This is a genomic window from Streptomyces sp. CNP082 (assembly GCF_059570535.1).
The window spans coordinates 57,672-112,962 of record NZ_JCANSZ010000022.1 but is presented as its reverse complement, the minus strand read 5'-3'; the positions used below and the strand labels follow the sequence as shown (position 1 = coordinate 112,962).

The 55,291-nt window shown below is 74.6% G+C and carries 44 protein-coding genes and 1 pseudogene; 29 read left to right on the top strand and 16 right to left on the bottom strand.

What is annotated here, in order from left to right; all coding sequences use genetic code 11:
* From B124_RS19085 to B124_RS19040, 10 genes are all read left to right on the top strand, one after another.
* Window positions 1–4,607 (top strand): alpha/beta fold hydrolase (locus B124_RS19085; protein WP_496504089.1); only part of this gene is annotated, 4,607 nt, incomplete at its 5' end.
* Window positions 4,608–4,741: 134 nt separating this feature from the next.
* Complete coding sequence (locus B124_RS19080) at window positions 4,742–5,905, top strand: cytochrome P450 (RefSeq protein ID WP_496504088.1); 1,164 nt, start codon at window positions 4,742–4,744, stop codon at window positions 5,903–5,905.
* Between the two features lie 8 nt (window positions 5,906–5,913).
* Window positions 5,914–7,128, top strand: a complete 1,215-nt coding sequence (locus tag B124_RS19075) for a cytochrome P450 (RefSeq protein WP_496504087.1) — start codon at window positions 5,914–5,916, stop codon at window positions 7,126–7,128.
* A 26-nt stretch (window positions 7,129–7,154) separates the two neighbouring features.
* A complete protein-coding gene (locus tag B124_RS19070; RefSeq protein WP_496504086.1) occupies window positions 7,155–7,358 on the top strand; it encodes a ferredoxin in 204 nt (67 codons plus the stop codon).
* Between the two features lie 153 nt (window positions 7,359–7,511).
* Window positions 7,512–8,057 (top strand): hypothetical protein, encoded by a 546-nt coding sequence (locus B124_RS19065; protein ID WP_496504085.1) that lies wholly within the window; start codon window positions 7,512–7,514, stop codon window positions 8,055–8,057.
* The gene (locus tag B124_RS19060; RefSeq protein ID WP_496504084.1) at window positions 8,054–9,421 is read left to right on the top strand and encodes a peptidoglycan-binding protein; all 1,368 of its coding nucleotides are present in this window, start codon (window positions 8,054–8,056) and stop codon (window positions 9,419–9,421) included. Before B124_RS19065 ends, B124_RS19060 begins: the two co-directional genes overlap by 4 nt.
* Entirely contained in the window at window positions 9,418–10,146 is a 729-nt protein-coding gene (locus B124_RS19055; RefSeq protein WP_496504083.1) for an ABC transporter ATP-binding protein, read from the top strand. Before B124_RS19060 ends, B124_RS19055 begins: the two co-directional genes overlap by 4 nt.
* Window positions 10,143–11,399 (top strand): ABC transporter permease, encoded by a 1,257-nt coding sequence (locus B124_RS19050; RefSeq protein ID WP_496504082.1) that lies wholly within the window; start codon window positions 10,143–10,145, stop codon window positions 11,397–11,399. The genes B124_RS19055 and B124_RS19050 overlap by 4 nt, the downstream gene beginning before the upstream one ends.
* A 146-nt stretch (window positions 11,400–11,545) precedes the next feature.
* Window positions 11,546–12,199: a response regulator transcription factor gene (locus tag B124_RS19045; protein ID WP_496504081.1), complete on the top strand. Its 654-nt coding sequence runs from the start codon at window positions 11,546–11,548 to the stop codon at window positions 12,197–12,199.
* Window positions 12,180–13,349 (top strand): sensor histidine kinase, encoded by a 1,170-nt coding sequence (locus B124_RS19040; protein ID WP_496504080.1) that lies wholly within the window; start codon window positions 12,180–12,182, stop codon window positions 13,347–13,349. The genes B124_RS19045 and B124_RS19040 overlap by 20 nt, the downstream gene beginning before the upstream one ends.
* A 21-nt stretch (window positions 13,350–13,370) precedes the next feature.
* Here B124_RS19040 and B124_RS19035 read toward each other — a convergent pair whose 3' ends face one another.
* Window positions 13,371–14,405, bottom strand: coding sequence for a DUF8094 domain-containing protein (locus B124_RS19035; protein WP_496504079.1), 1,035 nt, complete (start codon window positions 14,403–14,405; stop codon window positions 13,371–13,373).
* A gap of 265 nt (window positions 14,406–14,670) precedes the next feature.
* Here B124_RS19035 and B124_RS19030 point away from each other — a divergent pair, with 265 nt between their 5' ends.
* Entirely contained in the window at window positions 14,671–15,507 is an 837-nt protein-coding gene (locus B124_RS19030) for a phytanoyl-CoA dioxygenase family protein (protein ID WP_496504078.1), read from the top strand.
* A 108-nt stretch (window positions 15,508–15,615) separates the two neighbouring features.
* On the opposite strand, the gene B124_RS19025 is transcribed toward B124_RS19030, so the two are convergent.
* Together B124_RS19025 and ligD are read right to left on the bottom strand one after the other, a co-directional pair.
* Complete coding sequence (locus B124_RS19025) at window positions 15,616–16,521, bottom strand: Gfo/Idh/MocA family protein (protein WP_496504077.1); 906 nt, start codon at window positions 16,519–16,521, stop codon at window positions 15,616–15,618.
* A 95-nt stretch (window positions 16,522–16,616) separates the two neighbouring features.
* The gene (gene ligD, locus B124_RS19020; protein ID WP_496504076.1) at window positions 16,617–17,627 is read right to left on the bottom strand and encodes a non-homologous end-joining DNA ligase; all 1,011 of its coding nucleotides are present in this window, start codon (window positions 17,625–17,627) and stop codon (window positions 16,617–16,619) included.
* A 49-nt stretch (window positions 17,628–17,676) separates the two neighbouring features.
* On the opposite strand from ligD, the gene B124_RS19015 reads away from it, so the two are divergent.
* Together B124_RS19015 and B124_RS19010 are read left to right on the top strand one after the other, a co-directional pair.
* The gene (locus B124_RS19015; protein WP_496504075.1) at window positions 17,677–18,762 is read left to right on the top strand and encodes an ATP-dependent DNA ligase; all 1,086 of its coding nucleotides are present in this window, start codon (window positions 17,677–17,679) and stop codon (window positions 18,760–18,762) included.
* A gap of 145 nt (window positions 18,763–18,907) precedes the next feature.
* Window positions 18,908–19,897: a zinc-binding alcohol dehydrogenase family protein gene (locus B124_RS19010; RefSeq protein ID WP_496504095.1), complete on the top strand. Its 990-nt coding sequence runs from the start codon at window positions 18,908–18,910 to the stop codon at window positions 19,895–19,897.
* Between the two features lie 36 nt (window positions 19,898–19,933).
* Here the strand turns inward: B124_RS19010 and B124_RS19005 are convergent, their stop codons facing one another.
* From B124_RS19005 to B124_RS18995, 3 genes are all read right to left on the bottom strand, one after another.
* The gene (locus B124_RS19005; protein WP_496504074.1) at window positions 19,934–20,941 is read right to left on the bottom strand and encodes a DUF3048 domain-containing protein; all 1,008 of its coding nucleotides are present in this window, start codon (window positions 20,939–20,941) and stop codon (window positions 19,934–19,936) included.
* A 67-nt stretch (window positions 20,942–21,008) separates the two neighbouring features.
* Complete coding sequence (locus B124_RS19000; RefSeq protein WP_496504073.1) at window positions 21,009–21,485, bottom strand: hypothetical protein; 477 nt, start codon at window positions 21,483–21,485, stop codon at window positions 21,009–21,011.
* Window positions 21,486–21,590: 105 nt separating this feature from the next.
* Window positions 21,591–22,073, bottom strand: a complete 483-nt coding sequence (locus tag B124_RS18995) for a phosphatase domain-containing protein (RefSeq protein ID WP_496504072.1) — start codon at window positions 22,071–22,073, stop codon at window positions 21,591–21,593.
* An 81-nt stretch (window positions 22,074–22,154) separates the two neighbouring features.
* On the opposite strand from B124_RS18995, the gene B124_RS18990 reads away from it, so the two are divergent.
* The gene (locus B124_RS18990; protein ID WP_496504071.1) at window positions 22,155–23,450 is read left to right on the top strand and encodes a DUF5005 domain-containing protein; all 1,296 of its coding nucleotides are present in this window, start codon (window positions 22,155–22,157) and stop codon (window positions 23,448–23,450) included.
* Window positions 23,451–23,590: 140 nt separating this feature from the next.
* On the top strand, window positions 23,591–26,977 hold the full coding sequence (locus B124_RS18985; protein ID WP_496504070.1) for a hypothetical protein: 3,387 nt from the start codon (window positions 23,591–23,593) through the stop codon (window positions 26,975–26,977).
* A 51-nt stretch (window positions 26,978–27,028) separates the two neighbouring features.
* Here the strand turns inward: B124_RS18985 and B124_RS18980 are convergent, their stop codons facing one another.
* Complete coding sequence (locus B124_RS18980; RefSeq protein WP_496504069.1) at window positions 27,029–28,213, bottom strand: saccharopine dehydrogenase family protein; 1,185 nt, start codon at window positions 28,211–28,213, stop codon at window positions 27,029–27,031.
* Between the two features lie 184 nt (window positions 28,214–28,397).
* On the opposite strand from B124_RS18980, the gene B124_RS18975 reads away from it, so the two are divergent.
* The 4 genes from B124_RS18975 to B124_RS18960 are packed head-to-tail and all read left to right on the top strand — an operon-like array spanning window position 28,398 to window position 34,198.
* Window positions 28,398–29,585: a CaiB/BaiF CoA transferase family protein gene (locus B124_RS18975; protein WP_496504068.1), complete on the top strand. Its 1,188-nt coding sequence runs from the start codon at window positions 28,398–28,400 to the stop codon at window positions 29,583–29,585.
* Window positions 29,582–30,724 carry an acyl-CoA dehydrogenase family protein gene (locus B124_RS18970; protein ID WP_496504067.1) on the top strand — a complete coding sequence of 381 codons (1,143 nt, stop codon included), beginning with the start codon at window positions 29,582–29,584 and terminating at the stop codon, window positions 30,722–30,724. Before B124_RS18975 ends, B124_RS18970 begins: the two co-directional genes overlap by 4 nt.
* Before the next feature lie 13 nt (window positions 30,725–30,737).
* Window positions 30,738–31,973, top strand: coding sequence for an acetyl-CoA C-acetyltransferase (locus B124_RS18965; protein ID WP_496504066.1), 1,236 nt, complete (start codon window positions 30,738–30,740; stop codon window positions 31,971–31,973).
* 47 nt (window positions 31,974–32,020) lie between these two features.
* The gene (locus B124_RS18960; protein ID WP_496504065.1) at window positions 32,021–34,198 is read left to right on the top strand and encodes a 3-hydroxyacyl-CoA dehydrogenase NAD-binding domain-containing protein; all 2,178 of its coding nucleotides are present in this window, start codon (window positions 32,021–32,023) and stop codon (window positions 34,196–34,198) included.
* Window positions 34,199–34,339: 141 nt separating this feature from the next.
* Here B124_RS18960 and B124_RS18955 read toward each other — a convergent pair whose 3' ends face one another.
* On the bottom strand, window positions 34,340–35,134 hold the full coding sequence (locus B124_RS18955) for a MerR family transcriptional regulator (RefSeq protein WP_496504064.1): 795 nt from the start codon (window positions 35,132–35,134) through the stop codon (window positions 34,340–34,342).
* Between the two features lie 158 nt (window positions 35,135–35,292).
* Here B124_RS18955 and B124_RS18950 point away from each other — a divergent pair, with 158 nt between their 5' ends.
* Window positions 35,293–36,621: a M14 family metallopeptidase gene (locus B124_RS18950; protein WP_496504063.1), complete on the top strand. Its 1,329-nt coding sequence runs from the start codon at window positions 35,293–35,295 to the stop codon at window positions 36,619–36,621.
* A 170-nt stretch (window positions 36,622–36,791) separates the two neighbouring features.
* Here the strand turns inward: B124_RS18950 and B124_RS18945 are convergent, their stop codons facing one another.
* Window positions 36,792–37,745: an FAD-dependent oxidoreductase gene (locus tag B124_RS18945; protein ID WP_496504062.1), complete on the bottom strand. Its 954-nt coding sequence runs from the start codon at window positions 37,743–37,745 to the stop codon at window positions 36,792–36,794.
* A gap of 128 nt (window positions 37,746–37,873) precedes the next feature.
* On the opposite strand from B124_RS18945, the gene B124_RS18940 reads away from it, so the two are divergent.
* Together B124_RS18940 and B124_RS18935 are read left to right on the top strand one after the other, a co-directional pair.
* A complete protein-coding gene (locus B124_RS18940; protein ID WP_496504061.1) occupies window positions 37,874–38,428 on the top strand; it encodes a TrmH family RNA methyltransferase in 555 nt (184 codons plus the stop codon).
* A gap of 17 nt (window positions 38,429–38,445) precedes the next feature.
* Entirely contained in the window at window positions 38,446–39,147 is a 702-nt protein-coding gene (locus B124_RS18935; RefSeq protein WP_496504094.1) for a TSUP family transporter, read from the top strand.
* 181 nt (window positions 39,148–39,328) lie between these two features.
* Here B124_RS18935 and B124_RS18930 read toward each other — a convergent pair whose 3' ends face one another.
* Both B124_RS18930 and B124_RS18925 read right to left on the bottom strand, forming a co-directional pair.
* The gene (locus B124_RS18930; RefSeq protein WP_496504060.1) at window positions 39,329–41,800 is read right to left on the bottom strand and encodes a Tex family protein; all 2,472 of its coding nucleotides are present in this window, start codon (window positions 41,798–41,800) and stop codon (window positions 39,329–39,331) included.
* A gap of 155 nt (window positions 41,801–41,955) precedes the next feature.
* Window positions 41,956–42,819, bottom strand: coding sequence for an SCO6745 family protein (locus tag B124_RS18925; RefSeq protein WP_496504059.1), 864 nt, complete (start codon window positions 42,817–42,819; stop codon window positions 41,956–41,958).
* A 199-nt stretch (window positions 42,820–43,018) separates the two neighbouring features.
* Here B124_RS18925 and B124_RS18920 point away from each other — a divergent pair.
* Window positions 43,019–43,665 (top strand): annotated as a pseudogene (locus B124_RS18920) (DJ-1/PfpI family protein).
* Between the two features lie 27 nt (window positions 43,666–43,692).
* Here B124_RS18920 and B124_RS18915 read toward each other — a convergent pair.
* Window positions 43,693–44,493 (bottom strand): enoyl-CoA hydratase/isomerase family protein, encoded by an 801-nt coding sequence (locus B124_RS18915; protein WP_496504058.1) that lies wholly within the window; start codon window positions 44,491–44,493, stop codon window positions 43,693–43,695.
* 69 nt (window positions 44,494–44,562) lie between these two features.
* Complete coding sequence (locus B124_RS18910; RefSeq protein ID WP_496504057.1) at window positions 44,563–46,188, bottom strand: ABC-F family ATP-binding cassette domain-containing protein; 1,626 nt, start codon at window positions 46,186–46,188, stop codon at window positions 44,563–44,565.
* A gap of 403 nt (window positions 46,189–46,591) precedes the next feature.
* Between B124_RS18910 and B124_RS18905 the strand changes: the two genes are divergently transcribed.
* Window positions 46,592–47,122 carry an ATP-binding protein gene (locus B124_RS18905; protein ID WP_496504056.1) on the top strand — a complete coding sequence of 177 codons (531 nt, stop codon included), beginning with the start codon at window positions 46,592–46,594 and terminating at the stop codon, window positions 47,120–47,122.
* On the opposite strand, the gene idi is transcribed toward B124_RS18905, so the two are convergent.
* From idi to galE, 3 genes are all read right to left on the bottom strand, one after another.
* Window positions 47,055–47,618, bottom strand: coding sequence for an isopentenyl-diphosphate Delta-isomerase (gene idi / locus B124_RS18900; protein WP_496504055.1), 564 nt, complete (start codon window positions 47,616–47,618; stop codon window positions 47,055–47,057). The genes B124_RS18905 and idi overlap by 68 nt on opposite strands.
* A gap of 110 nt (window positions 47,619–47,728) precedes the next feature.
* The gene (locus B124_RS18895) at window positions 47,729–48,658 is read right to left on the bottom strand and encodes a cation diffusion facilitator family transporter (RefSeq protein ID WP_496504054.1); all 930 of its coding nucleotides are present in this window, start codon (window positions 48,656–48,658) and stop codon (window positions 47,729–47,731) included.
* A 158-nt stretch (window positions 48,659–48,816) separates the two neighbouring features.
* A complete protein-coding gene (gene galE, locus B124_RS18890) occupies window positions 48,817–49,803 on the bottom strand; it encodes a UDP-glucose 4-epimerase GalE (protein ID WP_496504053.1) in 987 nt (328 codons plus the stop codon).
* Window positions 49,804–49,990: 187 nt separating this feature from the next.
* On the opposite strand from galE, the gene B124_RS18885 reads away from it, so the two are divergent.
* Genes B124_RS18885 through B124_RS18865 form a run of 5 tightly spaced genes read left to right on the top strand, consistent with a single transcriptional unit; the run spans window position 49,991 to window position 55,268 of the window.
* Entirely contained in the window at window positions 49,991–51,796 is a 1,806-nt protein-coding gene (locus B124_RS18885) for a DUF5941 domain-containing protein (protein ID WP_496504093.1), read from the top strand.
* Entirely contained in the window at window positions 51,793–52,530 is a 738-nt protein-coding gene (locus tag B124_RS18880; protein ID WP_496504052.1) for a phosphocholine cytidylyltransferase family protein, read from the top strand. The genes B124_RS18885 and B124_RS18880 overlap by 4 nt, the downstream gene beginning before the upstream one ends.
* Window positions 52,518–53,582 carry an iron-containing alcohol dehydrogenase family protein gene (locus B124_RS18875; RefSeq protein ID WP_496504051.1) on the top strand — a complete coding sequence of 355 codons (1,065 nt, stop codon included), beginning with the start codon at window positions 52,518–52,520 and terminating at the stop codon, window positions 53,580–53,582. Before B124_RS18880 ends, B124_RS18875 begins: the two co-directional genes overlap by 13 nt.
* Window positions 53,560–54,339, top strand: coding sequence for a CDP-alcohol phosphatidyltransferase family protein (locus B124_RS18870; protein ID WP_496504050.1), 780 nt, complete (start codon window positions 53,560–53,562; stop codon window positions 54,337–54,339). Before B124_RS18875 ends, B124_RS18870 begins: the two co-directional genes overlap by 23 nt.
* A 5-nt stretch (window positions 54,340–54,344) precedes the next feature.
* On the top strand, window positions 54,345–55,268 hold the full coding sequence (locus tag B124_RS18865) for a glycosyltransferase family 2 protein (protein WP_496504049.1): 924 nt from the start codon (window positions 54,345–54,347) through the stop codon (window positions 55,266–55,268).
* Window positions 55,269–55,291: the final 23 nt, after the last annotated feature.

Below are 55,291 nucleotides of genomic sequence, written 5' to 3'. Positions count from 1 at the left end.
TGGATGTTGTCGTCACGCTGGCTGCCGGTGGCACGTTGGCGATTGCCTCCGATGAGGAGCGGGTGGTGCCTGCGGCGTTGGCGGAGATGGTGCGTAGCGCGGGTGTGTCCGTGGCCAGTGTCGTGCCGTCGTTGCTGAGTGTCCTCGATCCGGCTGCGGTGNCNGGNGTAGGGAACTGGGTGCTGGGCGCCGAGTTGCTGACCGCCGGTCTGGCCTCGCGGTGGGTCGGGCAGGCGCAGGTGTGGAACACCTACGGCCCGACCGAGGCCACNGTGATCACCACNGCCGTACCTCTCCAAGCGAATATCACCCCTGCCGATCCGCCTCCGGCCATTGGCCGCCCGATCGGCAACACCCACACCNACGTGCTGGACGANTTCCTGCGGCCCGTACCCCCGGGTGTCGTCGGCGAGGTCTATATCGCCGGCCCGGGACTGGCCCGTGGCTACATCGGCCGCCGGGGGCTGACCGCGGAGCGCTTCGTGGCNTGTCCCTTCGAGCCCGGATTACGCATGTACCGCTCCGGCGACCTGGCCCGCTGGTCCGACGACGGGCTGCTGCACTTCGCCGGNCGTGCCGATGAGCAGGTCAAGATACGGGGCTTCCGTATCGAGCCCGGCGAGGTCGAAGCCGTCCTCGCCGCCCACCCCGACGTCTCCCGCGCCGCCGTCATCGCACGCGAAGACCACCCCGGCGACAAGCGACTCATCGCCTACGTCGTGACCGGCAGCCCGCAGGCGGACATCGACGCCGTGCGTGCCCACGCCGCCGCCCACCTGCCCGCACACATGGTTCCCGCCGCCGTGCTCGCGCTGGAGAGCCTGCCGCTGACACCCAGCGGCAAGCTCAACCGTGCTGCTCTCCCCGCCCCGGACTTCGCCGAGCGCGCCACCGGCCGCGCGCCCGAGGGCGAGACCGAGGAGGCGCTGTGCCTGCTCTTCGCCGACGTCCTCGGCGCCGAACGGGTCGGAGCTGACGACAACTTCTTCGACCTCGGCGGCGACTCCGGGCTCGCGATGCGCCTCGCCGGGCGGATCCGGGAGGACTTCGGCGCCGAGCTGGTCATGCGGCAGTTCTTCGGCGCTCCCACCCCCGCGGGCGTGGCGCGGATGCTGGCGTCCAAGACGCGCCCCGTGCTCCGCGCCGTCGAGCACCCGCACGAGGTGCCGGCGTCCGCCGGCCAGTTGCGTACGTGGCTGATGTCCCGGCTCGCCGAGGACGCCGCCGCCTACCGCACCTCCGTGGCGCTGCGCCTCACCGGCACGCTGGACCGTGCCGCGCTGCGCGCCGCGCTCGGCGACGTCGCGGCCCGCCACGACGCGCTGCGCACCACCTTCGCCGCCGAGGGCGGCGCCGGGCCGCGGCAGCGCGTCCTCAGCGCCACCGCCGCCCGTCCCGAGCCCGACGTGGTCCCGGCGACCGAGGCGGAGCTGCCGGAGCTGCTGGAGGACCGCTCCGCCCACGCCTTCGACCTCACCTGCGAGGTCCCGTGGACGCAGACCCTGTTCGCGCTGTCGGAGACGGAGCACGTGCTGCTCCTCGTCGTGCACCGCATCGCCGCCGACGACGAGTCGCTGGACGTGCTGCTGCGGGACCTGTCGGCGGCGTACGGGGCACGGCGCGAGGGGCGGACGCCCGAACGCGCGCCGCTGCCACTGCAGTTCGCCGACTACGCCCTCTGGGAACGCGAACTGCTTCTCTGCGAGGACGATCCGGAGAGCCTGATCAGCGACCAGGTGGCGTACTGGAAGGACGCACTCGCCGGCCTCGCCCCGGAGCTGCCCCTGCCCGCGGACAGGCAGCGGCCCCAGCTTGCGACGCACCGCACCGGGCGGGTGCCGCTGCGCGTCGGCGCCGACGTGCACGAGCGGCTGAGTGCGCTGGACGAGGCCGGCGAAGGCGCGTTCACCGTCGTGCAGGCGGCGCTGGCGCTGCTGCTGACCCGGCTCGGCGCGGGCACCGACGTCACACTGGGCGCGCTGCTGCCGCGGCGGGACGAGGAGGGCGCGCTGGAGGGCGTGGTGGGCCCCTTCGCCGGACCCGTCGCGCTGCGTACCGACACCTCCGGCGACCCGGCGTTCCGCGAACTGCTCCGCCGCGTACGGGAGGTGAACCTCGAAGCGCGCCGCCACCAGGACCTGCCGTTCGAGCGCCTGGTCGACGTGCTGGAGGTGCCGCCGTCCGCCGCGCGGCACCCCGTCGTGCAGGTCATGCTCGACGTGCGCGACGGCACCACCGACGAGGAGGACACCTCCGAGCTGCCGGGACTGAGCACCAGCCGCCTCGACCTCGGCCCCGCCGCGTCCGAGCTGGATCTGTCGGTCAGCCTCAGCGAGTGGTATCGGGGCGACGGCTCACCGGGCGGCCTCGACGGCCATCTGTGCTACGCCGCCGAGCTGTTCGACGCCGCCGGCGCCGCCGCGCTCGCCCACCGTCTGGTGCGTGTGCTGCAGCAGGTCGCGGACGACCCGGACGTACGCCTGGGCGACGTGGACGTGATCCTGGACCCGGCCGAGCACCACCGCCTCGTACGGGAGTGGAACGACACCGCGGCGCCGCTGCCGGACACCACCGTCGTCGGCCTCCTCGCCGACCGGGCGGCGCGCACCCCGGGCGCCGTCGCCGTCACCGACCAGGACGGTGCGCTGACGTACGGGGCGCTGGACACCGCCTCCGGGATGCTCGCCCGCCGGCTGGCCGCCCGCGGCGTCGGCGCGGAGGACGTCGTCGCCGTGGCGCTGCCGCTGGGCGCCCGGCTCGCCGTCGCGCTGCTCGGCGTGCTCAAGGCCGGCGCCGCCTGCCTGTTCACCGGTCCTGACCGGCCGATGCAGGCGCTCGCGCCGCTGCGCGGCAACCGGCCCGGCGCGCTGATCTGCACCGCGACCACCGCCGGGCTGCTGCCCGCCGACCACGCGATGACGGTCGTCCCGCTCGGGAACCCCGTCCTGGCCGCCGCCCGCGGCACGTACGCGGGGCCCGGCCTCGCCGACGGCACGGGCACCGGTCTGCCGCGGCCCGGTCACGCCGCGCTGCTGCTGGACTCCACGACGCCGCACGGCGTGCCCGCGGGCGTCGTCCTCGAGCACCGCTCGCTGGTCAGCCACCTCGCGTACGCAGCCCACGGAGCCCACGGATCCGACGAGGCCGGGGACCCCGCGCCCGACGGGATGCCGCGGCACCTGACGCTGGACGAACGCGCCCCCGTCGAGGCCGTGGTGACCCCGCTGCTCGGCGCGCTGTGCGCCGGCGAGAGCGTCCTGCTCGGCAAGCCCGACCCGAACGCCGCCCGCCGCGCGCTCACCACCCGCGACCTGCTGTGGACGCTGGCCGAACTGCCCCCGGACGACCCGTCGTTCGCGGAGGTCACCGTCGTCGAGGACGGCACCCCCGCCGCCGACGTCGACGCCCGCGAGTGGCGCGCCCGCCACCCGGACGCCGCCCTGGTCACCGGCTACGGACCGCCCGGCACCGCCGGCCCCTGGCTGCGCCACCGCACCGCCCCCGGCGCGCCGCTGGCCGCCGAGGTGCCCACCGGCAGGCTGCGACCCCACACCCGCGCCTACGTCCTCGACGACCGGCTGCGCCCGGTCCCGCCCGGCGCCGTCGGCGACCTCTACGTCGCCGGCGCCACCCTCGCCCGCGGCTACCACGGCAGCACCAGGCTCACCGGCGAGCACTTCGTCGCCTGCCCGTACGGGCCCGCGGGGGAGCGGATGCTGCGTACGGGCGAGCGCGCCCGGTGGAGTTCCGCGGGGCTGCTGACGGTGCGCGGCCGGCAGGCCGGCGAACCCGACGCGGCGCTCACACAGGCCCGCCGCCGGGAGGGCGGCGGCGACCTCGGGGTGCTGCTGCCGCTGCGCACCGAGGGCAGCGGCCCGCCGCTGTTCTGCGTGCACTCCGCCACCGGCCTCGCCTGGAGCTACGCGGTCCTCGTGCCGCACCTCCCGCAGGACCGGCCGGTGTACGGGATCCAGGCGCGCGGCCTCGCCGGACCCGAGCCGATGCCCAAGAGCGTCGCCGAGATGGCCGCCGACTACGCGGACGAGATCCGGACCGTACAGCCCGAGGGCCCGTACCACCTGCTCGGCTGGTCCTTCGGCGGCATGCTCGCGCAGGCCGTCGCCGCCCGGCTGGAGGAGCAGGGCGAGCGCGTGGAACTGCTCGCGCTGCTCGACGCGTACCCCGACGGCGGTGCCGGCACGTCGCTGTTCTCGAACGAGGACGCCGCCGGCCGCGCCGCGGCCGCGTCCGCGCCGCAGGGCCGGCTCCTCGGCCCCGGCGGCGACGAAGCCGCGGTGCCCGGGGTCAGCGGGCGGCTGCGCTCGCGGATGGAGCAGGTCATGCGCAACGCGGCGGGGTTCGCGCCCGAGCACACCCCGCGCCGTACGGCGGGCGACCTGCTGCTCTTCGTCGCCACCGAGGACCGGCCGGCGCGGCTTCCCGTCGCCGACGCCGTCGAGAGCTGGAAGCCGTACGCCGCCGGGAACGTCGAACCGCACGAGATCGCGGCCGACCACTTCGGAATGCTGAAATCCGCCCCCGCGGCGCGAATCGGCCGCATTCTCGCCGAGCGGCTGGGAAATCCGGACGGGGCCCGGGAGAAATGAGCCGGCGCACCACGGGATACGGAACCCGGAAAACAGGATTCCGTCATGCCGCCCGGCGCAGCGCGCCCGCACGTGCGGCGCGCGGCGGAAGACGCACGCATTCAGGCAGCACGAATTCAGGAGGGAGCGGGCGAGTGGCCAAAGCACCGGAGATTCCCGTACACAACCGCAGGGACGGCCTCGAACCCCTGCCCGAGCTGCGCCGGATGAGCCAGGAGACGCCGCTGCTGGAAACCCCGCGCGACTGGGTCGCCACCGGGCAGGCCGAAGTGCGCCGGATCCTCGGCGACGCGGACCACTTCAGCACCATGCCGCCCGCCGACACCGAGGAGGACCGGCGGCGCCAGATCCAGGAAGGCAACCTTCTGCAGTACGACCCGCCGGACCACACCCGGCTGCGCCAGATGCTCACCCCGGAGTTCACCAACCGGCGGATGCGCAGGCTGGAGCCCTTCATCGAGGAGATCGTCACCGAACGCCTCGACGCGCTCGAACGCGCCGGCCGGCCCGCCGACCTCATGCGTCACTTCGCCTGGCCCATCCCCGGGCTCGTCAGTTGCGCGCTGCTCGGCGTCCCCCGCGACGACCAGGCGGAACTGGCCCGCAACCTCGACATCAGCCGGGCCGGCAACCGCAGCCGCACCCAGCAGATGACAGCGGGCAAGGCGTACGTCGGCTACATGAGCCAACTCGTCGCGCGCAAGCGCCGCGACCCCGGCGGCGACCTGCTCGGCATGCTGATCCGCGAGCACGGCGACGACGTCACCGACAGCGAACTGACCGGCATCGGCACGTCGCTGATGGCCGCCGGCTACGAGAACGTCGCCGGCACCCTCGGCCTCGGCACGATGCTGCTGCTCAGCCGCCCCGACCAGCAGGCGCTTCTGCTGCAGCGGCCGGAGCTGACCGACCGCGCGGTGGAGGAACTGCTGCGGTACGTGTCCGTGATCGCCACCTCCTCGCCGCGCACCGCCCTCGCGGACGTGCCCGTCGGCGACGCGGTGATCAAGAAGGGCGACGTCGTGGTCTGCTCCCTGCTCGCGGTCAACCGGGCCGCCGAGGACGGCGCCGGCCACGACCGGTTCGACATCACCCGCGAGGCCGGCTCCCACCTGGCCTTCGGCCACGGCATCCACTACTGCCTCGGCGCCCCGCTGACCCGCGTGCAGCTCAGGATCGCGCTCCCGCGGCTGCTGCGCCGCTTCCCCGGGCTGCACCTGGCCGTACCGCCCCAAGAGCTGCGCTACCGGACGCACGCGCCGAACTACGGCGTCGAAGCGCTGCCCGTCGCCTGGTAGGAGGACCCGTGCCACGCCGCATCGGGCCCGTGCCCGTCCACACCCGCAGAACGCGCTTCGACCCCGCCGAGGGCCTGCGCCGGCTCGCCGCCGACCGGCCCGTCACCCGGGTCGACGTCGGTCCGGGCGACAGCGCGGAGTACGTCTGGCTGGTCACCGGATACGACGCGGTACGCCAAGTCCTCGGCGACCACGTCCGGTTCTCCACCCGCCGCCGCTTCGGCCGCACGGCGCGGACGGACGCGGCGGACCCCCCAGACCACCGCCCGGACGACATGATCGGGCAGCTCATGGACTACGACCCGCCCGAGCACACCCGGCTCAGGAAGATGCTCACGCCGGAGTTCACCGTGCGCCGGATCCGCCGCCTGCGCCCCCGGATCGAGGAGATCGTCGCCGACCGCCTCGACGCCGTGGAACGCGCCGGTCCGCCCGCCGACCTCGTGGCGCAGTTCGCCACCCCCGTCTCCGGCGCGGTGCTCTGCGAGCTGATCGGCGTGCCCAGGGACGACCGCGGCGCATTCCTGCGCCGCGCCCGGCTCCACCTCGACCAGGGCCGCGGCCGGCAGGCGCGGGCCGCCGCCGGCGCCGCCTTCTCGCGCTACCTCGCCGCCCTGGTCGCCGGGCAGCGCCGCGACCCCGACGGCGGCTTCCTCGGCACGCTCGTACGCGACCACGGGGCCGACGTCACCGACAAGGAACTCCGCGGCGTCTGCGTGCTGCTGATGCTCGCCGGCCTCGACAACGTCTCCGGGATGCTGAGCCTGGGCACCCTGCTGCTGCTCGAACACCCCGACCGGCTCGCGGAGTTCCGCGCGCACCCCGGGGAGGCGGACCGTACCGTGGACGAGCTGCTGCGCTACCTGACCGTGCCGCACGTGCCCACGCCGCGCACCGCCCTGGAGGACGTCGCCGTCGGCGGACAGCACGTCAAGGCGGGCGAACACGTCCTCGTCTCCCTGCCGATGGCCAACCGCGACCCGGCCCTGACTGCGTCCCCCGACCGCTTCGACCCCGCCCGCGAGCCCTCCGCCCACCTCGCCTTCGGCCACGGCATCCACCACTGCCTGGGCGCCGCGCTCGCCCGCATGGAACTCGCCATCGGCTACACCGCGCTGCTGCGCCGCTTCCCGCACCTGCGCCTCGCCGCGCCGGCCGCGGAGGTGCCGTTCCGGCTGCACTCGACCGCCTACGGCCTGGAGCGGCTGCCGGTCGCCTGGTGACCTGCGGCCGGAGAGAGGAGACGACGATGGAGGTACGGGTCGACCGCGACCGGTGCGTGGGGTCGGGGCTGTGCATGATGCAGGTGCCCGCCGTCTTCGACCAGTCCGAGGACGACGGCAAGGTGCTGCTCACCACCGCGCACCCCGATCCCGCGCTCGTCAGGTCCGTACGCGGCGCCGCCGGACGGTGCCCCGGGCGGGCCATCTCGCTGCACGACGGCGTCCCCTGAAGTTCTGCTGAAGATAAAGCGTGCCCACGCAACGCGCTGAGCACCGCTGACAGAACCCTATTCATGGAATTCTCATGAAAGCCGCCGCCTGTGCCCACAGCAGGCGGCGTTCTGTATCCGCCCTGTGACCGGCGCTCGCGTAGAACTTGGCCCATGTTCACCACACGCAAACGCGCATTCGCGCAGACCCTGCTCGCCTCGTCCGCACTGGTCGTCAGTGTCGTGCTGGCGGGGTGCTCCGACGATTCAGAGGCCGCCTCCTCCGACGGCGGCACGTCCGCCTCCCCGGGCAGCCAGTTCGACCAGGCGGTCGAGTACGCGCAGTGCATGCGTGACAACGGGGTGCCGGAGTTCGAGGACCCGGTGCAGGACACCGGCGGCGTCATGTTCAAACAGGGCGGCGGACTCGACCCGTCCTCCGCCGAGTTCAAGGCCGCCGAGGAAGCCTGCCGCGACAAGCAGCCGCAGCGCCAGGGCGGCCCGGGCGGCGGTGAGCCGCTGGACTCCGAGAAGGTCGCGGAGTGGGCCGAGTGCATCCGGCAGAACGGCCTGCCCGACTTCCCCGACCCGGACATCGAGGGCAACAGCATGGTCGTGGACATGGGCGCCGTCGACCCGGAGACCTTCGAACCGGCCCGGCAGGCATGCCAGGACAAGTACCCCGGTGGCGGCATGCGGATCGGCGGGGGCATGCGGTGACCAGCCGTGAGGAGACGGAAGAGCTGAATCTGCGGGCACGGCCGGCGGGTGCGCTGGAGGTCCGCTCGCCGGGCCCGCTCGCCGCGGACGGCGACCCCGAGCCGGGCGGGCCCGGCGGCGAACTCGCCACCGTCGACCCGCCCGCCGGGGGCGGCGACGTGCCGGGCGGCCCCGAGCCGGTGCGCAAGGGCCGCAGGCTGCGGATGACGCTGATCGTGGTGATCGCGATCGGCGTCGCCGCCGCGGCGGGGCTCGCCGCCACCGGCGCGCTCGGCGGCGAGGACTCCGAGGAGCCCGTCGCCGGCCCGTCGGGACCGGCGGCGACGGCCCAGGTGGAACGTACGACGCTCACCAGCAGCGAGACCGTGGACGGCACCCTGGGCTACGGCGACGTGACCACCGTGCAGGCCCTCGGCTCGACGGGCAGCGGCACGGCCCCCGACGCCGGCGCCCAGCCGGGCCAGGGCGCCGGATCCGCGGCGGACTCCGGCGGCGATACTGCCGGCACAGGCGCCGGGATCGTCACCTGGACGCCCAACGAGGGCGCCACGATCGAGCGCGGCGAGACCGTGTACGGCATCGACGGCGAGAAGGTCCCGCTGTTCTACGGCGACATACCGCTGTACCGGACGCTGTCGGACGGCAGCGAGGGCGGCGACGTCGAGTTGCTCGAACGCAACCTCGCCAAGCTCGGCTACACCGGGTTCACCGTCGACGAGACGTACAGCGCGGACACCGCGGACGCGGTGGCCGCCTGGCAAGAGGACATGGGCCGGGAGGAGACCGGTGCCGTCGAGCCCGGCGACGCCGTCACCGCCCCCGGGGCCCGGCGCGTCGCCGCGCTGCAGACCTGGCCCGGCGCGAAGGCCGAGGGCGCGGTCCTCGACTGGACCGGCACCGAGCGGGTCGTCTCCGTGGAGCTGGACGCTCAGTTCGAGGACCTCGTACAGACCGGCACCAAAGCCGAGGTCGAGCTGCCCAACGGCACCACCGTGAACGGCGAGGTCACCGACATCGGCACCCCGCCGACCGACACGGCCTCCGGTGCCGCCGGCGCCGAGGGCGAGGAGGACCAGGAGTCCACGCTGCCCCTGCAGTTGACGGTCGGGCAGCAGGACAAGCTCGGCCGCTACCAGGCCGCCCCCGTCGACGTGGTCCTCAAGGCGGACACCCGCGAGAACGTGCTCGCGGTGCCCGTGAACGCGCTCGTCGCCCGGCAGGGCGGCGGCTACGCGGTGCAGAAGGTGACCGCGGGCGGGAACACGGAGTCCGTGCCCGTCGAGCTGGGCATGTTCGCCAACGGGCTGGTCGAGGTCAGCGGCGACGGCGTCGAAGAGGGCATGTCCGTGGGGGTCCCGTCGTGACCGTCCCGCCCCGTCCGGTGGTGGAACTGACCGGGGTCACCAAGACCTACGGGGACGTCGCCGCACTCCGCTCCGCCGACGTCGTCATCCGCCACGGCGAACTGCTGGCCGTCGTCGGCCCGTCCGGCTCCGGCAAGTCCACCATGCTCAACATCATGGGGACGCTCGACCGGCCCACCGCGGGCACCGTCCGCATCGACGGCCACGACGTCGACCGGCTCAGCGACCGGGAGCTGTCGGCCCTGCGGGCGGGCACCATCGGCTTCGTCTTCCAGCAGTTCCACCTCGCCCCCGGCGTCCCGGCGCTGGACAACGTCGCCGACGGGCTGCTCTACAGCGGCCGGACCCGCGCCGAGCGGCGCCGCCTGGCCGAGCGGGCCATGCGCCGCGTCGGCCTCGGCCACCGCCTCTACCACGAGCCGCACCAGCTCTCCGGAGGCGAGAAGCAGCGCGTGGCCATCGCCCGCGCGGTCCTCGGCGACCCGCCCCTGCTGCTCGCCGACGAGCCCACCGGCGCGCTCGACTCCCGCTCCGGGGCGGTCGTGATGGAGCTGCTGCACCAGCTCCACGAGGCCGGCACCACCGTCGTCGTCATCACCCACGACCGCGACATCGCCGCCTCCCTGCCCCGCGAAGTCCGCCTCAAGGACGGCGGCATCGAGCACGACTCCGCCCCCGGCGCCGCCCTTCCGGCCGCCCGGCTCCCCCAGGAGGCCGTCCGATGACCGCGCCGCACGCGACGGCGGAGCTCGACCAAGCACAGCCGCCCGCACCGCCGCCGCCCACCGCGCCGAAGCCCGCCCGGATGACCCCGGCGGACGTGCTGCGGGTCGGGGGGTCGGGGCTGCGCTCGCGGCCCATGCGGGTGTTCCTCTCCGCACTCGGCATCGCCATCGGCATCGCCGCGATGATCGGGGTCGTCGGCATCTCCACCTCCTCCACGGAGGATCTGGACCGCCGGCTGAACGCCCTGGGCACCAACCTGCTCACCGTCACCCCCGGCCAGTCGTTCTCGGGCTCCGAGGCCAGCCTGCCGGAGGAGTCCGTGGCCATGATCGGGGCCATCCCCGAGGTCGAGAACGTCTCCGCCATCGGGCGCGTCGACGCCAATGTCTTCCGCAACGACCGGATCCCCGAGGAGCAGACCGGCGGCCTGAGCGTCAGCGCGGCCCGCACCGACCTGCCGGAGTCCGTCGGGCTGCAGATCACCGACGGCCGCTGGCTCAACGGTGCGACCGGCCGCTATCCCGCGGTGGTCCTCGGCCCCAAGGCCGCCGAGCAGTTGGGGATCTACGAGGCGGGGCCCGACGCGCAGGTCTGGCTGGGCGGCAGGTGGTTCACCGTCGTGGGCCTCACCGCGTACAACGAGCTGGTGCCCGAGCTGGACTCGGCCGCGCTGGTCGGCTGGGACGTCGCCGAGGACGAGCTGGGCTTCGCCGGCAACCCCACGACGATCTACACCCGCAGCGCGGAATCCGCCGTCTCGGACGTGCAGTCCGTCCTCGGCGCCACCGCCAACCCGGAGAACCCCAACGAGGCCACCGTCTCCCGCCCCTCCGACGCCCTGGAGGCCAAGGAGGCGACCGACGAGACGCTCAGCGGCCTGCTGCTGGGACTCGGCGGGGTGGCGCTGATCGTCGGCGGCGTGGGCGTGGCCAACACCATGGTCATCTCCGTCCTCGAACGCCGCTCCGAGATCGGCCTGCGCCGCTCGCTCGGCGCCACCCGCGGCCAGATCCGCAGCCAGTTCCTCTGCGAGGCGCTGCTGCTGTCCGCGCTCGGCGGCCTCGGCGGCGTGGTGCTGGGCATCGGCGTGACCGTCGGCTACGCCACGTCCCAGGACTGGGCGACGGTGGTGCCGGTGTGGGCGATGGCGGGCGGCATCGGCGCGACGCTCCTCATCGGCGGACTCGCCGGGTTCTACCCGGCGGTCCGCGCCGCCCGGCTGCCGCCCACCGAGGCGCTGGCCACCACCTGACCCGCGCCGGTGTGCCGGCAGGCGGGCATGTCCCGCCGGGCCGCCGTGCCCCCGCTGCCTCTCCGGGCAGCGGGGGCACAGCCACGGCACCCCTGTGACCTGGGCTGTTACCGGGGGCTTACGCGGCCTGCGGCACGCTGGGCGGCATGCATGTGCTGATCGTGGAGGATCACCGGGAGCTGGCCGAGACCGTCGCCACCGGGCTGCGCGGGGACGGCATGGACACGGACCTCGCGTACGACGGCCAGGAGGCCCTGGACCGCGCCACGAGCCGGGAGTACGACGTGATCGTGCTGGACCGCGACCTGCCCCGGCTGCACGGCGACGACGTGTGCCGCGCGCTGACCAGACACGGCAGCAGCACCCGGGTGCTGATGCTCACCGCCTCCACCACCGTCGCCGACCGCGTCGACGGCCTCGGCCTCGGCGCCGACGACTACCTGACCAAGCCCTTCGCGTTCGCGGAACTGATCGCCCGCGTACGGGCCCTCGGCCGCCGCCCGGCCAACGCCGTGCCGCCGGTCCTCACCCGCGGCGACCTGACCCTCGTCCCCGCGCAGCACCTCGCCAGCCGGGGCGGGCGCCGGCTCGACCTGTCGCGCAAGGAACTCGCGGTGCTGGAGCTGCTGCTGTCCGCGCAGGGCGCGGTGGTCTCCGCCGAGGAACTCCTCGAACGGGCCTGGGACGGCGCCGCGGACCCGTTCACGAACGCCGTGAAGGTCACCGTCAGCAGGCTGCGCCGCAAGCTCGGCGAGCCGCCGGTGATCGAGACCATCCCCCATGCCGGATACCGCATCTGAGCCCGCCGGCGGCGCCGGCAGGCGCTTCCGCTGGACCGTCAGGCTCCGGCTGACGCTGCTGTACGGCGCGCTGTTCCTGCTCTCCGGCGTGGCGCTGCTCGCCATCACCTACGCGCTCGTCGCCCGCGGCGACGCCACCAAGGGCGTCCTCGTCAAGTTCGACAGCCCTCGGGAGACACACCGCGACCCGGCGGACATCGAGCACGTGGTCACCGAGCGCCACGAGGCCGCGCTGCAGGCCCTGGTCGCGCAGGCCGGGATCGCGCTGGCGCTGATGACCGCCGTGTCCGTCGCGCTGGGCTGGGTGATGGCCGGGCGCGTGCTGCGGCCGGTACGGATCATGGCGGCCCGGGCCCGGCAGATCTCCGGGCACAACCTGCACGCGCGGCTGGCCATAGCGGGCCCCGACGACGAACTGAAGGACCTCGGCGACACCTTCGACGGGCTGCTGTCCCGGCTGGACGCCGCGTTCGAGGCGCAGCGCCGGTTCGTCGCCAACGCCTCCCACGAGCTGCGCACCCCGCTGACGCTGCAGCGCGCGATGGTCGAGGTGGAGCTCTCCCAGCCCGGCGCCGACGCGGCCTCGCTGCGTGCCGTGTGCGAGCGGGTCGTCGCCTCGGGGGAGGAGCAGGAGCGGCTGATCGAGGCGCTGCTGACACTGGCCGGCAGCCAGAGCGGGCTGGTCGTCGCCGAGCCCGTCGACCTCGCGGGGGTCGTACGCAAGGTGGTGCACGACCGCACCTGCGCCACGCCCGGCACCCTGGACCTGCACTCCTCGCTGCGTCCCGCGGTCACCGCGGGCGATGAACGGCTCATCGCCCGGCTCGCCGGCAACCTGGTGGAGAACGCGCTGCGTTACACCCCGGACGGCGGCTGGGTGCGGGTGGCCACGGGCGTGAAGGAGACGGGCTATCCGATGCTGCGGGTGGTCAACAGCGGCCCGCGGATCCCCGCGGAGCGCATCCCCGGCCTGTACGAGCCGTTCCAGCGGCTGCAGCCGCGGGCGGCCGGCGGCGGCTACGGCCTGGGACTGTCCATCGTCGGCGCCGTCGCCGCCGCGCACCGCGCGGAGGTGACCACGGTGCCGGGGCCCGAGGGCGGGCTGGCGGTCACGGTGGAGTTCCCGCCGCCGGACCCGGGGGACTGGTGAGGGGGCGGCGCAGCCGGGCGGTCAGCTGGCGCCGATCATCTCCACCTCGCCGCCGAGCTGCTTGACCTTGCCGTCGCGGGGTACGTACGCGGCGTTCTGCACGGCGTAGTACTCCCGCACGCCCAGCGGCTCCTTCTCCTTGACGTACAGCCTGGTGGCGTCGCCCGGGATGATGTGGAAGCCCGGCCGGGTCGCGAAGTCCACCCGCGCGTCGTAGGAGTTGAAGACGGCCAGCGCCCCGCCGTCGGCCGTGCGCAGCGCGTACACGTCCGGGAAGGCGGGCTTGTACGTCTCGTCCCACTTGGGGTTCTCGGACTCGAACTCGGTCTCGAAGTAGCCGTCGTGCTCGGGTTTGATCCAGTCCCGGCGGGTGGTGTGGTCCTTGACCATGTTCGCGCGCACCTCGCTGGCCGCGAGGAGCTTGCCGTCCTTCTTGCCGCCCGTGACGTAGAGGTCGTTGACCGCGTCGTCGAGGCCGTCGAGCGCGGCGGTGCCCACCTCGGCGTCCGCGGGCAGCGCGGTGGGCAGGCCGCCGGCGCCGCGGTCGACCTCGGGGATTCGGCCCTGGATGCCGACGGAGGCGACGTTCTTCCACGTGTCCCCGCCGGCGCGCTCGAACACCAGCAGGCTGCGGTCGCCTTCGTCGAAACCGGGGCCCTCCACGGGGGCGTCGACCATGTACCAGTCGCTGCGGGCGGGGATGTAGTACTCGGCCTTGTCGGCGCGGTAGCGGAACGGCTTCTTGTAGAGGGTCCGGAACTTCTTCTCGTACGTCGGGAACTGCCGGTACTGCGCCCGGCTCTGCTGGTACAGCGCGCCGGCCTCGACCTCGCCGAGCGCGTCGCCGTCCAGGCCGGCGTTGGCCGCGTTGTTGGTCTCGACGTAGCGCTCCAGCACCTTGCGCGCCTGGCCCTCGCTGATCACCGGACGGGGCTGCTCCTTCCCGTCGCCGGGGCCGTCCGCGTCGTCGTCCGAGCCGCCGCTGCACGCCGTCGCCAGCAGGAGCGCGGCCAGACCCGCGGCGGCGGTGGATATGGCGGTCTTCTTCGTGCCCATGGGCGCAAACCCCCCGATGCGGTCAAGATCAGTGGTCGGGGGCGAGTCTAAGCACTGGCCCCGCGCCGCCCGCGCCTACCCCCGGACGCCCGGCCTCCGGCCCTCCTGAACGCTGCGGGCCGGCAACCGCCATGGCGGACAGCGGCGCCGCGTGGCTAGGGTGAGGACCATGCGAACCGGATTCGTTTGACGCTGACGGGCCCGTGGCCCTCCTCCCGCCCGATGCGCGAGACGCCCTGCCATCGAGACGAGAGGAGACGACGTCGTGACGTCGTTGTTCAGCCACCAACAGATCGAGCACTTCCGCGCCTTCGGGTACGTGGTGCTGCGCGCCCTGCTCACGCGCGAGGAGACCGGCCGGCTCACCGCCGAGGTGACCGCCGGGCTCACCGACGCGTACGGCGGCCTCGGCACCGACACCGATCCGTACGACGAGGGCGGCATCCGCGGCGACTACCTGCCGCTGGCCGCCGACCGGACGCCCTTCAGCCAGTCGCTGATCGCTGACGACCCGCGGCTGTTCCAGGGCTCCGCCGAGCTGTGCGGGCGGATGACCGTGCCCACGGTGCCCAGCGCGGTGTGCTTCACCGGCAACTCCGGCTGGCACACGGACATCGGTCCGGACGTGCCGGGGGTGACGTTCCTGGCCCACCTTCAGCCGCGTACCGCGGAGACCGGAGCGCTGCGGGTGCTGCCCGGGTCGCACGACCCCGCGTACGCCCGCAGGCTCGCCGCGTACCGCGGCGCCGACCCCGCCAACCAGGGGTTTCCCGGCTGGCCGGTGCCGGAGACCGTGCTGGCGACGGAGCCGGGCGACGTGCTGGCGTTCGACGCCCATCTGCTGCACCGCTCCGTGGGCGGCGAGCGCCGGCTGGCGTGGCGCACCGAGTACCTGGGGTGGCCGGGGCTCGGCGACGCCGACGGCATGCGCGTGGTGCGGGAGTTGCTCGCCGAGGACGCGTACGAGGACGCCGGGTTCGACCGCGGGCGCTGGCCGGAGTGGGACGAGTGGGCGGCCGGGGCCGCGGGGATCGCCTCGCGGCTCACGGCGCTCGACCGGCTGCGCCTGCTGGGCGCCGTCCCCGGGCCCCGTACCGCCTGAGGGTCCTGCCCGGTCCTGACACCGTTAGCGGAGACGAAGCCGTGTCCTCCGCCCGTGCGGCGGGGGCCACGGCCCTTCCGGGCGGCCGTGCGGCGCGGGTCCGGCGGACTATTCGCCCGTGGCCGGCAGCCTTTCCTCGGCCGCGGCGAGGATCTCGGTCACCCGCAGCCCGAGGTGTACGTCGCGGGGGTCGGGCCGGCCGCTCCCTGCCGCCTCGAGCAGCGCGTCCACGGCCCGTACGAACGCGGGCACGGGCCCGTCGTCGTCCCGCTCCGGCGCGGTCTGCGTGCCCTGCGTGCCGTGCAGTTGCACGGTGACCCCCGACGCCTGCGGCGGAATGGTGTGGCTGAGCGTGCATGTGCTGGAGGCACCCGAGGCGTGCCGCAGCGCGAGGTGCACGGTGTCGCCCGGGCCGCGCGCGGCGGTGACGGCGCCGGGCACGGCCGGGTCCACGTCGCCGAGGACCGGCAGCAGCATCGACAGCGCGTGCGGTCCGACGTCCCACAGCGCGCCCTTCTCACCGCGCCAGGGCGAGGCGGCGTACGGGCTGTCGGAGCCGGCGAAGACCGGCGAGAGCCAGTCGGCGCGGCCCAGCAGCCAGCCCTCCTCGCCGGCCCGGTCGGCGAGCCAGCCCGCGGTCTCGTCGCGGAAGCGCAGCGTGAAGAAGACCACGGAGGCCACCCCGGCGCGCTCCACCGCGGCCACCACCCGCCTGGCGGCGGCCACGTCGGTGGCGACGGGCTTGTCCAGCAGCAGGTGGCAGCCCGCCGCGGCGGCGCGCTCCGCGAGCGGCGCCTGCACGTCGGGCGGCAGCGCGACGGCCACCGCGTCGCAGTCGGCGAGCAGGGCGTCCACGTCGCCGTACGCGCGGGTGGAGAAGCGGTCGGCGAGCGCACGGGCCGCCTCCGGCCGCCGGCCCCACACGCCGGCGAGCTCCGCCCGCGGGTGCGCCTGGAGTCCGGGGCCGTGCGCGCGCTCGGCCCAGGGGCCGGTGCCGAGAAGTCCGAATCGCATGCGCCGAGTCTACGAGTACGCCGATACCCGCAGGCCGGGCGCCCCGTGCTCCCGCCGCCGGACCGGCTCGGCCGCGGCGGCGCACACTCCGGCGGTCACTTCTCGGGGCGTGCCCGGCTGGGCTGCACGCGCTTCGGCTCGCCCGCCATCTTCGGATGGTCCGGCGGGTACGGCAGGTCGCCCTGGCCGTGGTCCTGCTCCTGGCGCGCGGACAGCTCCAGCAGCGGGGTGATGTCGAAGGCGTGCTCGTCCATGCCGGCGTGCACGTCCCCGACCTCGGCGAACCGTTTCACCATGGTGACCAGGTCGAAGTCGTCCGGCTCGGCGTCGTCCACCTCCTCCCAGCGCAGCGGCGCGGAGACGGGCGCGTGCGGGCGCGGCCGGACGGAGTAGGCGGACGCGATGGTGCGGTCGCGGGCCATCTGGTTGTAGTCGACGAAGACCTTCTCGCCGCGCTCCTCCTTCCACCACGCGGTGGTGACCTGCTCCGGCATCCGCCGCTCCAGCTCCCGCCCGGCGGCTATCACCGCGCGGCGCACCTGCACGAACGTCCAGCGCGGCGCGATCGGCACGAACAGGTGCATCCCCCGCCCGCCGGAGGTCTTCGGCCAGGCGGTCAGCCCGTGTCCGCCGAGGACGGCGCGCATCTCGTGCGCGGCGCGCACGGCGTCGGCGTAGTCCGTGCCGGGCTGCGGGTCGAGGTCGATGCGCAGCTCGTCGGGGTGCTCGGTGTCGGCGCGCCGCACCGGCCAGGGGTGGAACGTCAGCGTGCCGTACTGGGCCGCCCAGACGACCGCCGCCGGCTCGGTCGGGCACATCTCGTCCGCGTACCGCCCGCTGGGGAAGGTGATGCGGGCGGTGGGGATCCAGTCGGGCGTGTTCTTCGGCGCGCGCTTCTGGAAGAACGACTCCCCGCTTATCCCCTCCGGATAGCGCTCGAGGGTCGTCGGCCGGTCCCGCAGCGCCCGTACGATGCCGTCGCCGACGGCGAGGTAGTACCGCGCGAGGTCGAGCTTCGTGTAGCCCTTGGCCGGGAAGAAGACCCGGTCCGGGCTGGACAGCCGTACGGTTCTCTCGCCCGCCTGGAGCTGAATCGCTGCACCCATGTGCGCAACGGTAAGGCGGATGTCCGAATCCCGCCTTACCGTTGCGCACATGGATCTGCCGGTGATGCCCCCCGTGAAGCCGATGCTCGCCAAGCCGCAGAAGAAGCTCCCGCCCGGGATGCTCTACGAGGCGAAGTGGGACGGCTTCCGCGCCATCGTCTTCCGCGACGGTGCCGAGGTCGAGGTCGGCAGCCGCACCGGCAAGCCGCTCACGCGCTACTTCCCGGAGCTGGTCGAGGCGCTGAAGGCCCATCTGCCCGAGCGGTGCGTCGTGGACGGCGAGATCGTCATCGTCCGCGGCGACCGGCTGGACTTCGACGCCCTCACCGAGCGCATCCACCCCGCCGACTCGCGGGTGCGGATGCTCGCCGAGCAGACACCGGCGAGCTTCGTCGCGTTCGACCTGCTCGCCCTCGGCGACGACTCGCTGCTGGACACCCCGCAGTCCGAGCGGCGCGCGGCGCTGCTGCGCGCCCTGGCCGACGCCAGGGCGCCCGTGCACATCGCGCCGGCGACGCGGGACCTGGCGGTCGCCGAGGAGTGGTTCGAGCAGTACGAGGGCGCCGGGCTCGACGGGATAATCGCCAAGCCGCCGGGGCTGCCGTACCGGCAGAACGAGCGGGTGCTCGTCAAGGTCAAGCACGAGCGCACGGCCGACGTGGTGCTCGCGGGCTTCCGCTGGCACAAGTCGGGGCCCGTGATCGGCTCCCTGCTGCTCGGCATCCACGACGACAAGGGCGTGCTGCAGCACGTGGGGGTGTGCGCGGCGTTCTCGATGAAGCGGCGGGCCGAGCTGGTCGAGGAGCTGGCGCCGCTGCGGATGGACACGCCCGGGGAGCAGGCGGCGCACCCGTGGGCCGACTGGGCGAAGGAGGAGGCGCACGAGTCGGCGCGGCTGCCGGGGGCGCCGAGCCGGTGGAGCGGGCAGAAGGACCTGTCGTGGGTGCCGCTGCGGCCGGAGCGGGTGCTGGAGGTGGCGTACGACCACATGGAGAACGGGGCCCGCTTCCGGCACACCGCCCAGTTCCGCCGCTGGCGCCCGGACCGCACCCCGGAGAGCTGCACGTACGAGCAGTTGGAGGAGCCGGTCAGGTACGACCTGCACGAGGTGCTGACGTCCCGTCCGCAGCATTGAGCGGCCCGGCCGGCGCCCACGGGGGCCGCCGGCCGGGGCATCCGGGGCATGCGGGGCCGCAGGGGAGCGCACCGCCCGGCGCGTCGTGGACGGGGCGGACCGGGGCCGCGAGGATGGGGGCATGGGAGCCACGCCGCCCACGGCCATGCGCGCCTGGGCCGTCACCGCGAAGGGCCGGCTGGAGCCGGTGGAGCTGCCGGTGCCCGCGCCGGGGCCCGACGAGCTGCTGGTCCGGGTGGAGGCGTGTGCCGTCTGCCGTACGGACCTGCACGTCCGCGACCACGACCTCCCGCCGCACAAGACGCCGGTCGTCCCCGGCCACGAGGCCGTCGGTGAGGTCGTCGCGGCCGGCGCCGCCGCCGAGCGGCGCATCGGGTCCCGCGTCGGCATCCCCTGGCTGCGCCACACCTGCGGCCGGTGCCGCTGGTGCGAGCGGGGCCGGGAGAACCTGTGCCCCGAGTCGCGCTACACCGGCTGGGACGCGGACGGCGGCTACGCCGAGTACGCCGTGGTGCCCGCCCCGTACGCCTACGCCCTGCCCAAGGAGCCCGCCGCCGAGGACCTGGCGCCGCTGCTGTGCGCCGGGATCATCGGCTACCGTGCGCTGCGGCTGGCGGAGCTGCCGGCGGGCGGGCGCCTCGGCCTCTACGGCTTCGGCGGATCCGCGCACCTGACCGCGCAGTTGGCCATCGCCCAGGGCGCCGAGGTGCACGTGCGCACCCGCTCGCGGGCGGCGCAGCGGCTCGCGCTGGAGCTGGGCGCCGCGACGGCGGCGGGGGCCGACGAGCCGGCGCCGGAGCCGTTCGACTCGGCGGTGCTGTTCGCGCCCGCCGGCGAGCTGGTGCCGGTCGCGCTGGCGGCGCTGGACGCCGGCGGCACGCTCAGCGTGGCGGGCATCCACCTCACCACGATCCCGGAGCTGGACTACGACCGGCACCTCTTCCGCGAGCGCGTGCTGCGCAGCGTCACCGCCAACACCCGCGCCGACGGCCGGGAGTTCCTCGCCGCCGCCGACGCGCACGGGGTGCGAGCGACCGTCACCCCGTACCCCTTCGACCGCGCGGACGACGCCCTCGCCGACCTGGCGGCGGACCGGGTCAGGGGCGCGGCGGTGCTGCGGATGCCGGCGGGGTGAGGGCGCGTACGACGTGCCGGATGCCCGGCGTCGCGGTCAGCCGCGCGGTACGTACAGGACCCAGACCTGTCCCTCGGCGAGCGGCATCGGATCGCCGTCCGGCGTCGTGAACACCGTGCGGTCCGCCGCCGTCGGCCGGTCCCACCGGGCGTCGTACGCGCGGCCGTCCCGCAGCACCGTGGCCTCGCCGGTGCCGACGGTCTCGGTGAACGGCGAGTTGTTGCCCCAGCGGTCGCCGAAGGCGCCCTCGCGGATCGTCGTCTCCTGCAGCACCACCGTCGGCGGCGCGAGGCGCTCGCCGCCGCTGGTGGCAGGCGTGCCGTCCATGGAGACCTCCCAACCGCGCCGCTCGGCCGACCAGTCGAAGGTGAAGCTCGCGGCCGGCATCTCCACCGTGCGCTCGCCGGTCTTCCGGCCGCCGGCCGGCGCCTCGCCGGTCTCGTACAGCGACGCGGCGTCCATGTCGGCGAGTTCGGGGGCGGCGTCGGTGACGCCCTCGGGGCGCAGGTAGAGGTTGTGCGGCATAGGCCGGTCGGTGCCGCGGAAGTACGCGCCGGGCAGTTGCTCGGGCGGCACCGGGCGCAGCGGGGCGCGGTTGATGTGCGGCTTGAGCTTGGACTGCGCCCCGGAGTAGGCGAGCACCGGGTCGTCGTACTGCGCCAGCAGCTCCAGGTCCGTCTCGCGGGCGCTGCGCACCGGCCCGACGACGTCGGGGAGCCCGGAGGCGTAGACGGCGAGGAAGCGGCTGATGCCGGCCTCGACCCGCTCCACGTGCACGACGTCGGCCTGCTCCAGACCCGTGTGCGGCCGGGCGGGCGCCGCGTTGTCCAGCTTCACGCCCAGCACCGGGCCCTCGGCCACGGCGGGCGCCTCGTCGGTGGGGGTCGGCGAGGGGGACGGGGACGGGGAGACGGGGGAGGAGCGGGCCTGGGGGCGGTGCGCCGGCTCCCGCGTGCCGTCGTGCGACCGGGCGAGGAGCACCGCGGTGACGGCGACCGCGGGCACCAGGAGCGCTGTTGCAGCGGCTATGTGCTTCTTGTTCAACGGACCCCCCACTCGGCGTGCTGCCGGTGACCTACCCGCCCCGGCCGCCGGCTACCGCGGTTGCTGCCTAGCGCAGCAGTTCATCGGCTATCACCAAGGCGAAGCCGGCGACCAGCATCGCCATCGCGACCCGGGTGCGGCCCGCGCGGCTGAGCGTGATCGCGGTGCCGGAGAGGATGAGCGCGCCGCCGTAGAGCGCGAAGGTCAGCAGCGAGGGCTCCCTGCGGAACCGCACCACCATGGCCACGCCGACGGCCACCATCACACCGGCGGAGGTCAGGGCCCGCACCCGGCGCACCTGCCGCGGGGTCAGCCGGGGCGGCGGCGGCTCGTCGGCCTCCTCGCCGTCGGCCATCCCGTCCGGGTCCGCCGCGCCGTCCGTGCCGTCCGGGCCATGCGGGGCGTCCGGGTCACCGGCGCCGGGCGTGTGGGGGTCGCCCGTGTCGGTGCCGGCCGCGGCTATGCCGGACTTCGCGCCGTCTGCGGTCTTTTCGGCCTCGTCGAGGCCCGTGTCGTCGATGCCGGTGTCGTCGCGGGAGGTCATGTGCGCCGAGCGTAGTCGCCCGGCCGCCGCGCGGGAGGGCCGGGCCGCGAACCCGCCCGGGATTCGCGGGCGCCCGCGCCCCGGCCGGGCCGGCAGGAGCGCACGCTACGTGCGGCCCTCGTCCTCCTGCGCCGTGCGCAGCGCCTCGGCGGGCGGCATCCAGTCGGCCCGTACGACCGTGAAGCCGGCCTTCTCGTACGCCGCGCAGACCGGCTCGTCGTCGTCCACGACCATCGCCACCGTGCGCCCGCGGGCCACCCGGCGCAGCAGCTCCGGCTTCGCCACCCGGGCCGGCCGCCGGTCGCCCGCGCGGCGCATCCACAGCGGGCCCTCGGGCAGCCCGTGCCCGGCGAGCCAGGCCAGCGTGTCCCGGCGGCAGCGCTCCGGGCGGCCGGTGACGTAGCAGACCTCGCAGGTCCGGGCCCACTGGAGGGCCAGCGCCACGCCCTCGGGCAACGGCGGGTCGAGGGGCGCCGCGCGGAAGAAGGCGTCCCAGTCCTTGGGGGAGGAGGCGACGTGGTGCAGCCGGTGCCGGGTGTCGGTGAGGGTGCCGTCCAGGTCGAACACCGCAAGGTCTCGCTTCGCCACGCCGCCAGCCTACGGGCGCCCGCCGCCGGCGTCCCACGGGGTGCCCTACGCATCAGCGGCCACGCCCGTTACCGTGCCCGGATGGAGCGACGCCACACAGCCGGCGCCGGGATCGCGCTGGCCCTGCTGCTCGTCGTCGGCCTCGTCGTCGTCCTCACCGACGACGACGGCTCCGACGGCGACGCGGCCGGTGCCTGCACGGGTCTGGCCGTCTCCGGCTGGAGCGCCGACGCCGCGACGACGGACGAGTTCGAGCGCTACGGCAACGACGGCGCCCGTGCGGACGACTGGACCGGCGGCGACGGCAACCACTCGGTCCGGCTGCCCGACGGCCGCACGCTGTGGCTGGTCTCCGACCCGTACCTCGGCCAGGTCAACCCGCCGCCCAACCGCCAGGGCCAGCAGCACGCCTGGCGCGACACCTCGCTCGGCGCCCCGGCCTGGACCCGCAACGCCGCCCTCGTCATGTCCGCGGACGGCCGCCTCGAACGCACCCTCCTGGGCGGTGCCCCCGGCGCGCCCTCCTCCCTCTTCCCCGAACCCGGGGCCCCGGTGCGGCAGTGGCGCTGGCCGGTGCACGCCGTGGTGGAGCCGCGCGCGCCCGGCTCGTCCGAGCAGGTGCTGCGGGTGCTGCTGTGGCACCGGCAGGAGGCGCAGCAGCCGTGGATCTACGGCGTGCCGCTGGCCACCGAGGTCGCCACGCTCTCGCTGCCCGACCTGCGGCTGGAGGGCATCACCCAGGTCGACGACCAGTCCCGGGTCGCCGACCCGGCCGACCGCCTCGTCTACGGTGCGGCGGCGGTCCAGCGCGGCGGCTGGACGTACGTGTGGGGCGGCACCGACGGCCGCACCCCCGAGCAGGCGGAGCGCAGCTCCCGCGCGCACCTCGCGCGCGTGCCGGCCGGGCGGCTCGCGGACCGGTCGGCGTGGCGGTACTGGGACGGCGAGCGCTGGAGCGAGGAGGCGGCCCGCTCGAAGCCGGTGCTGGGCGACGGCGGACGCAAGGGCGTCGGCAGCGCGTTCAGCGTGGTGCGCCGGGGCGACACCTGGGTGCTGTTCACGATGGACGCGGGCGGGCCGGACGGAAGCGGGCTGACGACCGTCGCGTCGTACTGGGCGTGCCGGCCGGAAGGCCCGTGGCACGGGCCGGACAAGGCGTTCACCGCCCCGCTGCCCGAGGACGCGGCCGGCGGCTCCGGCGCCGCCGCGTACAACCCGCAGGCCCACCCCGGCGTCGGCACCGAGGACGGGCTGCTGCTCGGCTACGACGTCAACTGGCTGGACGCCTCCGCCGGCACCGTCTCCGCCAACGTGCACCGCAACGTGGCGCTGTACCGCCCGCGGTTCGTCCGCCTGCACCTCGACGCGGTGGAGTGAGGACGGGTGGCGGACGCCGGACGCCGACGACGGCACCACCGCACCCACTAGATGCCGTCGCCCGGCTGACGGCCGACCCCGGGTCCGTACAAGGGAATTCGCCGCCCGGCCGGCCCGCCGGCACGGAACAATGCCTTCCCATGCAGCCTCACGCCGACGACCTCATCCGCGCCCTCGACCCCCTGCCGTACCCGCAGCGCCTGCGCGAGCTGGCCGCCGCCGCCCGCCGGGCCACCGGGCGCGGTGAACTGGCCGCGCTCCTCGACGGGCTGGCGGGGCACGGCGCGTACGGCCGCAGGCTCGCGGCGTTCGCCGCCCTCGTCGGGTGCGACACCGGCTTCCTCGCCGCCCGGCTCGCCGACCCCGACCCCGCCGTGCGCGCCCAGGGCGTGAAGGCCGTACGGCGCGGGCTGCTGCCCGACGAGGCGGTCGTCGCCGCCTTCGACGACGCGCCCGCCGTCGTCCGCGGGCAGCTCGTCCGCGCCGTGGTGCGTGGCCGGCGCACCGCCGTCGCCGAGGCGCTCATCGGGCCCGTCGGTGAGCAGTGGGGCGACGCCGAGGCCGCCAGGCTGCTGCCCGCGTGTACCGAGGAGACCGTACGCCGCCTGCTGCCGGCGCTCTGGCCCGCGCTCAGCGGCCCCGCCACCCTCGCGGGCCGGCACCCCGGGGCCGTACTCGACGAGGCGGAGCGGCAGTTGGCCCTGCTGCCGCGCGGCGGCCGGGCGGCGTGGTGGACCGCGTACTCCGCCGTCGTCGCGCCGCTCGCCGACCGCGCCCCGGACCGGGTGCTGGAGCTGCTGGAGCGGTACTGCCACGGCGGGCTGCCGCCACGCGTGGACGAGCGGCTGAACCGCCTCGTCGCCGCCGACCCCGGCCGCACGCTGCGCCTGCTGCTCGCCCCCGAGCGCCGCCGGGGGACCGCCGTCACCCGGCTCCCGCGCACCGTGCTGGACCGGCTCCTCGCCGCCGCACCGCCGCAGCTGCCCGAACTCGCCCGGCTGTGGCAGGAGAACACCAGCGCGCTCACCGACCTGCTGCGCCGTACCCCGCCGTCCCGCCGCGAGGCGCTCTTCGACGCCGCCATGGCCGAACGGGACACCGCCCGCGACGACTTCCCGCCCGGCCTGCTCGACGCGCTGCCCCGGGAGCGCCGGGCGGCGGAGGCGCGCCGCATGGCGGCGCAGGCCCGGGAGCGCGACGCGCACCCCTCGGACGTGCTGCACGCCGTGGCCTGTCTGCCCGTCGCCGAGGCCCGCGGCGACCTGCTCGCCGCGCTGCGCCGCCCCGACGCCGACGAGCGCGCCGTGGCGTACCGGCTGCTCGTCGCCAACGCCGTCCGCTCCGGCCACCCCGAGGACGTCACCAGCGCCGTCCGGCTGCTGGCCGAACGGCTGCGCAACGACCAGGACCCGGTGCGCTCCGTCGCGCTGCGGCAGCTCGCCGAGACCCACCCCGCGCTCTTCACCGCCGACGCTGCCGACCACCTCCACGACATCGCCGCCGACGCGATCGCCGCCCGCGACTCCTCCCCGGCCACCCGAGGCGCGCTGCGCACGCTGGCCGTCGCGCTGCTGCGCGAGCACGCCGCGGGCGGCCGGCCCGAGCTGGTGAGCTTCTCCCTGCGTACGATCACCCGGCTCACCGGCCACACCGGCGGCGCCGACCTCGGCCGGCTGGACACCTCGCTGCGCCGCGGCCAGGAGCACGAGGTCTTCGACGCCCTCGAACCGTGGCTGGAGGCGGGCGCGGACAAGGTCGACCACGGGCTGACGTTCGCGCTCGCGCGGGCGCTCGGGCGGCGCGCCTGGGGGATGCCCAAGCTGCAGGAATACCTGTGGCAGGCCGTGCAGTTCGGCAGCGACGCGACCGTGCGCACCGCCGTGTCGCTGTGGCTCGAGCCGCGCGCGGGCCGCGGCGAGCGCGTCGCCCGCCTGCTGACGCTGGAGCCGTCCGCCGCGGTGCTCCCGCCGGTGTACCAGGTGCTCGCCCGCACCCGTACGGACCTGCTGGACGCCGTCCTCGGCGACACCCCGCCGTGGGGCCGGTTCCTGACCCCGCGGGCCGCCTGGATCCCGCCCGTCGTCACGCCCGAGCGCTGGACGCCCGCCCAGCAGGCCGCCGCCGCCCGGCTGCTGGCCAGGGCTGCGGGCGACGCCGGGCTGCCGCGGCACGAGCGCATACGGGCCCTCGCGGACGCCGCCCGCATACCCGGCCACGGCTTCGACGTCGCCTTCCGCTGCACCGGCGCGGAGGACGTCGCCCTCGCCGAGGCCGCCCTCGCCGCCCTGGTGTGGACCGACCGGCCCGAGGAGTCGCTGCCGCTGCTGCTCGCGCACGCCGGCGGCGACCGGGCCCGCGTCGCGGTGTACGCCGCCACCCGCGCCACCCGGCACGCGGCGCCCTCGCTCGTCGAGGCGGCCCTGCGCCCGCTGCTGCTGCCCGGCCCCGACGGGTCCGCGGCCGGCGCGAAGGTCACCAGCCGCAAGGAGGCCGTCCGCCTCGCCGCGACCCGGCTGCCGGCCGAGCGCGCGGCGGCGCTGGTGGCGGGTGCGTACGAACTGCCCGAGCAGCACCGCGACGTACGCGCCGCGTGCGTGGCGTTCGCCGGCGGCCTGCTCGGCAGGCCGGAGGTGTGGCGGATGCTGGAGTCGGCCGCGGCCGACGACCCGGAGGTGCGGCTCCCGCTGCTCCGGCCGCAGCCGCGCGACCTGCGCGAGGAGTACCGGCCGCGGTACGCGGGGCTGGTGGAGTCCGCGAGCCGCACCGACGACCCGCAGCTCGCCTGGGCCGCGTACACCAGCCTCGCCGCCTGGGCGCCGTGGTCGCCGACCGCGTCGGACGTGCTGTGCCGGGCGGTCACCGACCTCGCCAACCGGGGTACGTGGGAGCCCGCGGCCGATGCCCTCGTCACCCTGGCGGTCAACGCGCCCGCGGACGATCCGGCGCGCGAGCCCGTCGTACGCGCCGGACGTGAACTCCGCGTCCGCACCCTCGGCCAGCCGGACGCGGAGCAGGACCGCGACCTGCCCGCGCGCCGGCGCCTCGTCTCCCTCGTTCAGCGGCTGACCCTGCGGGCGCGTGTGATCCGCCCCTTGATGCGGCCCACACTGCACGCGTTCGCCGACGTGCTCGCGGTGGACGACGACTTCGTGCCGGAGGCGGCGGAGCTGCGCACGGCGGCCCTCGACCTGGCGGCCGGGGCGGCGGAGCTGACCGCGGCGCTGCGGGAGCTGGCGGCGCTGCACGAGGGGCGCCCGGTGCTCGCCGGGGCCACGGCGAGCACACTGGGCCACCGGCTGGACCGGGACGCCCGGCCGGGTTCGCCGGATGCCCGGGCGGAGGCGGCCCGCGCACTGGCGGCGGCGGGCGGGCACGCGGAGGGCCTGTTCGCGGTCGCGCTCACGGAGGTCTCCGGTGGACGGGCGGGCTGGCCGGAGCCCTGGCGCGGCACGCTGCGTACGCTGCGCGCGCATCCGCAGCGGGAGGTGCGGGACGCGGCGCTGGCGGTGCAGACGGCGGAGGAGTAGGACGAGCGGGGGGTACGCACCGGGGCGGCCGGCCCGTACGGCGCCCGCGCGCTACGGCGACGTGACCCGTACCCGGAAGCCCATCCCCGCCGCCACCAGCCGCTCGGTCAGCGCCTCGCCCATCGCCTGCGCCGTCGTGACCTGCCCCGACGTCTCCGGCAGCGGGTCGTACGCCAGGCACATCGCCGCTTCCGCCAGGATCTTCGCCGTCTCGTCGTACCCCGGGTCGCCGCCGCTGACCTCCGTCACCACCCGCCGGTCGCCGCCCCTGCCCACGAAGCGGGCGGAGAACCAACTGCGCGCCCGGCGCTCCTCGCCCGGCCCCGTACCCGGCGCCAGCCGGGAGGCCATCAGCCTGCGCAGCGGCGGCAGTTGCGCCGCGGCGGCGAAGGCACCCGCGCCCAGCATGCCGCCCGCGACGACCGGCAGCCGCTTGACGGCGGCGTAGTGGCGGTAGCGGAAGTCCGGCCCGTACCGCGGAAGCGCCGCGGCCGACCGCGCCACCACGCGCGACTCCAGCGTCGGCAGCGGCAGTCCCCAGGTGCGCAGCGCGCCGCTGCGCGTCGGCGCGCCCAGCGGCGCCCGCACCCGGCGCTCCGCCACCCGCGGCTCCGCCCTGCGGCGGGCCCGTGCCGCCCGCGCCGCCGGCAGCGGCCGGGAGACGACCCCGAGCGCGGACGCCAGAGTGCCGCCGGAGACCTGGCCGAAGGCGCGCAGGAAGCCGTCGATCCGCAGCGGCACGTCCTCCGGCAACTGCTCGACGGTGTAGCGCACGCCGAGGTCGAACGGGGTGCAGTCGAACCCGCAGGCGTGCACCAGCCGGGCCCCCGTCTCCCGGGCCCGCTCGTGGTGGCGTACGTACACCCGGTCGACGAACTCCGGCTCGCCGGCCAGGTCCGCGTAGTCGGTCCCGGCCGCGGCGCACGCGGCGGCCAGCGGGCCGCCGTAGCGCAGGTACGGCCCGACCGTCGTGGCCACCACCCGGGTCTGCTCCGCCAGCGCGCGCAGCGCCGCCGGGTCCGCCGCGTCCGCGGTGAGCAGCGGCAGGCCGCCCCACTCCGGCCGGATCGCGGCCAGCCGGTCGCGTACGTCCGCGAGCCTGCCGGTGTCGCGCCCGGCCAGCGCCCAGCGGCAGCCGGGCGGCGCGTGGCGGGCCAGGTAGTCGGCGGTGAGGCCGCCGGTGAAGCCGGTGGCGCCGAAGAGGATGAGGTCGTACGGCCGGGACTCGTCTGCCATGGGTCCCAGGGTGGTTGATGACGCGCCTGCCGTCGATGCAGACGGCGGCAGGCGCCTCGTGAACCGCCTGTCACCGCCGCCACGGCCGCCGGCCCGCGCGTGGGGTCCCCGCACTTGTGTCCACTGAAACGTGTTCTTATCATCTCTGGTGTTACACAGTTGGTGTCACACTGCTGGGGGCTTGATGGGGAGCACGAGGCACGGCCCGCTGCACGGCGTACGCGTGGTCGAGCTGGCCGGCATCGGCCCCGGGCCGTTCGCCGCGATGCTCCTCGCCGACCTCGGCGCCGACGTCGTACGGGTCGACCGGCCCGGCGGCCCCGGACTGGGCGTCGACCCCGCGCACGACCTCACCAACCGCAACAAGCGCTCCGTCGTCCTCGACCTCAAGTCCGCGCCGGGCGCCGCCGCCGCGCTGGCCCTCGCCGAGCGCGCCGACATCCTCGTCGAGGGCTTCCGCCCCGGCGTCGCCGAGCGCCTCGGCGTCGGCCCCGGGGACTGCCTCGCCCGCAACCCCCGGCTGGTGTACGGGCGGATGACGGGCTGGGGCCAGGACGGCCCGCTGGCGGAGACCGCCGGTCACGACATCGGCTACGTCGCCGTCACCGGCGCGCTCGGCATGACCGGCCCCGCCGACGGCCCGCCCGCCTTCCCCGCCAACCTCCTCGGTGACTACGCCGGCGGTTCGCTGTATCTCGTCGTCGGCGTGCTGTCCGCACTGCAGCACGCCCGTACCACCGGGGAGGGGCAGGTCGTCGACGCGGCCATCGTGGACGGCACCGCGCACCTCACCGCGATGATCCACGCCATGGTCGCCGCCGGCGCCTGGCACGACCGCCGCGGCGCCAACCTCCTGGACGGCGGTGCGCCGTTCTACGGCGTCTACGAGACCGCGGACGGGCAGTACATGGCCGTCGGCGCGCTGGAACCCGCGTTCTACGAGGAGTTCGTCCGCCTCCTCGACGCCCCCGGCACCCTGCCAGAACGGAGCGACCCGGCCGCGTGGGGGGAGCTGCGCGAGCGGCTGGCCGCCCGCTTCCGGACGCGTACGCGCGCGGAGTGGACCGAGGTCTTCGCCGGCTCCGACGCCTGCGTCGCCCCCGTGCTGTCCCTGCGCGAGGCCCGCGACCACCCGCACCTCGCCGCCCGCGGCACCTTCGCCGAGGAGTACGGCATCGTCCAGCCGGCCCCCGCGCCCCGGTTCTCCGCCACCCCGGGTGCCGTACGCCGTCCGCCCGCGCGCCCGGGCGCCGACGCCGCGGACGTCGCCCGCGACTGGCACGTACCGGACCTGACCCCTGCCCCGACTCCCGCCCCGACTCCCGCCCCGACTCCCGACCCGACCCCCGCCCCGACCGAGGAGAAGCGTTGAAGCGCCGGCTGTACGGGCCCGAGCACGTGGCCTTCCGCGAGACCGTACGGACCTTCCTCGCCAAGGAGGTCACCCCGCACTACCAGAGGTGGGAGGCCGACGGGATCGTCTCCCGCGACGCCTGGCTCGCCGCCGGGCGGCAGGGCCTGCTCGGCCTCGCCGTCCCCGAGGAGTACGGCGGCGGGGGCCACGACGACTACCGCTTCGCGGCCGTCCTGGCCGAGGAGTTCGCCCGCGCCGGCGCCGCCGGCCTCGCCGTGGGGCTGCACAACGACGTCATCGGCCCGTACCTGACCTCCCTGGCCACCGACGAGCAGAAGCGGCGCTGGCTGCCCGGGTTCTGCACCGGCGAGCTGATCACCGCCATCGCCATGACCGAACCCGGCGCCGGCTCCGACCTGCAGGGCATCCGCACCACCGCCGAGGACCGCGGCGACCACTGGCTGCTCAACGGCGCCAAGACGTTCATCTCCAACGGCATCCTCGCCGACCTCGTCGTCGTGGTCGCCAAGACCACCCCCGAGGGCGGCGCGCACGGGCTGAGCCTGCTGGTCGTCGAGCGCGGCACGGCCGGCTTCGAGCGCGGTCGCAACCTCGACAAGATCGGCCAGAAGGCCCAGGACACCGCCGAGTTGTTCTTCACCGACGTACGGGTGCCGAAGGACAACCTGCTCGGGGAGCGCGACGGCGCGTTCGGCCACCTGATGACCAACCTGCCGCAGGAGCGGATGGCCATCGCCGTCGCCGCCTGCGCCGCCGCCGAGCACCTGGTCGGGGCCACCACGGCGTACGTCAAGGAGCGCGAGGCGTTCGGGCGGGCGCTCGGCCGGTTCCAGCACATCCGCTTCGAGATCGCCGAGATGGCCACCGAGTGCGCCGTGACGCGGACGTTCGTCGACCGCTGCATCGAGGAGCTGGCGGCCGGCGAGCTGGACGCGGTGCACGCCTCGATGGCCAAGTGGTGGGCGACAGAACTGCAAAAACGCACGGCGGACCGCTGTTTGCAACTGCACGGCGGCTACGGCTACATGAGCGAGTTCCCCGTGGCCCGCGCCTTCACCGACGGGCGTGTCCAGACCATCTACGGCGGCACCACCGAGATCATGAAAGAGATCATCGGCCGCTCCCTGCTCTCCTGAGAGGCGCACCACCGTGACCACAACCGCCAGGCCGTCCGGCACCGACGCCTACGTCTACGACGCGATCCGCACCCCGCGCGGTCGCGGCAAGGCCAACGGCGCCCTGCACGCGACGAAGCCCATCGACCTCGTCGTCGGGCTCGTCCACGAGCTGCGCCGCCGCTTCCCCGGCGTCGACCCCGCCGCCATCGACGACGTCGTGCTCGGCGTGGTGAGCCCGCACGGCGACCAGGGCTCCGACATCGCCAAGATCGCGGCCATCGCCGCCGGGCTGCCCGACAGCGTCGCCGGCCTGCAGGAGAACCGCTTCTGTGCCTCCGGCCTGGAGGCCGTCAACATCGCCGCGGCGAAGATCCGCTCCGGCTGGGAGGACCTGATCCTCGCCGGCGGCGTGGAGTCGATGTCGCGGGTGCCGATCGGCTCGGACGGCGGCGCCTGGTTCAACGACCCGATGACCAACACGGAGGTCGGCTTCGTACCGCAGGGCATCGGCGCCGACCTGATCGCCACGATCGGGGGCTACGGCCGCCGGGACGTGGACGAGTTCGCCGCGATGTCGCAGGAGCGGGCCGTCCAGGCGTGGAAGGAGGGCCGGTTCGAGCGCTCCGTGGTGCCGGTCACGGACCGCGCCGGGCTGACCGTCCTGGACCGGGACGAGCACGTCAGGCCGGGCACGACGGCGGACACCCTCGCCAAGCTCAAGCCGGCGTTCGCGGACGTCGGCGAGCTGGGCGGCTTCGACGCCGTGGCGCTGCAGAAGTACCACTGGGTGGAGCGGATCGACCACGTCCACCACGCCGGCAACTCCTCCGGCATCGTCGACGGCGCCGCGCTCGTCGCCGTCGGCTCCGCCGAGGTCGGCGAGCGGTACGGGCTCACCCCCCGGGCCCGTATCGTCTCCGCCGCCGTCACCGGCTCCGAGCCGACGATCATGCTCACCGGACCCGCCCCCGCGACCCGCAAGGCGCTCGCCAAGGCCGGCCTCGGCATCGACGACATCGACCTGATCGAGATCAACGAGGCGTTCGCCGCCGTCGTGCTGCGCTTCGCCGACGACCTGGGCGTCAGCCTGGACAAGATCAACGTCAACGGCGGCGCCATCGCCATGGGCCACCCCCTCGGCGCCACCGGCGCCATGATCCTCGGCACCCTCGTCGACGAGCTGGAGCGCCGCGACCTGCGCTACGGCCTCGCCACCCTCTGCGTCGGCGGCGGCATGGGCATCGCCACCGTCGTCGAGCGCCTCTGACCCCGTCCCGCCCCCGCCACACGGAGATCCCCCGTATGAGCACAGCCATGAGCCACACGAACACGATCCGCTGGGAGCAGGACGGCACCGGCGTCGTCACCCTCGTCCTGGACGATCCGAACCAGTCCGCCAACACCATGAACGCGGACTTCATCCAGTCGCTCACCGCCGTCGCCGACCGGCTTCAGGCCGAGCGGGACGGCGTGCGCGGCGTCGTCTTCGCCTCCGCCAAGAAGACCTTCTTCGCCGGCGGCGACCTCAACGACCTCATCCGCATCGACCGGGAGCACGCGCGCGAGGCGTTCGAGACCGGCATGGCCGTCAAGCGCGCGCTGCGCCGCATCGAGACCCTCGGCGTGCCCGTCGTCGCGGCGATCAACGGCGCCGCGCTGGGCGGCGGCTACGAGATCGCGCTCGCCTGCCACCACCGCGTCGCCCTCGACGCGCCCGGCTCGAAGATCGGGCTGCCCGAGGTCACCCTCGGCCTGCTGCCGGCGGGCGGCGGCGTCACCCGTACCGTACGGCTGATGGGCATCACCGACGCGCTGCTGAAGGTGCTGCTGCAGGGCACCCAGTACCGCCCGCGGCGGGCGCTGGAGAACGGGCTCGTGCACGAGGTCGTCGAGACCGAGGAGGAACTGCGCGCCGCCGCACGCGCGTTCGTCGACGCCCACCCGGAGTCCCGGCAGCCCTGGGACGAGGCCGGCTACCGGATCCCCGGCGGCACCCCGAAGAACCCGAAGTTCGCCGCCAACCTCCCCGCGTTCCCCGCCAACCTCAAGAAGCAGCTCGGCGGCGCCCCGTTCCCCGCCCCGCGCAACATCATGGCGGCGGCCGTCGAGGGCTCCCAGGTGGACTTCGAGACCGCCCAGGTCATCGAGGCCCGCTACTTCGTCGACCTGGCCGTCGGGCAGACCGCCAAGAACATGATCCAGGCGTTCTTCTTCGACCTGCAGGCCGTCAACGCCGGCCGCTCCCGCCCCGACGGGATCGCCGAGCGGCGCGTGTCGAAGGTCGCCGTGCTGGGCGCCGGGATGATGGGCGCCGGCATCGCCTACGCCTGCGCGCGCGCCGGCATCGAGGTGGTGCTGAAGGACGTGTCGGTCGAGGCCGCGGAGAAGGGCAAGGCGTACTCCGCGGGGCTGCTCGCCAAGCAGCTCGCCAAGGGCCGTACGACGCAGGAGAAGCGGGACGCGCTGCTGGCCCGCATCACCCCGGTCGCGGACCCCGCGGAGCTCGCCGGCTGCGACGCCGTCATCGAGGCGGTCTTCGAGGACCCGGCGCTCAAGCACAAGGTCTTCCAGGAGATCCAGGACGTCGTCGCGCCCGACGCCCTGCTCTGCTCGAACACCTCCACCCTGCCCATCACGCTGCTCGCCGAAGGCGTCGCCCGCCCGCGGGACTTCGTCGGGCTGCACTTCTTCTCGCCCGTCGACAAGATGCCGCTGGTCGAGATCGTCAAGGGCGGGCGCACCGGCGACGAGGCGCTGGCGCGCGCCTTCGACCTCGTACGGCAGATCGCCAAGACGCCGATCGTCGTGAACGACTCGCGCGGCTTCTTCACCTCCCGCGTGATCGGCCACTTCATCAACGAGGGCGTGGCCATGGTCGGCGAGGGCATCGAGCCCGCGACGGTCGAGCAGGCCGCCGCCCAGGCCGGCTACCCGGCCAAGGTGCTGTCCCTGCTGGACGAGCTGACCCTCACCCTGCCGCGGAAGATCCGCAACGAGACGCGCGCGGCCGTCGAGGCCACCGGGGGCAGCTACCCCGTGCACCCGGCGGAGGCGGTCATCGACCGCATGGTCGACGAGTTCGGCCGCACCGGGCGCGCCGGGGGAGCGGGCTTCTACGACTACGAGGACGGCCGGCGGACCCGGCTGTGGCCGGGGCTGCGGGAGCACTTCACCAAGGCGGACCAGGAGCCGCCGACGCTGCGCGACCTGCAGGAGCGGATGCTGTTCGCGGAGGCGCTGGACACCGTGCGGCTGGTCGAGGAGGGCGTGCTCACGTCCGTCGCGGATGCGAACATCGGCTCCATCTTCGGCATCGGCTTCCCGGCCTGGACCGGCGGCGTGCTGCAGTACGTCAACGGGTACGAGGGCGGGCTGCCCGGCTTCGTGACGCGGGCGCGGGAGCTGGCGGCGGCGTACGGCGAGCGCTTCGAGCCGCCCGCGCTGCTGCTGGCGAAGGCGGAGAAGGGCGAGCGGTTCACCGACGCCGGCTGAGCCGGCCCGGCCCTTGTCGCAGCCCTTGTCGCAGCCCTTGTCGCGGCCCTTGTCGCGGCCCTTGTCGCGCCGGCCACCGCCCGGTGGCCGGCGCGACGGGTCAGGCGTGACGGGACCGCAAGGCCACGCCGCGCCGCAAGGTCACTCCGCGGGGAAGGACGCCCGCAACTCCGCCTTCATCGACCGCTGGAAGGCCGTCACGAGCGCCTGCACCACCATCGGCTGCATGTGCGCCGACAGCGACTTCATCGTCTCGACCTGCTCCGGGTCGGGGTCCGCCTCGCCGAACGGCTCCCACACCTCGTCGTGGAAGAGCCGGGTCAGCTCGCGGGCCACCGCGCGGGAGTGCTCCTGCACCACGTTCCGGGCGGTGCGGACGGTCTCCAGCCGGATCGGGACGTCGAGGAGCCGTACGCCGAGGTGGAGGACGGCCGGGTCGACCCGGAAAGCGTCCCCGCCGTCCGTGGCGCCGTCGCTGCCGCCGCCGTCCGCGCCGGGTGCCGCGGCGTCCGCACCGGCGCCCCCCGGCGTCCGCTCCAGCACCCCCATGGCGGCCAGCCGCGCCACGTCGTCGTCGGTCAGCGACCGCCCAGCGCGCCGCTCCAGCTCGGCCCGGCTCACCTCCGTCTCCGCGTCCGGCACCCAGGTGGCCACCAGCGCGCGGTGCAGCGCGTGGTCCTCGGCGCTCAGCCCGGGCGGCAACTGCTGTACGTACCGCTCGATCGCCGCCAGCGTCAGCCCCTGGTGCTGCAACTCCTCGATGAGCGCGAGCCGGGACAGGTGCTCGGGGCCGTAGCGCCCCACGCGCCGCGGGCCTATGACCGGCGGGGGGAGCAGTCCGCGGGTGGAGTAGAAGCGGACCGTGCGCACGGTGACGCCCGCGCGCGCGGCCAGTTCGTCCACGGTCAGCCCGGCCGCCTCCGTCTCCTGGGTCATGGTCCAACAATATTGCTGTCTCACCGGTGCTGTGAAAGACCGCGGCGCCCCCGGCTGCCCGGCAGCCTGGGCACTTCGTGCGCGGAGGCTTCTGCAGCGGGTCACCCTCCGCTATCTTCTGGCCACCCTCATCGCTCTCCGCCTCCGGGAGACCGCCCATGCGCATGCGCGACCCCCGACGCACCGTGCTCCGCACGGCCGCCCTCGCGGCCTGCGCCGCGGCCGTCGTGCTGGCGCCGCTCACCGGCCCGCCCGCAACAGCCGCCAACCCGCCGCGTACCGGCTTCGAGGAGAGCGGCGGCACCCGCTGGACCAGCGAGCAGGAGGAGGCGGCGCTCCTGGCGACCGTGGCCGAGGACAGCCGGCGGTTCGCCGTCGACCGCATCGGCACCACCGGACAGGGCCGCCCCCTGAACCTCGTACGCATCGGCGCCCCCGGCCCGCCCACGCCGGCGCGGGCCGTCCGGGGCAGCGTCGTCCTGCTCGTCTGCACCCAGCACGGCGACGAACCGGCCGGCCGGGAGGCGTGCCTGACCAAGCTGCGCGACCTCGCGTACGCCAAGGACGCGCAGACCCGCCGCTTCCTGGCCCGCAACTCCGTCCTCGTCGTCCCCACCGCCAACCCCGACGGCCGCGCCGCCGACACCCGCGGCAACGCCGACGGCACCGACGTCAACCGCGACCACGTCGCGCTGGAGACCGCCGAAGGCCGCGCCATGGCCGCCGTCATCCGCGACTACCGCCCCGACGTCATCCACGACCTGCACGAGTTCGAGGGCACCGAGCCGTACTACGCCAAGGACGTGCTCGCCCTCTGGCCGCGCAACCTCAACACCCACCACGGCGTCCACCACGAGGCGCGCCACCTGACCCAGGACCACGTCCGCGCCGGGGTCGAGGAGGCCGGGTACAGCAGCGGCGTCTACGGCATCTGGACCGACCCGCAGACCGGCGAGCCCATCCGCCAGATCGCCGGCGACGGCCAGGAGCGCATCCTGCGCAACACCGCGGGCCTCAAGCACGCGGCCGGGGTGCTGGTCGAGACGCGCCTGACCGCGCTCACCGACGACGCGCACGACGACTCCGCAGCAAACCGCCGCCGCCGCGTCACCTCCCAGCTCACCGCGCTCGACGCCACCTTCGCCTACGCCGCGGAGCACCGCGGCCGGCTGGCCACCGCCACCGCCGAGGCCCGCGCCCGCGGCCTCGCCGGCACCGGCGCCGTCTACCTTGGCGGCGCCGACAACGAGCCGCCCGCCCCGGGCCAGGTCATCGACGACCCGCCCTGCGGCTACGCACTCGACGCCGCGCAGTACGACGCGGTCGGCGACGAACTGGCGCTGCACGGCGTCGAGGTCCGCGAGCGCGCGGGCGGCGGCGCGCTGGTGAAACTGCGGCAACCGCTGCGCGCGCTGGTGCCGCTGCTGCTGGACCAGCGGGCGGTGTACGAACTGACGGACGGCAGGCCCGTCGAACGCTGCCGCTGAGGGGGCGGGGCGGACGGGTCGGGCGGTCGGGCCGGGCGGTCGGGCCGGGCAGGCAGCGCGGACGCGGCCGGCTCGGCGCGTACGACGGCTGCCGTGCGTGCGCGGACCCGCTTGTCGGCGGGGCTGCCTGCCCTTGGGCGGGTGTGCGGGGGTTACGCCACCGGCGGGGGTTACGCCCGCAGCAGCTCCGCGGCCTCCTCGGCGCAGCCCCACGCCACAGTCACTCCCGCGCCCCCGTGCCCGTAGTTGTGGACGCACAGCGCCCCGCCCGGCAACCGCTCCGCCTCCAGCCGCACGGCGGGGCGGGCCGGGCGCAGCCCGACGCGGTGGCCGAGGACACGGGCCCGGGCGACCTCGGGGAGGATGCGCGCGCAGCGCGCCACGATGCCCTCGGCCACCGCCGGGTCCGGCTCGGTGCCCCAGGCGTCCTCGACGGCCGTACCGCCGAGGACGAGCCCGTACGGCTGCGGAAGCGCGTACAGCGTGGCGGTCGCGTCCTTGTACGCCGAGACCACCCACTCCTCGACGCCCGGGTTCTCCACGACGACGAGCTGCCCCTGCACCGGCCGCACACCCGGGTCCGGGACCAGCTCGCGGGCGCCCAGGCCGGTGCAGTTGACGACGTACGGGGCCGCCTGCCCGGCCTCCGCCAGCGACCCGGCGGTGCGCCGCTCGATCCGGCCGCCGGCCGCTGCCAGCCGGTCGCGCAGGTGGGCAAGGTGCGTGGCCGTGTCGACGATCGGCACCGTCGCGCGCACCCCCACGGCGTACGGGCCGGGCAGCTCCGCGGGGTCCGCGGCCCGTACCTCGCGCAGTGCGCGCCGCCACGGCCCGAGGCCGGCGAACTCGGCGCCGAGCTGCAGCCCCGTCCGCATGCGCACGCCCGTCACCGCCGCGTGCTCCGCCTGCTGCGCGTACACGTCGAACGACCGCACCGACCAGTCGGCGACCCGGTGTTCCGGCTCGATCCGGTACGGCCACCACAGCCCGCCCGCGACCGCCGACGTCGTCTCCTCCGCCGGCTCCCGCGCCCACACCGCGACCCGCCGGCCACCCTCGGCGAGGACGACCGCACTGGTCAGGCCGATGATGCCGCTGCCGACCACGATGACTTCGGATTCCATCCCGGCAGTCTGCCGCACCCGCCCCGCGGCTGCCCGGGGTGGTGGGCAACGGACGTTGATCGCTATCCTGTTCGCATGTCGAATCACGTGCACACCGCAAGCGTTCAGGGGGCGCACGCCCCGCGCCGATGACCGCCCGCCCGGGGGGCCGCCGGCCCGGCAGCGACGGTCCGGCCATCCGCACCCGCACCCCCCGAGAGCTGAAGCGCAGCCGCCGCCCCCGCGCCCACTCCTGCTGGGACCACCTCTACGCCGCCCCGCTCTGGCCGCTCCACGGCGCCAACCTCGGTACGCTGCTGCGCACCTGTGACGCCGTCGGCGCCTGCCTCGTCGTGCCCCGCTTCCCCTGGGTACCCGAGGCGCTGGCCCGCGGCAACACGCTGCGCCGCCCCGTCTGCGTGCACTGGACCGGCGACCCGCTGCGCTGGCTGGAGCGGCAGCGCGCCGCGGGCAAGAGCGTCCTGGGCGTCGAACTCGCCGACGAGGCCGTACGCATCGCCGACCTGCCGGCCGCGCGCCGCCCCACGGTGATGGTGCTCGGCCACGAACAGCACGGCATCCCGCCGGAGGCGCTCGACCTGCTCGACGAGGCCGTCGAGATACCCATGGTCGGCACCGGCGCCAGCCTCAACGTCGCCGTGGCCGGCTCCCTCGTCCTCTACCGGCTGGCCGGGCTGCTGTGACCGGTGACGTCCTGCTCATGGCCGGAGTCCTGCTGCTCGGCGCGTCCGTGCAGCGGCTCGCGGGCATTGGTCTCGCGCTGGTCGCCGGGCCGGCGCTCGCGCTGGTGCTCGGCCCGGCCGAGGGCGTCCGGCTGTCCAACTGCGCGGCCGGCGCCATCAGCGCGTTCGGGCTGGCCACCGTCTGGCGGCAGGTCCGCCCTGCCGCCATGGTGCCGCTGCTGGCCGCCGCGGTCTGCACGGTGCCCGTCGGCGCCGTCACGGCCGCCCGACTCCCCGCGCCCGTACTGCTGACCGCCATGGGCGCCATGGTCTGCGGCGCCGTCGGGCTCGTCATGGCCGGTGCCCGCGCCGAGTCGCTGCGCGGCACCGGCGGGGCGGTCACGGCCGGCGCGATGAGCGGCTTCATGAACTCCTCCGCGGGCATCGGCGGCCCCGCCGTCTCGCTGTACGCCGTGAACGCCGGCTGGACGGTGCGGGAGTTCGTGCCGAACGCGCTGTTCTACGGCGTCGTCATCAACATCGTCTCGGTCGCGGCGAAGGGCCCGCCGGACCTGTCGGCCGACGCCTGGGGGCTGTGCGCGGCGGCCGTCGCGGCGGGCGCGCTCATCGGGCGCGCCCTCGGCGACCGGGTGCCCGAGGCGCCGGCGCGCCGGCTGGTGCTGATCCTCGGGCTGGCCGGCGGAGCGGCGACGCTGACGAAGGGGCTGCTGGGGCTGTGAGAGCGGCGGCTGCGGCCGGCACCGTACGGCGGCCCCGCGGTGCACTCCCGCATGCGGGCCCGCGGACGGCCGGGCGCGCCTCACGGCACCTGCGGGCGGGGCCCGGCTCGGGCCGGGCCCCGCTCACCGATGCGCAGCGTACGCGGACCCGGCGGCTGTGCGTGCCGGGCCCGCGGAGCGATCAGCGCTTGCCGCGGCGCCCGTTGCCGCCACCGCCGCCGCTGCCGCCCCGGCCACCGCCGCCGAGCAGGCCCGCGCGGCGCAGCGCGTCCGCCATCTCGCTGTTCTCCGGCGGCGCCTCGCGGCGCCGGCCGCCGCCACCGCGCTGCCGCCCGCCGCCCGCGCCCTGGCCGCCGCCGCCCGGGCCGGTGCCCCGCTGCCGCGGCGGACCCTGCCGGTCCCGCTCACGCCCACCGCCCCGGCCGCCGCCGCCCGCCGCCCTGCCCGGCTCGTCGTCCAGCCGCAGCGTCAGGGAGATCCGCTTCCGCGGCACGTCCACGTCCAGCACCTTCACCTTCACGATGTCGCCGGGCTTGGCGACCTCGCGCGGGTCCTTCACGAACGTCTTCGACATCGCCGAGACGTGCACCAGCCCGTCCTGGTGGACGCCCACGTCCACGAACGCCCCGAACGCGGCCACGTTCGTCACCACGCCCTCCAGCACCATCCCCTGCTGCAGGTCGCCGATCTTCTCCACGCCTTCCTTGAACACCGCCGTCCGGAACGCCGGCCGCGGGTCGCGCCCCGGCTTCTCCAGCTCCTTGAGGATGTCCGTCACCGTCGGCAGCCCGAACCGCTCGTCGGTGAAGTCCTGCGGCTTCAGCGACCGCAGCGTCTTCGTGTCGCCGATGAGCGCCGCCACCTCGGCGCCGCCCGCCCGCACCATCTGCCGCACCACCGGATACGCCTCGGGGTGCACGCCGGAGGCGTCCAGCGGGTCGTCTCCGCCGCGGATGCGCAGGAAGCCCGCGCACTGCTCGAACGCCTTCGGCCCCAGCCGCGGCACGTCCTTCAGCGCCGCGCGGCTGCGGAACGGCCCGTTGGCGTCGCGGTGCGCCACGATGTTCTCCGCGAGCCCCGCGCCGATGCCGGAGACGCGCGCCAGCAGCGGCGCTGAGGCGGTGTTGAGGTCGACGCCCACGCCGTTGACACAGTCCTCCACCACCGCGTCCAGGGAGCGAGACAGCTTCGCCTCCGACAGGTCGTGCTGGTATTGGCCGACGCCGATCGACTTCGGGTCGATCTTCACCAGCTCGGCCAGCGGGTCCTGCAGCCGCCGCGCGATGGACACCGCGCCGCGCAGCGACACGTCCAGCTCGGGCAGCTCCTGCGAGGCGAACGCCGATGCCGAGTACACCGAGGCCCCGGCCTCCGAGACCATCACCTTCGTCAGCTTCAGCGCGGGCTGCGCGGCGATCAGGTCGGCGGCCAGCTTGTCGGTCTCCCGCGAGCCCGTGCCGTTGCCGATCGCGACCAGCTCCACCTCGTGCACGCGCGCCAGTTCCGCGAGGACGGCCAGCGACTCGTCCCACTTGCGGTGCGGCGCGTGCGGATAGACGGTCGCGGTGGCGGCGACCTTGCCGGTGGCGTCGACGACGGCGACCTTCACGCCCGTACGCAGCCCGGGGTCCAGCCCCAGCGTGGCGCGCGTGCCCGCGGGCGCGGCCAGCAGCAGGTCCCGCAGGTTGGCGGCGAAGACGTCCACCGCCTGGTCCTCCGCGGCCGTACGCAGCCGCAGCCGCAGGTCGATGCCGAGGTGCACCAGGATCCGGGTGCGCCACGCCCAGCGCACCGTCTCGGCGAGCCAGGGGTCGGCGGGCCGGCCCCGGTTCTCCACGCCGAACCGGGCCGCGATGGCGCGCTCGTACGCCGACGGGCCCTCCTGCTCCGCCTCCCCGGGGGCGTCGGGCTCCAGGGCCAGGTCGAGGATCTCCTCCTTCTCACCGCGGAAGAGCGCGAGGATGCGGTGCGAGGGCAGGTCGGTCAGCGGCTCGGCGAAGTCGAAGTAGTCCGAGAACTTCGCGCCCGCCTCCTCCTTGCCCTCGCGCACCTTGGCCGCCGCGCGGCCGTGCGTCCACATCCGCTCCCGCAGCTCGCCGATCAGGTCGGCGTCCTCGCCGAACCGCTCGGTGAGGATGGCCCGCGCGCCCTCCAGGGCCGCGGCCGGGTCGGCCACGCCCCTGTCCGCGTCCACGAACGCGGTCGCCGCCGCGAGCGGCGCCACCGACGGGTCGGTGAGCAGCCCGTCGGCCAGCGGCTCGAGACCGGCCTCGCGGGCGATCTGCGCCTTCGTCCGCCGCTTGGGCTTGTAGGGCAGATACACGTCCTCCAGGCGGGCCTTGGAGTCCGCGGCGCGGATCTGCGCCTCCAGCTCCTCCGTCAGCTTGCCCTGCCCGCGCACGGACTCCAGGATCGCCGCCCGCCGCTCCTCCAGCTCCCGCAGATACCGCAGCCGCTCCTCGGCGGTGCGCAACTGGGCGTCGTCGAGCATCTCCGTCGCCTCTTTGCGGTAGCGGGCGATGAACGGCACGGTGGCGCCGTCGTCGAGCAGCCGCACCGCCGCCGTGATCTGCCGCTCGCGTACGCCGAGCTCCTCGGCGATCCTGGCCTCAATCGATACCGACGCCGTCACGTCCGCCCCGCTTTCTGTCATCTGTGGCGGAGTGCATTGTGGCAGGTCCGACTGACAGCCGGGCGCCCGGCGGGACCTGTCCCGGTCGCCCGGCGGGTCGGACCTGCCCAGGAGCAGCACGGGACCAGCCCAGGAACAGCGCAGGACCGGGCCAGAACCGGCTCCGTATCGGGGTCTCAGCCCTTGCCGAAGATGTCCTTGGGCATCGCCCCCGCGGCCAGCGCGGTGGTGGTGTAGCCGGTGGCCAGCTCGGTCAGCCGCGCCACGCCCGCCGCACCCAGCCGCGCGTACGGGGCGAGGTCCACCCGGTCCGTCTCGTCCTCCAGCTCCCTGCGCAGCGCCGTGCCCGCCTCCGTCAGCTCGCCGTCCGCGGCCAGCAGCCTGCGGGCCCGCAGCCGGTCCTGCGCCGCGGCCCACTCCTCGCCCGTCCAGCCGCGCGAGTCCCGGGCGAACTCCGGCGTGAAGCCGAAGCCGGAGGCGGTGTGGGTGACCTGGGACTCCAGCCCGTCGAGCCCGGCGTGGGCGAGGAGCGCGTTGTGGCTGTCGCCGCGGTGCTCGCGCAGTTGCGTGGCGGCGTGCCAGAGCACCAGGTGCGGGGCGTCCGGGACCGGCTGCTCGGCTTCGGCCGCGTACAGCACCCGCCCGGCGCGCCCGCCGCCGGCCGCCGCCTGCTGCGCCAGCTCCGCGGCCTCCGCCAGCTCCGGCGAGGCGATCGTCTCCTCGCCGAGGAGCCGCCGCAGCATGGCGTCGGCGACGCGCAGCCGGGTCGCCAGTACGGTGGCCGGGTCCGCGGCCGTCCAGGCGGCGGGCAGGTGCTGCGCGGCCAGCCGGTGGCTGTAGTTGTAGAAGGCTGCGGTGACCACGCCGGGCCCGACGGGTCCCATGGCGGCGGACCTCGCCGTGAAGTACGCGCCGTGCCAGCCGTCTATGCCGATGCGTGCGAACTCCTCGGTGAACTCCGGCGCGAAGTAGATCGCCGAGTGCAGTGGGTTGAGGACCTGTTGGCAGCGGCGGCCGGCGCGCTGCGGGAGTGGCGTCATGCGGCCAGGCTACTGAGCGGACGCTTAGCGAGAGAAGGGGGCGAACGGACATGGCAGGAAAGGTGGGATCTTCGTCATTGCTGCCACCGGCGCCGGCACCCGCGCCTCACCCGCCGAGTACCGCCGCCGCCTGAACTCCCCCCACCGCCCGCACAGCACCCACCCACCGGAAGCACCGGACGCACCCGGAAGAGGAGCCATGCAGATCGCCATCCTGCTCTACGACCGTCTCACCGCCCTCGACGCCGTCGGCCCGTACGAGATACTCGCGCGCCTCGGCGGCGCCGAGGTCGTCACCGCCGCCGAGGCCCGCGGCCCGGTCGCCAACGACGTGGGCAGCCTCGCCATGGTCGCCGACGCCGCGCTGGACGAGGTCCGGCGCCCGCAGATCGTCGTCGTCTTTGGCGGGCCCGGCCAGGCCGGGCAGATGGCCGACGGGCCGGTGCACGCATGGCTGCGGGCCGTGGACGAGCACACCCTGTGGACCACGTCGGTGTGCACCGGCTCGCTGATCCTCGCCGCCGCGGGCCTGCTGCGCGGGCGGCGGGCGACCTCGCACCGGCTCGCCGTCGACCAGCTCCGTGACCACGGCGCCGAGCCGGCCGGCGAACGGGTCGTCTTCGACGGCAAGTACGTCACCGCCGCCGGGGTCTCCGCCGGCATCGACATGGCGCTGACGCTGGCCGGGCGGATCCAGGGGGACACGATGGGGCAGATCGTCCAGCTCGCCACCGAGTACGACCCGCAGCCGCCCTACGACGCGGGTGCCCGGGAGAAGGCCCGGCGGAAGTCGTCCGAATGGTCTCCACCCACAGCCGGTTCATCCTCGAAGGCGTACGGGACTGAGGGCCCGGCGGCCCGCGGCGGCGGCCGTCAGACGGTCCAGGTGAAGCGCGGCTCGCGGCGCTCCAGGAAGGCGGCGACGCCCTCCCGGGTGTCGCCGGCCGCGCGCGCCTGGCGGGCCCAGTGCGCGATACGCGCCGCGTCCACCCCGGCGGCGGGCGAGCTCCCGCCGCCGTCTCCGTCCCCGTTCACGTCGGTGCTGTCGGCGAAGTCCTTCGCCGCCGCCTGGGTGAGCTGCGAGCGCACCGCGAGCACCCCGGTGAACTCCGCCACCCGCGCGCCGAGTTCCGCCGCGGGCAGCACCTCGTCCGCCAGGCCGGTGCGCAGCGCCCGCGCGGCGTCGACCAACTCGGCCGAGAACAGCAGGTACTTCGCCGTCGCCGGGCCCACCAGCCGCACCAGCCGGCGCGTCGCGCCGGCCGGGTAGACGATGCCCAGCTTCGCCGGGGTCACCCCGAACAGCGCGTCGTCGGCGGCGAACCGCAGGTCGCAGGCCGCCGCGAGCTGGCAGCCGCCGCCCACGCAGTGGCCGCGTACGGCCGCGAGCGTCGGCTTCGGGAAGGCGGCGAGCGCCTCCTCCGCGGCCTCGGCGAGGCCCTGCGTGCTCTCGCTCCCCGCCCGCAGCGAGCCGATGTCGGCGCCCGCGCAGAAGGTGCCGCCCGCGCCGGTGAGCACCAGCGCGCGCACCGCCCGGTCCGCGGCGAGCCCCGCCAGCAGTCCGGGCAGCGCGCGCCACATGTCCGGCGTCATCGCGTTGCGCTTGGCAGGGTTGCTGATGACCACGGTCGCCACACCGCCGTCGACGTCGCTGCGCAGCTCGCCTTCGCTCATGACCGGCAGCTTCTCACGACAGGGCGCGCATTCCGGAACGGCCACGGGGCCGTCCCGGCGCGCCTTCGGCTACAGCGGCTCGATGTCGCTCAACTCCTCGTCCAGCACCAGCCAGCGCGTGATCCCGATGTCGCGCAGGAACCGCACGTCGTGGCTGGCGACCACGAGCGCCCCCTCGTACGACTCCAGTGCCTTCACCAACTGCCGCACGCTCGCGATGTCGAGGTTGTTCGTCGGCTCGTCCAGCATCAGCAACTGCGGTGCCGGCTCCGCCAGCATCAGCGCCGCCAGCGTGGCCCGGAACCGCTCCCCGCCCGACAGCGTGCCCACGATCTGGTCCGCCCGGCCCTGCCGGAACAGGAAGCGGGCCAGCCGGGAGCGGATCTGCTGATTGGTCGCCGCGGGCGCCAGCAGCGCCACGTTCTCGACGATGCTCAGCGCGTCGTCCAGCACGTCGAGCCGCTGCGGCAGGTAGCGCAGCGGCACGTGCACCGCCGCCTCGCCCGCCACCGGCGCGAGCTGCCCGGCGACCGTGCGCAGCAGCGTGGACTTGCCCGCGCCGTTGCGCCCGGTCAGCGCGATCCGCTCCGGGCCGCGCACCTGCAGTGCCCCGACCCGCGCGCCGTAGCGCAGCTCCACCTCGCGCAGCATGAGCACGTCCCGGCCCGCGGGCACGGCGGTGTACGAGAGGTCGACGCGGATCTCGTCGTCGTCCCGTACCGCCGCCTCCGCCTCGTCGAGCCGCTCCCTGGCGTCCTTGAGCCGCTCCTCGTGCATGATGCGGTGTTTGCCGGCGGAGACCTGGGCCTCCCGCTTGCGCGCGTTCATGACGATCTTCGGTTCGCGCTTGTTCGCGTACTGCTTGTCGGCGTACCGCTTGCGCTTGCTCAGCTTCTCGTGGGCCTCGGCCAGTTCGCGCTTCTGCCGGCGCAGGTCCGCCTCCGCGGAGCGCACCGTCCGCTCGGCGGCCTCCTGCTCGACGGCCAGCGCCTCCTCGTACGCCGTGAAGTTGCCGCCGTACCAGGTGACGTCGCCGTCCCGCAGATCGGCGACCTGGTCGACGCGGTCGAGCAGCTCGCGGTCGTGGCTGACGATCACCATCACGCCCGGCCAGGACTCCACGGCCGCGTACAGCCGGCGGCGGGCCTTCAGGTCGAGGTTGTTGGTCGGCTCGTCCAGCAGCAGCACGTCCGGCCGCTGCATCAGCAGCGCGGCCAGCCGCAGCAGCACCGACTCGCCGCCGGAGACCTCGCCGATGGTGCGGTCGAGGCCGACGTGCGCGAGGCCGAGCTGGTCGAGGGTGGCGCGGGCGCGCTCCTCGACGTCCCAGTCGTCGCCGACGGCGGCGAAGTGCTCCTCCGCGACGTCGCCCGACTCGATGGCGTGCAGGGCGCGCCGCACTCCGGTGATGCCCAGCACCGCGTCGACCTGCGCGGCGGTGTCGAGAACGAGGTTCTGCGGCAGGTAGCCGACGGTGCCCGCGGCTTTGACCGTGCCGGCGGCCGGGGCCAGCTCCCCGGCCATCAGCCGCAGCAGCGTGGACTTGCCCGTGCCGTTGCGGCCGATCAGCCCGGTGCGGCCGGGGCCGACCACGAGGTCGAAGTCCTCGAAGACGGTCGTGCCGTCGGGCCAGGTGAAGGCCAGCCCGTGGCAGGTGACAGAGGCGGCGGCGGGCGGCGTGGAGGGAAATGACATGGCGTCTCCGGTGGGCTCGAAGGGGTGCGACGGGGCGGGCGTCGGCACCGGACGGCGACCTGGGAGAGCGGGGTGGAACGGGAGCGGAGCTGGGTGCCCTGCAGGAGAGGAAGGTGGCTCAAGCCGTGAGGTCGCACGTGCCGCACACGGAGATGCCGCGGGCACGGTGCCGAAGTGACCTCAGACGAGCAACACCTTCTCCAATCGTCGACTGCAGGGCACTGTGAAGGTACGACGGTTCAGCGGGAATCGGCAACCGCTTATTTCGATCTCAACGCAGGACCGTCGTGGCGCAGCCGGTCGGAAGGTGACGAAAGCCAGTCAAGTTCTGCTCGATGGGGGTTGAGCTGGAGGTGAATGCCAACACTCGGAGGGTGAGCGGTGGTGAAAGCAGGTGCCGGCGGTGAACGACGGCGGCAGCCTGAAACCCGAGCCCGGGCAGGTGGTCCCGGCGCCGTACGAGGGCACCTGGAAGTTCGACGCCCCGGCGCTCGACTCCTCCGTACCCCAGTCCCGGCACGCCGTACGCGACCTCCTCGTCCGCCAGCACGTCCCCATCGGCGAGGAGATGCTGCAGGGCGTGCTGCTGATCGTCTCCGAGCTGGTGACGAACGCGGTCCGGCACGCCGGCGTGCTCTCCCCTCAGATCGGCGTCGAGCTGTCGGTCAGCGCCGGCTGGCTCCGCGTCGCCGTCCAGGACCAGCACCCGTACCGCCCGAAGGCCCTGCAGGCGGAGACCGACGAGACGGGCGGCCGGGGCCTGCTGCTGGTCAAGGCGATCACGAACGACGCGGGCGGCATCTGTGACGTGGCGCACACCGTCGACGGCGGGAAGGTGATCTGGGCGTCCCTCCCGCTCGCCGGAGTCACCAGCCGGACGCCGGCCCCGTCAGCTCCCGGATGGCCGGCCTGGCCGCGTCGAGCACCGTCATGAACCACGCCGAGAACGGGTCCGCGGCGTGCCGCACCAGCAGCTCGTCCGGTGTGACCCAGGCGACCGCGCCGACCTCGTCGGTGTCCGGCCGCGGCTCGGTCCGCAGCAGCCCGGCGAAGAGGTGGTTGTACTCGTGCTCGACCAGGCCCGAGGCCGGGTCCGGGTGGTGGTACGTCACCGTCCCCGCCTCGGCGAGCAGCGCGGGCGAGACGCCCAGCTCCTCGAAGGTGCGGCGGGCCGCGGCGGCGAGCGGCGACTCGCCCGGGTAGGGGTGGCCGCAGCAGGAGTTGGACCACACGCCGGGGGAGTGGTACTTGCCCAGTGCCCGCTGCTGGATCAGCATCCGGCCTGCGGTGTCGCAGAGGAACACGGAGAACGCCCGGTGCAGCCGGCCCGGCGCCTGGTGCGCGGAGAGCTTCTCGGCGGTGCCGATCGTGGTGCCGTCCTCGTCGACGAGCTCCAGCATGATCTCTTCGGTGGTGGTAGCGGCCGGCATGACCATCCTTTGCGTACGATCTGCGGCGGCCGGTGCGAGGGGGTGCCCCGGCCCGTGCGGCGGGCGGGGGCGGCGGCACGCCTCATTCAGTCTGCCCTACCGGCGACCGCTCAGTGGCAGAGGTGCGCCTCGTGCTCGGCGTGTCCGACGGGCTCGATCTGGAACGTGCAGTGCTCGACATCGAAGTGATCACCGAGGCACCCCTGCAGATCGTGCAGCAGCTTCTCGTGGCCCACCGCCTGCAGCGCGTCCTCCTTCACCACGACGTGCGCCGAGATCACCGGCATCCCCGACGTGATCGTCCACACGTGCAGGTCGTGCAGCTCCACCACGCCCGGCAGCGCGAGGATGTGCGTCCGTACCTCGGAGACGTCCACGTCCCTGGGCGCCGCCTCCAGCAGCACGTCCAGCGCCTCGCGCAGCAGCCGGAAGGTCCGCGGGATGATCATCGAGCCGATGACGAGCGAGGCGACCTGGTCCGCGTACTGCCAGCCGGTGGTGACGATGACCAGCGCCGAGATGATCACCGCGACCGACCCCAGGGCGTCGGCCAGCACCTCCAGGAAGGCGCCGCGCACGTTCAGGCTCTCCTGCCGGCCGCGCATCAGCAGCGCCAGCGAGATCAGGTTGACCACCAGGCCCGCGGCACCGAACGCGAAGGTCAGCCCGCCCTCGATCTCCGGCGGGTCCATGAAGCGGCGCACCGCCTGGTAGAGGATGTAGCCGCCGACGCCGAAGAGCAGCAGGCAGTTGGCCAGCGCCGCCAGGATCTCCGCCCGCGCGAAGCCGAAGGTGCGCCGCTCGCTCGTGGGCCGGTTCGCGAAGTGGATCGCCAGCAGCGCCATGGACAGCCCGACCACGTCGGTCGCCATGTGCCCGGCGTCCGCGACGAGCGCCAGCGAGCCGGTGATCACCCCGCCGACCACCTGGAGGCCCAGCACCGACAAGGTCAGGATCAAGGCCATGCGCAGCCGGCCGCGGTGCGCGGCGGAGGCCGTGCCGCCGGCCGGTCCGTGGGAGTGATCGTGCCCTGCACCCATGCCGTGTGCCCTCCGCTTCACCGACGGTCGCGGACAGCCCCTCGCGCCTGCCCGGTGATCTCAGTGAACTACGGGTAGGGGGTATTCGCCAAACCCTGACATGAAGTCGGTTTTCATCATCTGACCTGCGGAAACGCTCCTGCGGGTGTCTCGGCTGGTCAGCCGCGCCGCGCCTCCGGGTGGCTGTGCAGCCAGCCCGCCCAGGCGGACTCGGCCATGGCGCGCACGTCCAGCCGGGGGAGCCAGCCCAGCTCTTTGGCCGCCAGGTCGTACGACGCGACCACCCGGGCCGGGTCCCCGGGGCGCCGCGGGTGGACCACCGGGGCGGGCTCGGGCCGCCCCGTGACGTCGGCGACGACCTCGGTCAGCTCCCGCACCGACACGCCGGTGCCGCTGCCGAGGTTCACGGTCAGGTCGCCGGAGACCGCCGGGGCGGCGACGCGGCGGGCCGCGGCCAGGTGGGCGTCGGCGAGGTCGACGACGTGGACGTAGTCGCGGATGCAGGTGCCGTCGGGGGTGGGGTAGTCGTCGCCGAAGATCCGCATGGGCTCGTGGGCGGTGAGCCGCTCGAAGAACATCGGGATCACGTTGAACACCCCGGTGTCCGCCAGTTCGGGGGCGGCTGCCCCGGCGACGTTGAAGTAGCGCAGGCACGCGGTGGCCAGCCCGTGTGCCTTGCCCGTGGCCCGCACCAGCCACTCGCCGGCCAGCTTGGTCTCACCGTAGGGATTGATCGGCAGGCAGGGGGTGTCCTCGGTGACCAGGTCGACGTCCGGGGTGCCGTAGACGGCGGCGGAGGAGGAGAGGACGAAACGGCGCACGCCGGCGGCCACCACGGCCTCCAGCAGCACGCCCAGGCCGTGCACGTTCTCCCGGTAGTACGAGAGGGGCTGTTCCACGGACTCGCCGACCTGCTTCTTCGCCGCCAGGTGCACCACGCCCGTGACGTCGTACTCGGCGATGGTGCGGTCGAGCAGCAGCCGGTCCAGGAACGTGCCGCGCACCAGCGGTACGTCCGCGGGCAGCCGGGCCGGGTTGCCGGTGGACACGTCGTCCAGCACGACGACCTGCTCCCCGACCCCCGTCATGGCCCGTACGACATGCGCGCCGACGTATCCGGCCCCACCGATGATCAACCACGTCATGCCGGAACACTACCGCCCCGGTTTGGAGCACGAGTACGGGCTGCGAAATGATGATCGCCACCCGGTCGAGGCGAACGGGCGGTGAACCCGTGGTTCCAGGGATCCGCTAACCTCTGCCGACAGCCGCCCGGCCGGACGGGGGAGGGGCGGTCCCGCCTGCCGCCCGCCTGCCAAGGAGTGAGTTCGTCTGCGGACCGCAATCCTGATCGGCCCCCCCGTCTCCGGGTCACCCCTGGAGAGCGACCTGAGGTCGCTGGGCTACGACGACGTGCGTACCGCCGCGGACGTGGCCGACGCCGCCACCGTCCTCGCGCTGCTGCCCGCCGACGGCCGGGTCGCGCTCGTGGACAGCCGATTCGTCGGCCACCGGCACAGCCTGCGCCTCACGCTCGCCGACCCCCGCTGGCCCGGCGCGGCCGTGCCCGGGGTGGTCGCGGCGCGGACGCCCGCCGCCCGCGCCGCGCTCTCCCGCGCGGTGATGCGCAGCCAGACCCTCGACGGCGTCGCCGAGCAGACCGCCGCGCAGCTCGCCGACTCCGACGGGCCGCTGGCCCGGCCGGAGCTGGGCGTGCTGGTGGCGGCCGTACCCGAAGACGCGCTGGCGCGGGCGAAGGCGACGGACGCGGTCGCCGCCGTGGACGAGGAGAAGGCCCGGCTGCGCGCCGCGGTCAAGAGTCGCGACGGGTTCTTCACCACCTTCTGCGTCAGTCCCTACTCGCGCTACCTCGCCCGCTGGTGCGCCAACCGCGGCCTCACCCCCAACCAGGTCACCACCGCGTCCCTGGTCACGGCCGTCCTCGCCGCGGGCTGCGCGGCCACCGGCACCCGCGGCGGCTTCGTCGCCGCCGGCGTGCTGCTGCTGTTCTCCTTCGTCTTGGACTGCACCGACGGCCAGCTCGCCCGCTACTCGCTGCAGTACTCCACGATGGGCGCCTGGCTCGACGCCACCTTCGACCGAGCCAAGGAGTACGCCTACTTCGCGGGCCTGGCCCTCGGCGCGGCCAACGCCGACGGCGACGACGTGTGGGCCCTGGCGCTGGGCGCCATGGTGCTGCAGACCTGCCGGCACGTCGTGGACTTCGCCTTCAACGAGTCCATCGCCGGCACCGCCGCCGCGGCAGCCAATACCAGCCCCACCGCGGCGCTCTCCGAAAAGCTCGACCGGCTCGGCTGGACCGTGTGGCTGCGCCGCATGATCGTGCTGCCGATCGGCGAGCGCTGGGCGCTGATCGCCGTGCTCACCGCCGTCACCACCCCGCGCGTCGTCTTCGTCGTGCTGCTCGTCGGCATGGGGCTCGCCGCCTCCTACACCACCGCCGGCCGGGTGCTGCGCTCCCTCAAGCGCCGCGTCCCGCGCAGCGAGCAGGCCCTCAGGGCCCTGGACGAGCTGACCGACACCGGCCCGCTCGCGGAGGCCGCCGCCCGCCCTCTGCGTGCCCCCGCGCGCTCCCTGCCGTCGTTCGCGGCGCCCGCGCTGGCCGCCGCCGGCGGCGCGCTCCTCGTGGTGCTGGCGCTCGTCACCCCGTACGGCACCTGGTGGGCCCTGATAGGCGCCGGCGGCTACGTCCTGACCTCGGCACTCGCCGTCGCCCGGCCGCTGGCCGGCCCGCTGGACTGGCTCGTGCCGCCGGTCTTCCGGGCCGCCGAGTACGGCCTCGTCCTGGTGCTCGCGGCCCGCTCCGAGGTGAACGGAGCGCTTCCTGCGGCTTTCGGACTGGTAGCCGCGGTCGCCTACCATCACTACGACACCGTGTACCGCATCCGCGGCGGCACGGGTGCGCCCCCGCGCCGCCTGGTGCGGGCGATCGGCGGGCACGAGGGACGGGCGCTGGCGGTCACGCTGGCGGCAGCCCTGCTGACCGGCACGCGCTTCACGTTCGCGCTCGCGGCCATCGCCGTGGCCGTGGCGCTGGTGGTGCTCACCGAGAGCATCCGCTTCTGGGTCTCCTCCGGAGCCCCCGCCGTACACGACGAAACAGGAGAACCCGCATGATCGGCCTCGTGCTGGCGGCCGGCGCCGGACGGCGTCTGCGCCCCTACACAGACACCCTCCCGAAGGCCCTGGTCCCCGTCGACGGTGAGACCACCGTCCTCGACCTCACCCTCGGCAACTTCGCCGAGATCGGGCTCACCGAGGCGGCGATCATCGTCGGCTACCGCAAGGAGGCCGTGTACGAGCGCCAGGAGGCCCTGGAGCGCGCGTACGGGCTCAAGCTCACCCTGATCGACAACGACAAGGCCGAGGAGTGGAACAACGCCTACTCCCTCTGGTGCGGCCGGGACTCGGTCAGGCACGACGTGATCCTCGCCAACGGCGACACCGTCCACCCGGTCTCCGTCGAGCAGACCCTGCTCGCCGCCCGCGGCGACGGCAAGAAAATCATCCTCGCCCTCGACACGGTCAAGCAGCTCGCCGACGAGGAGATGAAGGTCGTCGCCGACCCCGACAAGGGCGTCCAGAAGATCACCAAGCTGATGGACCCGGCCACGGCCACCGGCGAGTACATCGGCGTGACCCTCATCGAGGGCTCCGCCGCCGACGAGCTGGCCGACGCGCTGAAGACCACCTTCGAGCGCGACCCCGACCTCTACTACGAGGACGGCTACCAGGAGCTGGTCAACCGCGGCTTCAAGATCGACGTCGCGCCCATCGGCGACGTTCCCTGGGTCGAGATCGACAACCACGACGACCTCGCCAGGGGCAGGGAGATCGCGTGCCGGTACTGACCCGCCTGATCCCGTCGCCGCTGACGGTCGACATCCGGGCCGGGGCGCTGGACGATCTCGCCGACCTCCTCTCCGACCAGCGCGTCGCGCCGTCCGGCCGGCTCGCCTTCGCGATCAGCCCGCGCTCCGGGCAGGCGCTGCGCGACCGCTTCGCGCCCGCGCTGCCCGGCGCGGACTGGTTCGCCGACGCCGACGGCACCATCGACGGCGCCGTGCGGCTCGCGGACTCCATCAAGTCCACCGGCCGCTACGACGCCGTCGTCGGCCTCGGCGGCGGCAAGGTCATCGACTCCGCGAAGTACGCCGCCGCGCGCGTCGGCCTGCCGATGGTCGCCGTGGCCACCAACCTCGCCAACGACGGGCTCTGCTCGCCGGTCTCCACACTCGACAACGACGCGGGGCGCGGCTCGTACGGCGTGCCCAACCCCATCGCGATCGTCATCGACCTCGACGTCATCCGCGAGGCCCCGGCGCGCTACGTCCGCGCCGGCATCGGCGACGTGACGTGCAAGATCTCTGCGGTCGCCGACTGGGAGCTGTCCCACCGCGAGACCGGCGAGCCCATCGACGGCCTGGCCGCCGCGATGGCCCGCAGCGCCGGCGACTCGGTGCTGCGCCACCCCGGCGGGATCGGCGACGACGACTTTCTCGTCATCCTCGCCGAGGCGCTGGTGCTCTGCGGCATCGCGATGTCGGTCGCCGGCGACAGCCGGCCGGCCTCCGGCGCGTGCCACGAGATCAGCCACGCCTTCGACCTGCTCTACCCGAAGCGCTGCGCGCTCCACGGCGAGCAGTGCGGCATCGGCGGGACCTTCGCCACGTTCCTGCGCGGCGACCAGGAGACGGCGCAGTTGATGGCGCGGGTGCTGCGCCGGCACGGGCTGCCCGTGCTGGCCGGTGATATCGGCTTCGCGGATGACGAGTTCGTGAAGGCCATCGAGTTCGCGCCGCAGACCCGGCCCGGCCGGTACACGATTCTCGAACACCTCGACCTGTCCACCGACCAGATCAGAGACGCCTACGCCGACTATGCCAAAGCCATCGGTAGCTGAGCTACGGCCCGTGGTCCACCCCGCCGGGGTGAAGGACCGGCGCAGCGGGGAGCACTGGGCCGGCCGCCTGTACATGCGCGAGATCTCGCTGCGCGTGGACCGCCACCTGGTGAACACCCGGGTGACGCCCAACCAACTGACGTACGTCATGACCCTCGCCGGCGCGCTCGCCGCCCCGGCGCTGCTGGTCCCCGGGATCCCCGGGGCGCTGCTGGGCGTGCTGATGGTCCAGTTGTACCTGCTCCTCGACTGCGTCGACGGGGAGGTCGCCCGCTGGAAACAGCAGTTCTCCATCGGCGGCGTGTACCTCGACCGCGTGGGCGCGTACCTGTGTGACGCCGCGGTGCTCGTGGGCTTCGGCCTGCGCGCCGCCGACCCGTGGGGCGAGGGGTCCGCCGACTGGCTGTGGGCCTTCCTGGGCACCCTCGCCGCGCTGGGCGCCGTGCTGATCAAGGCGGAGACCGACCTCGTCGGCGTCGCCCGCCACCAGCAGGGCCTGCCGCCGGTCAAGGAGTCCGCGGCCGAGCCGCGCTCGTCGGGAGTCGCCGTGGCCCGCAAGGCGGCGTCGGCGCTGAAGTTCCACCGGCTGATCCTGGGGATCGAGGCGTCACTGCTCATCCTCCTGCTGGCGATCCTCGACTCCGTCAAGGGCGACCTGTACTTCTCCCGGCTCGGTGTCGCCGTACTCGCCGCGATAGCGATGCTGCAGACCCTCCTCCACCTGGTCAGCATCCTGGCCTCAAGCAGGTTGCGGTGAGCCGAATGACATATGAACACCAGTCCCCGCAGCCGGAGGCGACCCGTCCGGAGGACGTCCGGCTCGGCGCCGTCGTGATCACGATGGGCCAGCGCCCCGAGGAGCTGCGCGCGCTGCTGGAGTCGGTCGCCGGGCAGGACGGAGCGCCGGTCGAGGTGGTCGTCGTCGCCCAGGGCGTGAGCCTGCCGGACCTGCCGCAGGGCGTACGGGTCGTGGAACTGCCCGAGAACCTGGGCATCCCCGGCGGGCGCAACGTCGGCATCGAGGCGTTCGGCGACGGCGGGCGCGGCGTCGACGTGCTGCTGTTCCTCGACGACGACGGTCTTCTGCCACAACAGGACACCGCCCGGCTGGTGCGCGAGGCGTTCGCCGCCGACCCGCGCCTGGGCATCGTCAGCTTCCGCATCGCCGACCCCGAGACCGGGGTCACGCAGCGCCGGCACGTACCCCGGCTGCGCGCGTCCGACCCGATGCGCTCCTCGCGCGTCACCACGTTCCTCGGCGGCGCCAACGCGGTGCGTACAGCGGTGTTCCAGGAGGTCGGCGGGCTGCCGGGCGACTTCTTCTACGCCCACGAGGAGACCGACCTCGCCTGGCGCGCGCTGGATGCGGGCTGGCACATCGACTACCGCGCCGACATGGTGCTGCACCACCCGACGATGCCGCCCAGCAGGCATGCCACGTACCACCACAATGTGGCCCGCAACCGCGTCTGGCTGGCGCGCAGAAACCTGCCCGCGTTGCTCGTCCCGGTCTATCTCGGTGTCTGGTTCCTGCTCACAGTGGCACGCAGCCCCGCGCCGGCTGTGCTGAAATCATGGCTCGTAGGCTTCCGAGAGGGCTGGCGCGCACCGTGCGGGCCACGCAAGCCCATGAAGTGGCGTACGGTGTGGCGGCTGACCCGGCTGGGACGACCGCCCGTGATCTGACAAGCTCGTACCGTTGAGTGTCT

Excerpts from the sequence above, each read along its gene's own strand:
- B124_RS19070 (WP_496504086.1), top strand. The coding sequence starts at position 7,155 with ATGGAGGTACGGGTCGACCGCGACCGGTGCGTGGGGTCGGGGCTGTGC.
- B124_RS19065 (WP_496504085.1), top strand. The coding sequence starts at position 7,512 with ATGTTCACCACACGCAAACGCGCATTCGCGCAGACCCTGCTCGCCTCG.
- B124_RS19050 (WP_496504082.1), top strand. The coding sequence starts at position 10,143 with ATGACCGCGCCGCACGCGACGGCGGAGCTCGACCAAGCACAGCCGCCC.
- B124_RS19045 (WP_496504081.1), top strand. The coding sequence starts at position 11,546 with ATGCATGTGCTGATCGTGGAGGATCACCGGGAGCTGGCCGAGACCGTC.
- B124_RS19040 (WP_496504080.1), top strand. The coding sequence starts at position 12,180 with ATGCCGGATACCGCATCTGAGCCCGCCGGCGGCGCCGGCAGGCGCTTC.
- B124_RS19035 (WP_496504079.1), bottom strand. The coding sequence starts at position 14,405 with ATGGGCACGAAGAAGACCGCCATATCCACCGCCGCCGCGGGTCTGGCC.
- B124_RS19025 (WP_496504077.1), bottom strand. The coding sequence starts at position 16,521 with ATGCGATTCGGACTTCTCGGCACCGGCCCCTGGGCCGAGCGCGCGCAC.
- ligD (WP_496504076.1), bottom strand. The coding sequence starts at position 17,627 with ATGGGTGCAGCGATTCAGCTCCAGGCGGGCGAGAGAACCGTACGGCTG.
- B124_RS19015 (WP_496504075.1), top strand. The coding sequence starts at position 17,677 with ATGGATCTGCCGGTGATGCCCCCCGTGAAGCCGATGCTCGCCAAGCCG.
- B124_RS19010 (WP_496504095.1), top strand. The coding sequence starts at position 18,908 with ATGCGCGCCTGGGCCGTCACCGCGAAGGGCCGGCTGGAGCCGGTGGAG.
- B124_RS19000 (WP_496504073.1), bottom strand. The coding sequence starts at position 21,485 with ATGACCTCCCGCGACGACACCGGCATCGACGACACGGGCCTCGACGAG.
- B124_RS18990 (WP_496504071.1), top strand. The coding sequence starts at position 22,155 with ATGGAGCGACGCCACACAGCCGGCGCCGGGATCGCGCTGGCCCTGCTG.
- B124_RS18985 (WP_496504070.1), top strand. The coding sequence starts at position 23,591 with ATGCAGCCTCACGCCGACGACCTCATCCGCGCCCTCGACCCCCTGCCG.
- B124_RS18980 (WP_496504069.1), bottom strand. The coding sequence starts at position 28,213 with ATGGCAGACGAGTCCCGGCCGTACGACCTCATCCTCTTCGGCGCCACC.
- B124_RS18975 (WP_496504068.1), top strand. The coding sequence starts at position 28,398 with ATGGGGAGCACGAGGCACGGCCCGCTGCACGGCGTACGCGTGGTCGAG.
- B124_RS18960 (WP_496504065.1), top strand. The coding sequence starts at position 32,021 with ATGAGCCACACGAACACGATCCGCTGGGAGCAGGACGGCACCGGCGTC.
- B124_RS18955 (WP_496504064.1), bottom strand. The coding sequence starts at position 35,134 with ATGACCCAGGAGACGGAGGCGGCCGGGCTGACCGTGGACGAACTGGCC.
- B124_RS18950 (WP_496504063.1), top strand. The coding sequence starts at position 35,293 with ATGCGCATGCGCGACCCCCGACGCACCGTGCTCCGCACGGCCGCCCTC.
- B124_RS18945 (WP_496504062.1), bottom strand. The coding sequence starts at position 37,745 with ATGGAATCCGAAGTCATCGTGGTCGGCAGCGGCATCATCGGCCTGACC.
- B124_RS18940 (WP_496504061.1), top strand. The coding sequence starts at position 37,874 with ATGACCGCCCGCCCGGGGGGCCGCCGGCCCGGCAGCGACGGTCCGGCC.
- B124_RS18935 (WP_496504094.1), top strand. The coding sequence starts at position 38,446 with ATGGCCGGAGTCCTGCTGCTCGGCGCGTCCGTGCAGCGGCTCGCGGGC.
- B124_RS18930 (WP_496504060.1), bottom strand. The coding sequence starts at position 41,800 with ATGACAGAAAGCGGGGCGGACGTGACGGCGTCGGTATCGATTGAGGCC.
- B124_RS18925 (WP_496504059.1), bottom strand. The coding sequence starts at position 42,819 with ATGACGCCACTCCCGCAGCGCGCCGGCCGCCGCTGCCAACAGGTCCTC.
- B124_RS18915 (WP_496504058.1), bottom strand. The coding sequence starts at position 44,493 with ATGAGCGAAGGCGAGCTGCGCAGCGACGTCGACGGCGGTGTGGCGACC.
- B124_RS18910 (WP_496504057.1), bottom strand. The coding sequence starts at position 46,188 with ATGTCATTTCCCTCCACGCCGCCCGCCGCCGCCTCTGTCACCTGCCAC.
- idi (WP_496504055.1), bottom strand. The coding sequence starts at position 47,618 with ATGCCGGCCGCTACCACCACCGAAGAGATCATGCTGGAGCTCGTCGAC.
- B124_RS18895 (WP_496504054.1), bottom strand. The coding sequence starts at position 48,658 with ATGGGTGCAGGGCACGATCACTCCCACGGACCGGCCGGCGGCACGGCC.
- galE (WP_496504053.1), bottom strand. The coding sequence starts at position 49,803 with ATGACGTGGTTGATCATCGGTGGGGCCGGATACGTCGGCGCGCATGTC.
- B124_RS18880 (WP_496504052.1), top strand. The coding sequence starts at position 51,793 with ATGATCGGCCTCGTGCTGGCGGCCGGCGCCGGACGGCGTCTGCGCCCC.
- B124_RS18870 (WP_496504050.1), top strand. The coding sequence starts at position 53,560 with ATGCCAAAGCCATCGGTAGCTGAGCTACGGCCCGTGGTCCACCCCGCC.
- B124_RS18865 (WP_496504049.1), top strand. The coding sequence starts at position 54,345 with ATGACATATGAACACCAGTCCCCGCAGCCGGAGGCGACCCGTCCGGAG.